The sequence below is a fragment of the Marinomonas transparens genome (assembly GCF_016463975.1).
Taxonomy (GTDB): Bacteria; Pseudomonadota; Gammaproteobacteria; order Pseudomonadales; family Marinomonadaceae; genus Marinomonas; species Marinomonas transparens.
On the sequence record NZ_JAEMNX010000011.1, the window covers coordinates 115,168 to 167,586 of the forward strand.

Sequence of the window (52,419 nt, forward strand, 5' to 3'; positions counted from 1 at the left end):
ATACCGCCACCTTGAAGCAAAAACCCTAGAAGTTTCTAAACGTATTGATGACCTTAAGTTAATACAGCAAGACTGTGAAAAAAAGCATCAGCAAGAACAAGGTGCAATCAATTATCAATGGATTGCAACGGAAGCTCGCTTTGATGAACTAGGCAGTAAGCAAGACGACATTCAAGATCAATACGAATTACAGAAAGAACGTGAAGAAGAAATTGAAGAAGAGTTGGCAACTCAAGGTAGTTTATTAAAGCAGCTACAGAGTCAGCTGCTTCGTTTAGAACAACAATATGAGCATTCTGATGTGGGCTTAAAGCTTCAGCAGCTTGAGCAAAATAAAAAGCTATTAGTATTACAGGGACAGCAAGATCAGAAAGCGATTCTGCAAGTTAGACAACTTACTATTTTGCTTTCAGCGCTTCAGTCGTTTGAGGACTTGCTATCAAAAGACGTTAATCAGTTGGTGAAAGACTTTTCAGCCTTTAATAATCTGATTTCAGAGGATGGTCGAGTAGAGGGTAATCTCAAACCATTGACGCAAAAGCTGAGTGAGCTTAACGAGGCGCTTGACCAAGAAAAGTCGCAAGTATTTAGACAGCGTTCTGAATTGAACCGTACCATCTTGAATTTAAAGGATGAGTGTAAGCAACTTGAGTCGGATGTGTCTTCTCTTAAAGGTGGTGTTAGTCCACTCTCTCAAAACACTAAACGCTTAATTGCTTTATTGGATGATGCCAATATTGTTGCAACGCCATTGAGCCATTTGGCTGAAGTGACAGACCGTAAATGGCAAGATGCCATTGAAGGTTATCTGGGCGCTCAACGTGAAGCGCTTATTGTTGAACCAGAAGATGCGGAAGAGGCAATACGTATATTTCGTGCCCACCGTCGCCAGTTAATGGGCTGTCGAGTGATTGATACAACCCAGACACGTCTTTGGTTGAACCGCGGTGATCATAAATCGGCGCTGCGCTTTATTCGTTGTAGCAATGATCATGCTCAAGCGTATTTAAATCGTCGCTTAGGTGGCATTAAGCCAGTTGAAACGGAACGTGAATTATTACGTGAAGACAGTGCTATGACGGCCGATGGCATGTTAAAACTGTCTGGCACTATTTCAACGATTCGTTTTACTCCCCACATGATGGTGGGTATCAATACTGAGGGGATGCGTGAGTCTAGAGAGCAACAATTAGCGACCTTAAGTACTGAGTTAATGAACTACTTGAAAGCTGATCAACGCCTTGAACAAGCTGATAATTTGCTTGGTCGTGTTATGGCAAGTAATCAGTTCGATGTGGAAAGTCTTGGCAATGCCAGTCATGCGGTGACTCGTTTAACTCAAGAATTAGAAATGGTTGAAACGGAAATTGCTCAACTGCACAAGCATGATGACACTGAATTACAAGAACGCATTGAAGAACTGAAAGCACGAATTGCGAGCGTTGAGCTTGAACAGAAAAAGCTAGACAGAGAACGTCAGCAGATAGCAGAGCAATTTGGCGCTTTGAATACTCAGAAGAGTCAATTGAGTTCCGCTCTTTCGGCACTAGATGAAGAGCGCAATCGACTTACCTCTAATCCGAAATACGATGCTGAGTTTGCTAGTGAGCGCTATGCGTTATTAGAAAGCAGCATGGTGAATGGTGCCGCCATTTATAAGGAAGCCATTAGTCGTTCTGAAAAAGCCAGCGAGAAAGCTCGTAGCTTTGACCAAAAGGTTCGCAAAGAAGTCGCCGATCATTACGGCAAATATCACCAAGCCAATCTAGATGACGATGTGCAATTAGATTATCTAGAGTCTAAATTTGAAGAATTCGAGCACTATGTTTCTTACCAAATAGAAGTGCTCAGTGAAACCGAACTGGCCAAGTACGCTAAACGCGCAGAGTTGGCTCGTCGCGAAGCAGAAGAAACCTTCCGCTCGGACTATGTGTCTAAACTGAAGGATTCCTTAGACCAGGTGGCGCATATTATTCGCGAATTAAATCACAGCCTTAAACGTCGCCCGTTTAACCAAGAGATATATCAGTTCCGTTATTATCCAAATGGCGATATGAAGGACATTTTGGATCTTGTTGAACGCTTTAGTGCTCAAGACCAAGCTAATGTGGGCGGATTATTTGACCCCCATTTGAGCGATGACCCAGAACATGCGCGAGCGATTGCAGCCATTCAAGATTTGATTTCGGATGAAGAAAAGCAGCAGGATTTGGCCGATTACCGGAAATTCTATAATTTTGAAGTAGATATATTGGATTCGGAAGGCAATAAGAAAACCACCTTGAGCCAGCGTATTCAAACGGGATCGGGTGGCGAACATCAGATTCCATTCTACTTAGCGATTGCCGCTGCTTTATCGACTACCTACCGTTTGCATGAAACCATGGATGGGGACATAGTAGGGGGGTTCTCTTTGGCTATGTTCGATGAAGCTTTTAATAAAATAGACATGGTGAAAACCTCTACTTGTATGGGGTTCATGAAAGACATCGGCTTACAGGTTATTGCCGCGGCCCCTGATGACAAACGCGCCGTCATGGCGGCGAACATGGATACCATTATCAGTGTTTGGCGAGAAGGTGGTGCTGTGTCTATCGACGTAGCCTATCCGAAAGAAAAAGGTCAAACATTGCTAAATGGCCAAGCAGATAACTTATTAAGCCCAGCATAGGTTGAGATAAGCATGATAATACAGCAGCAAATTGATCATCGTCTTAAAAATGCCATTGACGTTTTTCATATGACTCTCGACAATGAAAGTTATATGCATAATGTACCTGAAGGAAGCGAATCACATTTTAAGCTGGTGCTGGTATCCGATGTATTTGAAGGTAAGCGATTGGTTCAGCGACATCAGTTTGTCTATCAAGTTTTAGCTGAAGAAATGGCAAAAATTCATGCTTTGGCTATGCATTTGTATTCAAAGAAAGAATGGTTGTCTCGTGAAGAATTAGCCCCCTCATCACCTAACTGTCATGGAGGCGAAAAAGGACTTTTGTCCTAACGCTTAAGATTAATATGAGTATTTCAGTTACCGTTCATGATTCACAAAAAACCATTGAAATTGCCATTATAGGCAGTTTTGATTTTTCATTATTTAATGACTTTCGAGCCGCTTATTCTGATTATATTGGCTTATCTCACGCTTATATAGTTGATATGAGTCTAGTTGAGTACCTTGATAGTGCGGCTTTAGGTATGTTGTTAAGTATGAGAAATGCAGTTGGAGCTGAATGTGTTATAGAGTTAAAAGGAGCCAATGAATTCATTAAAAATATTTTAATGATTTCGCGCTTTGATAAACGCTTTGATATTCAATAAAGGCCATTCCGATGAAGCTTTTGTGTGTAGACAGCGAGCTTGTATATCGCGAGATAGTGACCCTATGCGCGGAAAAAGAAAACGTTGAAGTAAGGACGGCATCAACCTTTCAAGAGGCGATGTCTATATTTACCGGTTGGCTTCCCGATCTTGTTGTTTTAGATGTTGTCATACAAGGTGGCAGTGGTTTAGATCTGGTAAGGGCGCTTAAAGCCTTGTCAGGTAGCCGTTTTGTTCCGATGATATTTCTAACCTCTCACTCATCTGATGCCACTATGAATAAGTGTTTTAAATCTGGTGCTGATGACTTTATTCCCAAACCATTTAACGAGGTCCTTTTTAACGTTCGCCTTAAAACTCATATGCGACATGTTGAGTTGGTGCAGGAAATGTACCGTAAAAATAAGGCATTAACCTATTATCAAACCATGATAGAACGCGAACATGAAATGGCTCACCAAGTATTGGATCATATCCAGAATCGCAGTGAAAACAATCGTAATTGGGTGGCAATTACACGCATGTCTGCGGCTAGCTTCAATGGTGATTTGGCCTTGGTTAAAACGCGATCAGACGGTGTTCGTCTTGCCTTTGTTGGGGACTTTACAGGCCATGGTTTACCCGCTTCTATTGGTGCCTTACCCGTCACTCAAGCTTTTTTTGACGCAATTGATGAGCACATCTCCCTTGATGAATTAGCAATACGTATTAATCGCATGCTATTTAGCATTTTACCTGACTATATGTTTTGTGCGGCATATTTAATCCTTATGTATCCTACCGGTGAATTGCACTACTGGGGTGGAGGAATGCCTAATGCATTTATACGCAGAAATTCTGGCAAATTGGATCAACTACAATCTACTCATATGCCGCTAGGCGTGTTGCCTACGGCGGAATTTGAGTCGGATACTCGAGAAGATAAATTAAATAAAGGAGACACCTTAGTTATTGTTTCAGATGGTGTGTTGGAATTGAAAAATGGTCAAAATGAAATGCTAGGAGCCGCACATTCTGAATTTTTGGTATCATCCTGTTATGGTGCAAAAAGTTTAGTTCAAGCTCAGCAAGTTATGGAGATGGAGTTGTCTGACTTCCGAGGCAGTTCAGTTCAATTGGATGACATTACCTTAGTTGCCCTCAGAAACACGAATTCACACTAGCGTGTTTTATTATAAGGAAAATTCTAGTGTGAACTCGGCTTTATTAGCGCTTTTTATTGCCGCCTTTTTTACCGTGTGATTTTTTAGAAGTGTTATTTTTGTGTGGCATTGGACGTTTTTCAGGCTCCGTTCTTAATACCAAAAACAGATCTGTTAAGACCTCAGGGATTTGAGCAATACAAGAATGGGTTAGCTTCTCATTTGAACGTATCTGAACAACTTCTTCATCGTCAAATAGGTCCGAAGCGACCATAATAGGAAGCAATAGCTCAGCGATCACTTCTTCTTTCTCAGATTCAAACCAATGGCTTTCGGTCATAAAAACCCCTTCCATAAAGCCTGTTGCCCACTCTTGTAACTCACTAAGCTCTTCCGGTGTGTGACTCATTTCAAGTTCACAGGGCATTAAAAAGCCATCTTCTGATTCCAATTCTTTTTTTATATCAACAAAAAGACGGGCAAGTAACTGTAGGATTTGTTTTTCTTCTTTTTGGCTGACAAAGGTCGGAGTATCTTCAAAGATAACAGGAAGCCATTGCTCATCTGCAATGCTAGCAGGGCAAATAGATAAGGCGGTCAGAAAACCATGAGCCATTACAAAATTTTGACATTCCTCATGAACTTGATCTGACTCTAAAAATGCTTCTAAGGTGTCTAGTTCAAGGTCATCAAGAGGTTGGTGTGCCATGGGATTTTCCTAAATACAGAATAAGGGGCAATTTTAGCGAAAAGAAGCTTAAAAATCGATGCACAACATGACTTGTTAGGAGATAATTCGCAAATGAATTCAAAGCAGCATATTCTTTCCCGTCTAGGTTATAGCGATTATAAGCCATTACAAGAAGAGGCCATCGATGCCCTATGCTCAGGACAAGATGTTTTATTAGCAGCACCCACGGGTGGGGGAAAGTCTTATGTTTATCAAGCAGCAGGAATTTTACGTAACGGCGTAGCGGTTGTTGTTAGCCCTTTACTCGCGCTTATGTCCCAACAAGTTGAAGAGCTTAACCGAAAAGGCATACAAGCAAGGTTTCTTAATTCCACTTTAAACCCCGGAGAACAAGACGATCTTATTGGGGCTTTGCGTCATCACCATGTGGACCTGTTATTTCTATCTCCCGAAAAACTAGTGCAGCCTTCTGTTATTGGCTTTCTGCACAGCTTTGATATTTCTTTGTTTGCTATTGACGAAGCCCACTGTATTGCTCAATGGGGCAACTTTTTTCGGCCTGAATACAGTCAACTGGGTCAATTGAGAAATCACTTCCCCAAAACTCCGATTGTTGCATTAACCGGCACCGTTGATAAAAACACCATAGAAAGCATACAAAGCTCCTTAAGGCTTAATAATTGCCTTGTGCTAAAAACAAGCTTTGATCGCTCAAATATAGAAATTCATATTGCCCAGAAGCGTAAAGCGAAACAGCAAATCTTGCATTTCCTACATTATGAAGCGCCTGGAGAAACAGGCATTATTTATTGTCGATCCCGCAACAAAACAGAAGAGCTAGCGACTTGGTTGTGTCAATTAGGTTTTTCAAGCTTAAGCTACCATGCCGCAATGTCTGAGACAGAGAAACAACAAAACCATAAGGCCTTTGTCGAGGAGAGTGGCACCATTATGGTTGCTACAACCGCTTATGGGATGGGTATGGACATTGCTCATGTAAGGTTTGTTGTTCACTTCGACCTTCCCGATAGCCCAGAATCCTATTTTCAAGAAATCGGTCGAGCTGGCCGCGATGGAAAAACAGCGAAAGCGCTTTTATTATATGGTCTACAAGATATGCTGAAAGCTCAGCAGTTCAACTTGCTGCAAACGGATCATGGCATAAAGGCCAAAAATCGTCTTAACAGTTTCTTTCAAGTACTTGAGGGGAGAGGCTGTCGTCGTAAAAACCTCTTGGCTCATTTTGGCGAGAATATTGCTTCTTGTAACCATTGCGATCGTTGCTTATCACCTGTTGCCGAACAAAATATGACTATTGCAGGGCAAAAAATACTCTCTCTTATTTACCATACAAAAGGCATTCAGACTTTTAGTGTGTTAATTCAAATTTTATTAGGTAAAAAAAATAAAACCATAAGTAAGATAAATGCCGAATCTTTAAGTTTATTCGGTAAAGGCAAGGAACTAACAGAAGCCCAATGGAAGTCTGTTATTCGCTATTTGATTGCCTATGATTTTATTAGCATCGATCAATCGAATTTTTTTACAATAAATCTAAATGAGAAGTCTCGGTCATTATTAAAAGGAGAGAGGCAGATACTGCTTTCGCAAGAACGTTATTATCCGACTTTAAATGAAGCATTATTGTCGATTGATACCGCCAGTTGGCATAGGATAATGCGTTGGAGAAAGGCGCATAATGAAATTCCTTTAAGTGATAGTCAACTCAGGCTCATCTATCAACATCAGCCGACGTCTGTGGCATCTTTAAGTCGCCTCACAGGTCTCTCGAAAGGCGTTGTTACACACTTTGCAGAATCATTAATCTCAGTGATACATAACGAAGAGCATAAAGTGGGGGAAACGGCATGTTAGCCAACCAGCAGCTTATGTTAAAAATAGGGGGGGAAGAAATGTCCCCCCTTGATGCTGTATCAACGCAGGTATCCATTTGCTTTGATAAGGCCGATACTTTTTTTAAAAGCCGATTTCGACGTTCTAGTTGTGACTTTTCACAAAGAGGGCGTGCCGCCGGCACGGCTCATTTACATAAGAACCAAATCCGGTTTAATCCTTTTATGTACAATCAAAACCCGCAAGCTTTTTTAGAATCTGTTGTTCCTCATGAAGTTGCCCATATGGTTGTTTATCAAATATATGGTCTCAATGTTAAGCCCCATGGCAAAGAGTGGCAGGCAGTAATGAGAAAAGTTTTTGGGCTTTCCCCTAATAGAACACATACATTTGAAGTGCCCCCTCCAAAGCAAGCATTTGAGTACCATTGTGCATGCCAAACACATCAATTTACTAAGCGACGACATAGCAAAGCACAAAAAGGCACCGAATATATCTGTAAGCTATGCCAGTCATCACTTAAGTTCTCTATAGAAATCTTAAACACTAAGTAATATTTGTAAGTTTTGACTATAATTTAAGACGGCTAATGGGTTATTTCCTGTATTTTTTTTACCCTTATAGTAAGATAGCCGCATTTCGTTTACAGCGTGTATTTCATGGATTTATCTAATCGACCTAAAGAAAAATTGGAGCTAAATAAGCTTCAAAAACGCCTGCGTAGGTTAACAGGCCAAGCCATCTCTGATTTCAACATGATTGAAGATGGCGACAAAGTAATGGTTTGTCTATCTGGTGGCAAAGACTCCTACACCATGTTAGAAATTTTGCGCAATCTACAGGCAAGTGCTCCTATTAACTTCAGTATAGTTGCTGTTAATTTGGATCAAAAGCAACCGGGTTTTCCGGAGCATATTTTACCCGCTTATTTAGAAGAACAAGGTGTTGAGTTTCATATTCTTGAACGCGACACCTACAGTATCGTAAAAGAGCTTGTGCCAGAAGGTAAAACAACCTGCGGTTTATGCTCACGGTTGCGACGTGGTTCCCTATATGGGTTTGCTGAAGAAATTGGCGCTACAAAAATTGCACTTGGGCATCATAGAAACGATATCCTTGAAACCTTATTTTTGAATATGTTTTTTGGTGGCAAGCTAAAGTCTATGCCACCAAAATTGCTTAGTGATGACGGCAAACATGTTGTTATTAGACCTCTTGCCTATTGTAAAGAAACCGATATAGAAAAATTTTCTATTATAAAAGAGTATCCTATTATCCCATGTAACCTTTGTGGCTCTCAGGAGAACCTACAAAGACAAGTTGTGAAAGATATGTTGGATAAATGGGAAAAAGAATACCCAGGTAGAACAGAGACTATGTTTACCGCATTACAGAATGTAGTACCATCTCATTTAGCAGACACAGAGTTATTTGATTTTAAAGGTTTGAAGCAGACAGAAGATGCTTTTGACCGACTTAATATTATTACACTATAGGATATTAATAATGACGCAGACAAAACAAGCCTTGCTTATAGCCGCCGGTATTTTGAGCTCTTCTTGGGTACTTGCTTCAAGTGCCGATCTTAATTTAACCAATGATAAGGCCAATGCTGCTGTTACACTTAACATAGATAAGGCCGCAGTTAGTGTTGGTGGTATGTATGATGAAGGTGACAACACATCTTATGTATTTATGGGGCTAGGTGTTGAAGATGCTGAGGCAAACGGACCTCTTGCTGTTGGTATCGGGCTGAGAGGTTATGCGATTGATACAGATAGAGATTCAGGAAGAGACACAAGTGCGGCTGTTGGGGTAGGGGGCTGGTATCGCTACACTTTCCCACAAGCCAATCGCTTGAGCCTTTATGCCTCTGGTTACTATTCTCCCCAAATACTGACAATCAGTAATGCAGATCACGTGTATAATTATGAGGCTCGTCTTGAATATATGACGATGCGTAATGCCCGAGCCTACATTCGTTATAGTAAAATGGTTGTCGTATTCGATGATGCAAATGAGAGTCGAAAAGAACTAGATCATGGCTTTTCTATTGGCGCAAGCGTCGATTTTTAGTCTCAAACTCAGTTCTAAAAAGACATAAAAAAAGGTGGTCCAGCCACCTTTTTTTATGTCTTGAATGCAAAGCTTTATTAATCACCGTCAAAAGCACAGAGACTATAAACAGGAATATTACTGTCCCTTAATTTCTGACTTCCACCTAGATCCGGTAGATCAATGATAGCGGCCACTTCTTTAATATTAGCCCCTTGTTTTGTAAGCAGTTTAATTGCAGCGAATAGGGTGCCTCCAGTGGCAATTAAGTCATCAAATAGTAGGACTTGATCACCTTCTTGCGTCGCTCCCTCCTGAATTTCTAATTCCGCCTCACCATATTCTAACTTATAACTTTGCGAGATGGTTTTACCGGGCAACTTGCCTTTCTTACGAACTAAAATAAGTGGTTTTTGTAACTCATAGGCAAGTACCGCTGCAATTAAAAATCCCCGAGCATCGATGCAAGCGATATGTGTAATATCGCTGGCAATATAGCGATGTACATAAGCATCGACGACCATTCGCATTCCTTTCGGATCACTGAAAATAGGCGTAATATCGCGAAAACTTATGCCTTCTTCAGGCCAATCTTCAATAGTTTGAATGAGTGACTTAACGTAAAAATCATCGTAAAGCATGGTTTGGTGGCACCTTTGTGATGGGATCAAATGTTTTTTATTTTATCACAATCACTTGCTACCCCAACTAGTTTTTGCATCTCTGTTAGACCAACAATCGCAATTTCTTTACCATCCACTTCAATCATCTCATTTTTTTGGAAACGAGTGATGACACGACTGACCGTCTCTACAGCCAAGCCAAGGTAGTTACCAATTTCCCCACGAGACATAGAGAGTCTAAAGGAAGTGGCTGAATAACCGCGCTTCTTAAAACGGTTTGATAAATTTAATAAAAAAGACGCTACTTTTTCATCGGCATTTTTCTTTCCCAGCAATACCATCATTTGTTGGTCGTCTGAAATTTTTCGGCTCATTACTTTAAATATTTGATGCTTTAAAGAGGGGATTTGAGCAGACAAATCCTCCAGATGACTAAAAGGAATTTCACAAACGGTAGTTGTCTCTAATGCTTTTGCTGAGACAGGGTAAACATTGCCATCAATGCCACTAAGTCCAAGCAGCTCACTTGGGCAATAAAAACCAGTAATCTGTTCTTCCCCAGAACTGGTAATATTAAAAGTCTTTAAGGTTCCAGTACGAACCGCATAGACAGAGTCAAAAGACTGGCCCTGACGAAACAAAACTTCGCCTTTTTTGAGTGGTTTTTTCCTCTCGATAATTTGGTCCAATCGATTAATATCCTCATCGGCTAAGGCAATAGGAAGACATAAAGCACTCAAACTGCAACTCTGGCATTGTGATGTTAAAGTGCTGGTGAATCGTGGTGCTGTGTGTGTGATAGACATATTGAATCTCCCTGATCCTATATAACTTTTGAATGTTTTATGGAATTACTTATGTGTTTATCAAATACCATACAAACACAACGAATAAGTAAACGGCCTCGTTCGGTAACTCTAATGATAGTCTGCATACCATTATCTTCTATCTCAACCATGCCATCTTTAGCCATTGATCTCAAATTATCGATTTCTTGTTCGAAATAGCTTTTGAAATGAATATTATGAATACTTTCAATGGTTGAAGAGTTTAGCTCAAAATGACAAATAAGAGTCATTATAATTTGGTGTCGAACTCTGTCATCACGATTACTAATGTAACCTTTAGAGATGGCAAGTTGACCGTTTTCTATGCTGTTTTGATACAAGGATAAATCCGTGTGGTTTTGTATATAAACACCATTTAAATTACTAATAGCAGATACACCAAAAGCAATTAAGTCGGTTTCTGCATGGGTGGTATAGCCTTGGAAATTTCGCTGTAACCGCCCTTGCTGTTGCGCTTGAGTTAAGCTGTCATTCGGCTTAGCAAAATGATCCATGCCAATGTATTCGTACCCCGCCGCAACCAAATATTCAATGCTCATTTTTAGCAAATCAAGCTTTAAACTTGGTGAGGGTAAACTTTCATCAAGGATTCGTTTTTGAGCCCTAAAACGGTCGGGAAGGTGAGCATAGTTAAACACAGAAATACGTTCAGGGGACAAGGCTATTACTTTATCAAGTGTGTCTTTAAACCCCTTTAAAGATTGATAAGGCAGACCATAGATCAAGTCAAAATTAATGGATTTTATTTCCAATTGACGAGCATCTCGAACCAGCTTTTCAACCATAGAAATAGGTTGAATCCTATGAATCGCCTCTTGTACCTGACTGTCAAAGTCTTGCACCCCGATACTAATTCGATTGATGCCCAGTTCGACAAGTAACTTGAGTTTAGAGGAGGTTATCTCTCTTGGATCAATCTCTATACTGTAATCTTGGCTACCATCATTCACCAATTTGAAATATTGGCGAATAGTGCTGAATAAATCAGCAATATGTTGTTCGGATAAAAATGTAGGGGTTCCACCCCCTAGATGTAATTGAGTAACAGGACGAGAATCATCTAGCATAAGGCTTTTTAGGCGCATTTCCTCACCCAGCAACTCTACATACTCTCCACCTTTATCGTACTGCTTAGTGACTATTTTATTACAAGCACAGTAATAACAAAGATGAGCGCAAAAGGGGACATGGAAATACAGACTAATCGGAGTGGTAGCCGGAGCAAGCATCTTATCAATCAATGCGATCTTGCTTATGTTTGCATCAAACTGCGGGGCAGTTGGATACGAAGTATAACGTGGGCCTGCTAAGTTATATTTAGCGATAAGGGTTGAATCCCAGATCATGATGTCTTCCTATTAAAATTTCTAATAGGATTCTATCCCTTAGCGACCCAACGTTTTCTGACTCAGATCAAGGTTTTATGTGCTCTACCTATAAAACTATAAAAAATACTTATTGAGAGTGTGCTTTTCTCATTGCATGCGATTTGTTCTAATGTTGTCTTTTTGGCTAGGCAGTTACCCATGTCACCTTTACCTTTTTACCTTGCCCATGGTGCTGGAGTTGGTCATCACAGCGATTTTTTACAACTCTTATCAGCATCCTTATCTAAAGAAATAGCTCGTGTTTCTCCTGTTACTTTTGCTTATATGCAAGAGCAGGAAAGAATAGGGAAAAAACGACCACCGCCCCGTTTTGATAAACTTGTTCCTGAGTTCTCTGAAGCCATTAAAAATGAACAGCACTGTATTGTGGCAGGTAAATCCATGGGAGGGCGTGTGGCAACACAGCTTTCCCACTTGTCTATGGTAAAAGGCATTATCTGCTTTGGTTTTCCTTTCTACCCTTCAGGAAAACCCGAAAAACATAGGTTGTCATTTTTGGACAATTTAGAAACTCCCTGTTTAATTTTTCAAGGCACAAGAGATGCTTTAGGTTCTCAAGAATGGGTCACTCACCAAAATTTACCTAAACAGGTTCAGGTTGTCTGGATTGAAGGGGCTGACCATGATTTTAAAGTTCTCAAAAAATTAAATAGATCATTGGATGACACTGTTTCATTGATAAGCTCTCAAATAACTATTTGGTTAGCTAAGAATCATTTTGAGTGATCACCTTGTCGTTTTACAATATCCAAATAAATCATGAGGAAATAATATGGAACACCAAGCGGTGCTTGATGCAACAGGCTTGCTTTGCCCTGAGCCTGTCATGCTATTGCATGTAGAAATGAGAAAGATGGCAGCAAAAGAAATATTAAAAGTCATTGCCACAGACTCTTCTACTACACGGGATATTCCGAAGTTTTGCAATTTTCTAGGTCATTCCCTGATTAAGCAGGAAGAGGTGGAAGGGATTTATAACTATTGGATTCAAAAGAAAGGAAGCTAAAAAATAATGACTCAAAGTAAACTTGAGTCATTATTGATATAGGCTTATCTTCCTAAGCTCCCAGCCTTTTTGACAAGAGGTCCCTGTATTTACTCTATTAGAGGGCCTTTGGCCTAGGTATAGAATTAACACTCTCAACCTTGATCTATGTCGCCTTTATCTAAAAATAACTCAGCTAATATCAAAGAACATTCATCCACTTGGAGAATATTATGAAAGCGGCTGTTGTCAGTAAATTTGGATCCATTTTAAAAATAGAAGATATTGCCAAACCTAAAATTGCCCCCCATCAAGTACTAGTAAAAATTCATGCGTGTGGTGTTTGTCACACTGATTTACACGCTTGTCATGGCGATTGGCCTGTTAAACCCAATCTGCCATTTGTACCAGGACACGAAGGCGTAGGTGAAGTGGTTGAGGTGGGGAGTGAGGTTCAACATTTACAAAATGGTGATCGCATTGGCATTCCATGGCTTTATAGTGCTTGTGGGCATTGCGAATATTGTCTAAGCGGTGATGAAAACTTATGTTTATCTCAGCAAAACGCAGGCTATTCCGTCAATGGGAGTTATGCCGAATATTGCGCGGCGCATGCGGAGTATGTTGTCAAAATTCCTAAGGAGCTAAGTTATGTCGAAGCGGCACCATTATTTTGTGCTGGTGTCACGACTTACAAAGCGCTAAAAGTCTCTGGCGCCAAGCCAGGAGATTGGGTGGCTATTTTTGGTATTGGCGGATTAGGTCATCTTGCTGTTCAATATGCGCTTGCCATGGGGTTACGAGTGGTTGCTGTAGATACTGGTAACGCTAAGCGAGATCTTGCCACCTCCCTCGGTGCCGAGTTCTATTTTGATTTCAAAACCGATGACATTGTTGCCGATATTCTAGGCATAACTGGTGGCGTACATGCCAGCATCTGTACTGCGGTAAGTCAATCAGGATTCAGGCAAAGCTATGACGTTATCCGACGAGGTGGTAAGTGTGTCTTGGTTGGTTTGCCTCCTGAAGACATGCCCTTACCTATTTTCAATACTGTTTTGAATGGAGTGAGTGTCGTGGGTTCTATTGTTGGTACTCGCAAAGACCTAGCAGAATGTTTGGAATTTGCTGCTCGTGGTAAAGTAAAAGCCATTATTGAAGAAAAAACACTCGATGATATTAATGGCATTTTTGAAGATATGGAGAAAGGAGAGATTACTGGCCGTATTGTTATGTCTATGTAATTCTTTTCTTTAGACAGCTAAAAAAGAGGGATAGGAGATTACAGCAATCTCTTATCCCTCTTTTTATAATCTTACTTTAAACTGCGGGAAGCATAATAATCGCTTCCCCTGTAACTACCTTTTTACCTTCGCACATGCACACGGTTTGTAGCGTAGCTCTGCGGCGTCGAGTATTGATGTCGGTTACTGTCACCGTCGTCACCACTTCTTGGCCGATATAAACTGGAGAGCGAAATTTCAATGTCTGTTCTAGGTAAATACAGCCGGGCCCAGGTAATTGTGTGCCTATGGTCGCGGAAATAAATCCAGCGGTTAACATTCCATGGGCAATTGGCTTAGCAAATGAGGTAGTTGCTGCGTATTCCGCATCCAGATGGACTGGGTTGGTGTCACCTGTTACTTCCGCAAATGCATGCACATCCGCTTCCGTTACGATTTTACGATATTCAACACTTTGATCAATAGAAAGTTGCTCTAATGTATAGCCGGAAGTCATTACCTATCCTTATATTGTCATTTGTGCCTATGGTACACTTTCGCCGCATCATTCTTAAGGGGTATCTATGGTTAAGTTAGTGATTTTTGATTGGGACGGTACCTTATTCGATTCTCTAGATCGTATTTGTTCTAGCATGCTCAGCGCGGCAGAATTAGCTGGCGCTCCACTAAGGCAAAAAGAACAGATCAAAAACATTATCGGCTTGTCTCTAGAAAAAGGGGTTCCAGTGATTTGGCCGGAACTTTCAGGTCGAGAGCACAATACTATAATAGAGCATTACAAGCGCATCTACGTCGCATCCGATCAATCCCCGCCACAAGCTTATAACGGGGTGTTCGAGACCTTAAATAAATTAAACGAAGCAGGCATTAAGATGGCGGTTGCCACAGGAAAAAGCCGTAGAGGTCTGGATAGGATCATGTCACTTACGGCAACCAATGACTACTTTGTCACCACCCGCTGTTCCGATGAAACCTTATCAAAGCCTCATCCATTAATGCTCGAGGAAATATTGGCAGAATTAAGCCTATCACCAGAACAAGCCATTATGATTGGCGATACAGAGTATGACTTAAATATGGCGACCAGTGCCGGAATGAGGAGTGTTGGAGTCACTTACGGAGCGCACAGCAAGGCTCGATTAGAGGCTTGCCGCCCCCATGCGCTAGTAGATGATTTCGAACAATTACTAAACACCTTAGGACTTTAAATAATGAGTTGGACTGAAGAACAAGACGAACAAGAAAAAGCGATGAATTTAGCCTCATCAACGGAAGCAAAAAAAATAGAGAGCTCTATTCAAGATAAGCATAAAAGGGATGACGATAAAGACGTCTGGCAATTGCTTGAAAAAACCTTAAGTGAAAACCTGATTGAAAAACGTCGTGCACGACGTTGGAAAATCTTTTTCCGTTTTACCTCTCTCGCTATCATGCTGTCTATTCTAGGTTTCTGGTTTTCACAATCCAATTTCCAAGAAACCAGTCTGCAAGAAAATGTGGTTGCCATGATACCAATGCGTGGCGTCATTGGCGCAGGAGCTGAAATAGAATCTTCTGAGTATGTTCGCTTACTAGACAGCGCTTACCAAAATCCCCGGTTACAGGGTGTGGTCATTGAAATGAATAGCCCTGGGGGCAGTCCCGTACACGCCGGCATCATTTATGACGCTATTTATGTCAAAATTAAAAATCACCCAAACATTCCTGTTATTGTTGTCGTAGAAGACATGGCGGCTTCAGGCGGTTACTACATTGCTTCTGCGGCCAATGAAATTTATGCAGACAAAGCCAGTCTAGTTGGCTCAATCGGTGTCATTTCATCTGGGTTTGACGCCAGTCATCTGCTTGAAAAAATTGGGGTAGAAAGACGAACCTTTACTGCTGGCCGTAATAAAGCCTTTTTGGATCCTTTTGCACCAATGACAGAAGAAGCCAAGAGCAAATGGCAGGCCGTGCTGGATGAAACCCATCAACAATTCATTACTGCCGTTAAAATCGGCCGTGGTGATCGATTAACGATAACGGATGATGTGTTTTCAGGCATGGTATTTACTGGCTCTCAAGCGGTGAACATAGGTTTAATTGATGGCCTTTACAGCGTTAATCAACTTTTAAATAAACGTTTCCCTACTGCCGAGCCAGTTTACTACGAACCGAATGAAGAGCCGTGGGAGGAATTCGTCAAAGAGTTTGGTGTGGAAATGGCGACTAAAATCATGAACAGGGTCAATATCCAATAATACCCTTATAAAGGTGTTAAAAAAGCTCCTGCGGGGGCTTTTTTATTGCCCTGAATAAAGTTTGAGCAATAAGATAAAAAAGATAATATAATGACTAAATTGATCATTATACTAGTTGGAGGCCCGTCATGGCTCGCAAAGCGAACATAGCAAGAGAAGAAATTCATCAAGCTTGTTGGGAGTTACTGGAAAAAAACAGCTTTCCTAATATCCCGCGTTTAGCTGAGTACTTTTTACAAAAAGACGGGCGCCGTTGCTCTAATACCACGTTAATGAATGCCATTGCAGAGTGGGAAAAAGCGTACAAAGAACATCAGCAACATCAACTTAAAGAATTAAATGGAATACTCTTACCAGTATTCAAGCGATTCTCGCGGGATGTTACGCAAAGCCTTGGATTATTGTTAGATGAGAAAGTCACTGATCTCGAGCAAAGGCAATCTCTAAAGCAAGCAGCAACAGAAGGGGGCTATTTATCACTTTCTTCCAGCTTAATGGACTTACAAAAAAATCATGACGCCTTGTTAGAAGAATACGAAGTGGCAAAAAGAAAAGCGGTTGAATTAAAACAGCAGCTTACTTTTAGCCAACAAAGGTACCAAGAAGTCCTCTCACAAAACCAGGTACTTTCTAGCCAAAACAAACAAAAACAAGCAGAAAGTACCGAACTAAGAATTAATTTATCCCAAAAAGAAGTAGATCTAGCCAAACTAGACAACCAGCTTACTTTGCTTAAAGAAGAAAACGTCAAACTAGCCGCTCAACTAAAAGACAAGAGTAGCCAACAAGTTTCAAGTGATACAAAAAAATGGCAACAAATGAATGAGCGACTTGATAGCATGGCAAATGCATTAAAAACCATTGAACGCAAAGAAACCATTGGAAAAGCCAGTGAACGAAGATAGAGACAAAGAAAAATAACCGTTATAATGCTGCCCTTCACGTACCCATAAAAAGAAGCAAATATGAGTAAAAGACAATCTGCCATTCGTGATTTGACCAGCATTAAAGATTTTATTCGCTGGACGTTCAGTCGATTCCAACAAGCGGATTTGTATTACGGTCACGGCACAGATAATCCGTGGGATGAAGCGGTACAACTGGTCATGGGAGCGTTAAAGCTACCTCTCGATTTTGACCGCCATATGCTCGAATGTTCGCTAACTTATAACGAAAAAAAACACCTTCTTAAACTCATTGAAACCCGTATTAGCAAACGTGAGCCATTGCCTTACTTGTTAGGCGAAGCTTGGTTTATGGGGCTGCCTTTTTACGTTACTAAAGATACTTTAATTCCTCGTTCTCCTATTATTACTCTATTGGAAAGTGAGTTTTCTCCTTGGCTAAAAAATTACCCGCTGAATATTCTCGATATGTGCACTGGCTCTGGATGTCTAGGAATTGCCGCCGCATTAGTTTTCGAAGATGCGCAAATCGATATCAGCGACATTAGCGAAGCCGCTTTACTCGTTGCCAAGCAAAATATTAAGCGCCATGAAGTCGAGGATAGGGTACAAGCGATTCACTCAGATATGTTCAAAGGGGTAGAGGGCAAACAATATGATCTGATTATCTGCAATCCCCCCTATGTTGATGCAGATGACTTTAATCAAGCCCCCGCAGAGTTTCATAACGAACCAGAATTAGCACTAACGTCCGGTGAAGATGGGCTTGATTTTACCCGTAAATTTTTAAGTCAAGCCGCGCATTATCTGCAGGATGACGGTATATTGGTATACGAAGTGGGAAATACAGAAGTCGCATTACAAGCCGCATACCCCCATGTTCCCTTTATGTGGGTGGAACTTGGTCATGGTGGTAATGGGGTTTTCATCCTAACAAAAGAACAACTCAGCGAACTACTACAAGAGCAGAATTAGCATATGTCTGGCAACACATTTGGAACACTTTTTAAAGTCACCACATTTGGTGAAAGTCATGGATTGGCCCTAGGCGCCATTGTCGATGGTTGTCCTCCGGGAATAGAAATCTGCGAAGCCGATTTACAGAGAGATCTAGACCTGCGTAAACCAGGAACCTCTAAGCACACCACGCAACGTCGTGAAGCAGACGAAGTGAAAATTCTTTCAGGGGTGTTTGAAGGTAAAACCACAGGTACACCAATCGGTTTGCTGATCGAAAATACCGATCAGCGCTCAAAAGATTACGGTAACATCGCTGAAACCTTTCGCCCAGCCCATGCCGATTACACCTACGATCAAAAATATGGCTTCCGTGATTACCGTGGCGGTGGGCGTTCATCGGCTCGTGAAACAGCGATGCGAGTGGCTGCTGGTGCGATTGCTAAGAAGTATTTGAAACAGCGATTTGGCATTGAAATTCAAGGTTTTCTATCACAGCTAGGCCCGATCAAACTAGACATAAAAGATCTGAGTCAAGTTTATAATAATGCCTTCTTTAGCCCTGATCCTGATGCTATTCCTGAGCTGGAAAAATACATGGTTGCGTTACGCCGTGAGGGTGACTCCGTTGGCGCTAAAATCACAGTAATCGCCAAAAACCTTATGCCGGGCTTAGGCGAGCCAGTATTTGACCGATTAGATGCAGATATAGCCAAGGCTATTATGAGCATTAATGCCGTAAAAGGTGTCGAAATAGGCGATGGCTTTGATGTCGTAGAACAAAAAGGCAGTGAACACAGAGATGAAATGACGCCAGAAGGTTTCTTAAGCAATCATGCTGGCGGCGTATTAGGTGGCCTTTCCTCTGGCCAAGATATTGTCGTTCATATGGCATTAAAACCTACGTCAAGCATTACCATTCCGGGCAAAAGTATTGACCGTGCTGGCAACCCAATCGATGTCATCACAAAAGGCCGCCACGACCCTTGTGTTGGGATTCGCGCCACCCCCATTGCTGAAGCCATGCTGGCCTTAACCATTATGGACCACTTACTCAGACACCGAGCGCAAAATGCCGATGTGGTTTGTCCAACGCCTATTATCAAAGGTCAGGCTTAGTTCATCCGATTCATCTAATGAAAGCTAAATGAATAGCTCAAGCCGCCACTTTACGATTTAAGAAAAGTGGCGGCTTTTTACTTTTAACCACTAAACCAGTGAGGTTAATTATGCCCACGACGATTAGAATCTGTGTTGGCTCAAAGAACCCCGTAAAAATAGCAGCAGCAACTCAAGCCTTCAAAACGATTTTTCCGGATCATATGGTTCAAAGTGTAGCTGTACATGCGCCATCCGACGTTGCTGATCAACCTATGACAGAGGCAGAAACACGCCTTGGCGCACAGAACCGGGTACGCTATTGCGCTCAGCAGGATACACGAAATGAAATAGATTACTTTGTTGCCATGGAAGGGGGCGTCGATGAATTTGAGGAGGGCGCTGCAACCTTTGCTTATGTCGCTATTTTAAGTAAAGAAGGCAAACTTATAACAGGACGTTCTGCAAACTTACCTTTACCAAACAAGGTATTTAAACGGCTTCAAGCCAATGAAGAACTGGGTGTCGTGATGGACGAGTTATTCAATACCAGTAATATCAAACAAAAAGGAGGGGCTATTGGCTTATTGACTAACCACGCGGCGACAAGAGAAAGCACCTACACCCAAGCGCTATTACTGGCATTAGCTCCAGTATTACACCCAGAATATTACCTTTAAACTGACATTCAGACAGTAGAAAAAAATATGAAGTACCAATGGATTTTGTTTGATGCGGACGAAACGCTTTTTCATTTTGATAACTTTGCAGGCTTGGTACATATGTTTGCGTGTCATGACGTTAATTTTAGCAAGGCCGATTTTGACGAATATCAAAGCCTAAATAAGCCTTTGTGGGTGGATTATCAAGATGGAAGAATAAGCGCGGAACAATTGCAAACACAGCGCTTCAAGCAATGGAGTGAACGTCTTGCAATCAGTGCAAAAGAACTCAATAAACAGTTTTTAGATTCTATGGCCGACATTTGCAAAGCCTTACCTGGCGCCTTGGAATTGGTGACTCACTTACATCAAAATAATGTCAATATGGGTATTATTACTAACGGTTTTACCCAGCTACAACAAACACGTCTAGAACGTACGGGGTTTCATCCGTATTTTTCACCTGTGGTTATTTCAGAACAAGTAGGCGTTGCCAAACCTCACCCTAAGATATTCGATCACGCTTTAGATAAAATGGGCTCGCCAGATAAAAGTCAGGTACTCATGGTGGGCGACACTCTAGAATCTGACATTCTTGGGGGAATTAACTTTGGGTTGGATACCTGCTGGCTTAACCATCACAACCAGTCTCATCCAGAAAACATTACACCAACACATCAGGTGAGTTCGTTAACCGACTTATTAACCTGGTTAAAACGCTAAAATAGCAATAAACTCATTAGGGGCATCATGGTTATTGATGCACTCTTACTATTTCCGATAATAACATTTATCGGAAATAGTAGATAGTAATATGAATCTGGCTATTTCACCTTAATTCCTTTGTTTATCTCGCTTTGGACTGTTAGACATCCATGTCTTCACGGCAATATATGCTATTTCTTATTTCCCTTTTTTATTATTCATAGCCTTTCTCTTACAACCAACCTCACTCAACCGTTACTGACTTGGCTAGGTTTCTTGGTTGATCCACGTCTGTGCCACGTTGTACCGCCGTGAAATACGACAACAACTGTACTGCAATGCTGTATACAAATGGTGCCAGTGTTTCATGTAGCGTTGGCATTTCAATGAAGCAATCCGCATACTCCTTGCAAATCTCACAACCAAGCTTGTCACTGATCAAGATAACCTTAGCGCCACGGGCTCGAACTTCTTGCAAATTCGATACGGTCTTTTCGAATAATCTATCGTATGGCGCAATCACAACGACAGGCATGTTTTCATCAATTAGTGCAATGGGCCCATGTTTTAACTCACCGGCGGCATACCCTTCAGCATGGATATAAGAAATTTCCTTAAGTTTTAACGCGCCCTCTAAGGCAATGGGATAGCATTGACCTCGACCTAAAAAGATAGCGCTGGTTGCATCATCAAAAAATCTTACGATCGACTCAATTTTATTGGCCTTGTTCAACGCCTGTTGCACGGCATTAATGACATCCATTTCAGGTGTATCGCCCAGTTCTTGAATAATATGTTGGCCAGCATTTCTTTGCTTAGCAGCTTGTTTTACTAGATCAAACAATACTGCCAGCTGTGAAGTAAAGGCTTTGGTTGACGCGACACCAATTTCGGGACCACATAAAGTGCGATAAACAAAATCCGACTCTCTGGCAATAGAACTTTGTGGAGCATTAACGACAGATAAACAATACTGATGCTTGGATTTCGCAAATCTAAGTGCAGCTAATGTATCCGCCGTTTCGCCACTTTGAGAAATAAACAAGCAGCCACCATTACTTGGCATAGGCGGTTCTCGATAACGAAATTCCGAAGCCAAATCCACTTCTACAATCAAGTTCGCCATCCTTTCAAACCAGTATTTCGCGACCAAACCCGCATAATAACTGGTGCCACAGGCGATAATCTGTAAGCGATCCAGTTTGGCGAAGTCCATTTCTTCCACTTGATTCAGTGACGTACTTGCTAGGCCTTCCCAGGTTCGTGTTAACGCTTCTGGCTGCTCCAGTATTTCTTTGAACATATAGTGATCATAGCCTGACTTAGTCGCAATGAATTGATTATGGTCGACGGAGACTTTATCACGAAACACGGGGGTTCCCTGAGCGTCTATAATATGAACGCTGTCGGCTTTAACAATGGCGATGTCGTCTTCTTCTAAATAGAGAATTTCATCCGCCATTCCAGATGTGGCTATCATGTCAGACGCAATAAAAGCCGACTCGGCATTAAACCCAACCACCAGTGGGCTGCCGCGTCGCGTTGCAATAATTTGATCTTCCATGCCTTTTATTAAAATACCCAGTGCAAAAGTCCCCTTCACTTCTTTTAGCGCCTGTTGAATCGCCAGCGCAGGACAAAGGTCCGCCTGCAAATAATTAGCAATCAGATGTGGCAGGACTTCGGTGTCTGTTTCACCGACAAATTGCACACCAGCAGCTGAAAGCTGTGTCCGTAAAAAATCTGCATTTTCAATAATACCGTTATGAACCACGGCAACATTGAGAGAAAGGTGTGGATGGGCGTTGGCTTCATTGGGTTTGCCGTGTGTTGCCCATCGAGTATGGGCAATACCTGTCAAGCCTTCTAAAGGAAGCTGCTGAACAATGGCTTCCAGATTTAATAACTTACCCGGTGCCCGACGACAGCCTAGGTCACCATTTTGAATGGTGGCGATACCAGCTGAATCATAACCTCGATATTCTAAGGCCTTAAGGCCTCGTAACAAGGTTTGAGAGGCTTGCTTATCATTCACTACACCAAAAATACCGCACATACTCTTCTCCAACATTCTATGAACTATGAAAAAGGTATAGCGAGACTTGTGCCAACTCGAAAAAATATCATTAAAGCATTGATATAATTAGACAAAAAACATTAATTAGGTACGAATACGGCATTAGAATGCCGCCTATTCTCATTTTGCAAAATGACATTTTCGCAGAACGCGACGTTAAACTTCGGAAATTAAGCTTTGAATGGAGGCTAAGACAGTGCTTGCTTCCGTTGAAAGTTTCTCTAACTGTAATCCGTAATCGTCCATAGAAATGTTATCAGAAATAAACTCTAGCTCTTTTGCAAGCGCAGCCAAATCAAATGCGCCTATTGCATAAGCACTGCCTTTCAGTCTATGGCCAATAAAACGTATTTCAACAAGGTTCAGTGTTTGTTGGTGTAAGGCTGTCAGCTGCTCCAAAACAGACTGAAGGTCCTTCGAAAAACGATCCAATAAGCGTTGAAACTCTTCTCGATCACAACCACTTTCTTTTAATGCTTGTTCAATATGTATTCCAGGGATTTTTTGGGGCCAATCTCCAAGTTCAACCATGGCGGTAATGGTTAATAAGTTGATGATATCTTCCTCTTCTACCGAGATTGCCAGCCATTTCAGTATGCATTCATAAAGTTTTTCAGGAGAAATAGGTTTGGTTAAATAATCATTCATTCCCGCTTTGATTGCTTTTTCACGGTCACCCTGCATAGCATTGGCCGTCATTGCTATGATGGGAATACTAAGCCAATGGGGGTTTTTTCTTATTTGCATTGTCGCGCTATAGCCATCCAGTACAGGCATTTGTATATCCATTAACACCAGATCAATCTGACTATTTTTCAAACAAGAAATAGCTTCCTCGCCATTTTCGGCCAGCAAGACCTCGGCGGACTGATTCGTCAATAACTGGCTAACAATCTGAGCATTGATTGGGTGATCTTCGACAATAAGAATGCGTTTATCCAGGAAGTAATCATGTCTTTCTACAAAATTATTGGTGTGCTGATCAAGCCAGCCTGAGCTCACCAACCGATTAGATAAATGCTCTAAAACACTCATTGGCGTGATAAAACCACCTAAATAATGGACATTGCCTTGGCGGTCATAATCTTCTTGTCCCTCATTAGAAAGCACTAAACAGGGGGTGTTTTTTAATCGGGGGTGTTGCTGCATTAAATCCACCAGTTGAGTTTTTAAATTCTTCGCTGGATTTGGCACAATAATAAGTTTATCCATAAAAGCGTCTGGTTGATTCAGTTCTTCTGAATGTTCATCAATAAACAAATAATCATAGCCATTGTCTAGTAAGTGCGTGTTCAAACCTTCTCGCATACCAAACAAACCTATGCGCAGCTGTTTGTCTTTTGTCCTTGTTGTTTGTTTACTCGAAGCGTGAGCCAAGGGGACGTAAAAAGAAAATTCACTGCCCTTACCCACCTCACTTGTTACTCTGATACCCCCACCCAACAAATTGGCGAATCTTCTTGCAATAGCAAGACCTAACCCTGTTCCACCAAATTGGCGAGTAGTGCTGGTATCCCCCTGTATAAAGGCATCAAAGAGAGATTCAATCTTCTCTTCCCCTATGCCTATACCAGAATCTTTTACCACAAAAACCAGATACGCTTTATCGTCAGTCTGCTCTGTACGGACAATTAAGGAAACATTACCGGTATTGGTGAACTTGACGGCATTGCCCACAAGGTTCATCAAGACCTGATTAATACGCAGAGCATCACCATGCAATACATCAGGAATAGAAAAGTCTCTTTCTACGGATAACAGAAGCGACTTCTCTTGGGCTTTAAAGGAGTTAATAACATAAATTTGTTCCAATAAAGTATCCAAATGGAAGTCCGCCTCCTCCACTTCTAACTTGCCCGATTCCACCTTGGAAAAGTCTAAAATGTCATTGATAATAATCAGCAAGTTATCCGCTGATCTCTGCATATTAACGAGATATTCAGTTTGTTCTTCAGTAAGTTGGGTGTTTTTTAAAAGATGCCCAAGACCAATGATGCCATTCATTGGGGTACGTATTTCATGGCTCATTGTGGCTAAAAAGTCGGATTTTGCCCGTGTAGCGGACTCGGCTCGTTCAACGGCTAATTCTAATTCAGAGGCTATTTTTAGGGTTTGATTGTGCTCTTTATCTATGCGTTTATTTTGTAATACAAGCTCTACGACTAAGGCCGCAACGGAAAGCACTAAAAAGCCAAGTAAATAGGAGAAAAAGCCGTATAGGCTCACCAAATTCTCTCTGGCACGGGTATCAAGATCCGCATCAAAGCGAACCACCAAGAGCTCTATATGCTGATTAATATCGATGGCTTCGGTTAAACGAGGAACTAAAATGTTGACTGATTCTGAAAAAGAGTCTTTTGAGGTAAAAAAGGGCTCTAAAGCACTAATAGCATCGGTTAATTTAATTATCTCTGCTCTTAGTCCATCAATCTGATTAAAGAAATGAAATAGACTACCTTCATTCATTAATACCATGCGGCTATAGAGAATATCATAGCGTAATAGGACGTCATTATTTGGCGAGGGTTCAGCAAAGTAATTTAACAGCTCTACTTGTAAACGAAGAATTTCTTTCTCGACTTGATGAACAGCACGAAGCGCATTCTCTTCTGCCGGGGAAGAAAGCTTATCTTGTTGATCCGTAATCTTGAGGTACAACAAAACAGAAATAATGAGAAAAAACACACTGACAAGGCCAAGCAGCCAAAGACGCCAATTAACGTTTTTTCGCTTCTGTATTACCATCTTGCTATCCGCTTGCTTCATGCTGCCATGCTCTTATAAAAATGCGCTATTTACCATGGTATTCCCTTTGTAAAATAGCACTTTAATTAAGGAAGGTATAAATAAGTCTACTAAGACAAGAGAGCTTGTTCGTACCTTCCTTAACCACTATAAAATAGATGGCATTTTTAATTTAGCAATCTATTGATTAACCAGTGCGTCTTGAGCCTGAGGTTTCCGGTTTAAAAACTCGTTCGATTTGCTGTTGTGTTTTTAACATTTCCATCAAGCCTATACCTAAATCATAGTCGGGTTTCATGCCAAAAAAACGTAATAATTTGTTAGGGTCGCCAAGAGATATTTGAATATCACCGGTTCTTTTAGGTTTATAGGTTAATGCAACGTCATAACCCACCACTGAAAACAGAGTCTCAGCTAGGTTTTTAATGCTACATGGCTTGCCAGTGCAAATATTAAAGACAGGCGCATTACACTTTGCTTTTTTCATACCTAAAATTAAGTATTTGACCACATCCTTCACATACACAAAGTCGCGTACCTGACTACCATCCCCATACAAGACTAGGTCTTGATGTTGCATAATGCGATCGGCAAAAATTGAAATAACACCGCTATAGGGTGAGCTAGGATCTTGTCGCTCCCCAAACACATTAAAAAAACGAAACCCCATGGTGGGCACTTTGTGAATCATACCACCCACTCTTGCCTGTAACTCACAGGCTAATTTATCTACCCCATAAGCGGTTAACGGTCTTACTTGACTGTTCTCGGTCAACGGAATGCTGGCATTATCCCCATAAACCGCTGCGGATGACGCATAGACTACAGGAATGGTCTTCGGAAGATGCGCGCAAATATCCAAAATAGTTACCATACCAGATTGATTAATCGTATGGGTTTCTAACCATTCTTTATTGGATCTTTCAACTGAAGCAATGGCGGCAAGATGAAAACAACCATCCACTTCTTGCATAAGCGTTTTGACCAGCTCCTGATCCCTAATGTCACCAATAAATAACGTTGCACCATCCGCAAGGTTTTCCTGTTTACCTGTTGATAGATTATCTAATACCATCACCTTATGGCCCTGCTCTATTAAGCTCTCACATAAATGTGAACCAATAAAACCACAACCGCCTGTTACTAAATAAGTTGCCATATATCCTCCAATTACCCTTGTTTTGTGTATCGAATAAAGGGGATATATCAAGCATTGTGCCAAGGATTAAATTCCATTATATAACAGTAACTTACAACGTATTTTATAAGGTTTATTCAAGATTTTGAAAATCTTTTCGCATAATGCAAACTCTCTCTGGTACGCCACTTGCAGATCTTCTTTTAAAGCCACAACAATTCATTAAAATCGTTAGGAGTAATGCATGAAGGGTATTAGTTTACTGCTTGATTCAAGCAAGAGTGGTGGCATAGAAACCCATGTTGCCAATCTCGCGAAAGCGCTGCAACAAAAGGGCTTAGAAGTTCAGGTAATACTATGGAAGCAATACCATGACAAGGCCCACCCTTTGGATGCTCAAATGCGAGCAGCAAACATTCCATTTCATTATGCAAATGGCTGCTTTTCAATACTCACTTCCCTAGTAAAAAAAGGCGCCATTCTGCATACCCATGGCTATAAGGCAAACTTGATTGGTAAGTTTGGCAGTATCCTTGGTAAGTGGAATGCCTTTCCAACCCATCATAACGGTGATGTGGGAGACGGGTTATTAAAAAAGTATGTCATGCTCGATGAAATCACCTCCCGCTGGTTTTCCCCCATATCAGTAAGCGATGAAATCTTTGAACGCTTGGGAAATCGAGGTATTAAAGTCAAAAACTTCGTTTTTACGCCAGACCAAACCAAGATTGAAGAGGTGCATGTAGGCCCCATAAGACAAATCGCTTTTGTGGGCAGAATCAGCGAGGAAAAAGACCCTGACGCTTTTTGCCAAATTGGCGAAGCGATTCAAAAAGATGAAAAACACAGCCATTTGTCTTTCCATGTCTATGGCGGCGGCGAAGATCAAAGTCAATTAATGGCAAAGTACCCCGGAATTACCTTCCATGGGGAACAAGATATGTCGCAGCATTGGCCGAAGATTGATCTATTATGTATCACCTCAAAAACCGAAGGCTTACCATTGGCTGCTCTAGAAGCCATGTCCCATGGTATTCCCGTGGCGTCTTTTGCGGTTGGCGACTTGCCTAGGTTAATTAGCCATGGTCACAATGGTTGGATCGTCCCAAAAGGACAGATTCAAACAATGAAAGACACCTTAGTAGCATGGGAAAACTTAAACCCAGGTTTGCAACAGAATATGAAACGTCATGCTTATAACACCATAGAACAAGATTATTCTACTGCTGCTGTTATACCTGCCATTATTCAACATTATCAAAACGTTTAAGGAAGGTCTGAATAAGTCTACTAAGACTCAGTCTTTCAGAGAAATCGTCAAATAAGGCGCGACTCTGATGTAATGTAGGTACCTTTCAAAGAGTCGCAACGCAGTGTGGCGTTTTCTCTGAAAGACCCGTAGGGCATGGTCTAAAAGCCTGAATTCTTTGTTGAGCACCTCGACAATAGGGCAACTATTCACATTCGGCACTCGCCTCGAATAACAGGCTTTTATCCACATGCTGAGACAAGAGGACTTGTTCAGACCTTCCTTAATTTAAACAGTCACATAAAAAACGGCCTTTACGCCGTTTTTTATGTGACTGTTTTTAACAGGTTGGCGTTATCCGCGCTATTAGAGACCTTTGCACGAAGTCGCGAGCGAAGCCAAGAGGAGGCAAAAATAGACGAAAAAGCGGAGTTTATAGGTTATAAATGAGCACTTTGAGTCTATTTTTAACAATGTATTGGTAAGCACAGCAGTCGTGCAAAGGTCTCTATTATTTTATACCGTGTAAAACATGTGACAAACACGCTTTCATATTGCGTTTCGTGGGTAGCTGATAACAAGCCTGAAGGTACGCCATTAAGGCCTGCACATAACCGCCTTTTTCACTTTGAAATGCCTCAGCTTGAGCAAGCTTGTAACGGGCAAAAGCAGGTGCAAAGCAATGAGGGGCAGCCGATTCCATCGGTTTGCGATAGCGTTCTAGTATCAGCTTCATGCTATTTAAACGTTTGTGTTGATTACGCGATATGGAATTACTACGAACCAGATACCCAGTAGTAGAATCACTCAGCACAGTAAAATCACCATAAGCACTGATTTTTAACCAAAGATCCCAATCACTAGCAGAAAACAGAGTTTCATCAAATCCGCCTATTACTTGCAGTAACTTGGTATCGACTAATACGGTGGAGGTACCAATGACATTCTCTTCATAAATGCTGGCTTTGGTCTGCCCATTTAAAACAAAGGCCTTGGTTTTACCTTGTACCAATTTTGAAAACCTTGGCCAGAATTGAAAACAACGACCTAGATCTCCTCCTTGCTCGTCAAAATGGTCATACTCGGTAAAGTTCAGCACACACTTTGGATAAGCTTGTACTATTTCTAATTGCTTACTGAGCTTTTCAGGGTACCAATAGTCGTCTGCATCAAGAAAAGCCACCCATGCTCCTGCTGCTTTCGCAATAGCCAGATTTCGCGCTGCTGACACCCCTTTGTGCTCACCTTTTAAAATTTTCACTCTGGGATCTTTATTCGCTAAATCCGCGAGCCAAATATGACTACCGTCAGTAGAACTATCGTCGACAATGAGTAGCTCTAATGAGACGGACTGAGACAACACACTTTCAACCGCTTGGGGCAAATACGCTAAGCAGTTATAGGTGGGCATGATCACAGAGACATCTAATACGGATTCTATTGGGTTATTTTTCATTTTCACTTCCTCTTTCATAGTTTGGCATTGCCCTTGCAAAATTCATTGTGACTCAAGGATTCACCCTATTGGAAAGACATAACCGAGACCGACATCTCTTAAGTAAAGCACTCAATGTGCCAACTCTGTTTTTACAATGGACTCTTAGTTTGAGAAAGCGTCAGGAGAGATAGAATGAAAAAAATTGCATACTTAATAAGCGCCTTTCCGGTGATGTCTGAAACCTTTGTAGGCAATGAAATACGGGCGATACAGCGTCTTAACCATGATGTAGAACTGTTTAGTTTTGAACACAAAAGTGAACCGGCGCAAAGTTTAGACATTGTGCTGGCTAAGCAATTAATAATCCTGGCGGAAGTCGGTTTTGTTGACACCCTCCACCCCATTCTACATTCGCCAATTGCTTTGCAATCTGCGATGCAATTTGTCAATCAACAACAGGGATTGCCTAAACGCTCATTACTCTGGTACGGCGCTAAGCTGGCTTCTCAGGTAATAAGAAAAGGCTGCCAGCACATTCATGCACACTTTGGTTTAGCCAGTACGGCTACGGCCATCGTCGCCGCGAGACTGGCTAATGTGTCAGTTTCCTTTACCTGCCATGGCTATGACATTTATCGAACCCCTGCGGATCTGGCTTTAAAACTCAGCAGCGCTAATTTCGCCGTTGCGGTCAGTGACATCATGAAACGCGACATGCAGGAGCTATCCACTGATGCCAATGTCATCCGTGTTCGTTGTGGAGTCGATATTACGCAAATTAATAGCAACAAAGTCATGCGTTACGATAGTAAGAAACTACTCTACCTGGGAAGGCTATCAGAAACAAAAGGCGTGAATGTACTGTTAGATGCCATGGCCATTGTCAATGCAGATATCCGTCCTCAATTAGACATAGTGGGTGATGGTCCATTACGAGAGGATCTTGAGAAGCAATGCCAACATCTAAACCTTACCCCTTGGGTACGCTTTTTAGGCGCTAAACCTGCCACCTGGTTAGACCAACACCATGATCATTACCAATGCCTTGTGGCGCCATTTGTGGTCACACCAGCTGGCGTTAAAGACACAGGCCCCTTAGTTCTGAAAGAAGCCATGATGTATCGCTTGCCAATTCTCACGACAGACATGGATGCGTGCCAAGAAATGTTGTTAGACGAGCAAGGGCAGATGCCGATACTGGGTAAAATGGTGGCAGCAGACAATCCGTTTAGCCTAGCGGCAGGCATTGCCCTGATGACAAATAAACCGCCACACGAACTAAAAGCCATGGGAGAAACAGGCGCAGCATTCTTAGAACAGCATTTTCTTATCGATCAGCAAGTCAAAATATTGTCTCAGGCCATTGAGTCTTGTCATCAGGAGGCATTCCATGCAAATTCAATGGTTTAAAAAGTTCGACCTTGCTTTGTTCAGCAAGCAAAAACAGGCATCCGCTCTTGCTCAACAGGGCTATTATGCTGTGGGTTTGATGCTCACCAAGGTGATCAGCTTATTTTTATTGCCCTACCTAGCGAAACAGCTTGGATTAGTAGAGTTCGCTCGGTTAGAAACCCTATTGGCGATTATTAATGGCGCCACCATTGTGGTGGGCTTGGGTATGGTCAACCTGTTATATCGAAAAGTCGGTCAAAGTGCGTTACATGAGAAAAAACAAATTACCGCTGCCATCGCAGGTAATGCGGTTAGTGTCGCCCTATTGGTATTGGCTTTTTGCCTCATTTCCACACCGATCATTTTACCGCTGCTGAATTCATTAGTGAGTCTGTCTATTATCGAATTTTGGTTTTGCTCAGCATTAATCTGTATTGAAGGTATTCTCGGTGTGTCTCTCGCTTGGTTGCGGATGCAGGACAAGGCGAAGCTTTTTTTCCAGATGATGGTGACCCGAGGTGTGCTTTATGCCTTATTCGTTAGCCTTGGCTTGGCCATAGGCTTAGGCCTAACTTGGGTCTTGTTCGCCTCACTTTTTGCTGCTCTTTATCAAGTAATTCACCTTATTATTATCCAGTACCGTGATACCAGAATCAGTTTTTCATGGCACTCCCTTTACCAGACTTTTTTATATGGTTGGCCCTTTGTTATTAGCGGTTTGGCTATGTATGCGACGCAAGGTATGGAAGTGGTCATTCTGGCTCAAAATGTGAGCCCAGAATCACTCGCTTCCTATGTGATTGCCGTTAAATTATTCCTGATTGCCGCCTTGCTAAACCAGCCTTTTTTACTCTGGTGGTACCCTAAACGCATGGGGTTAATAGCAGAGAAAAATGGTCTTAGCAGGGCTGGCGCAGGTGCCACCTTAGGTGTGTTGCTGGCGATGATATCCAGTACCCTTATCTGGCTATGGTCACCCTGGGTGATAGGTTTGTTGTTTGCTGATGGCGTTGCTCCGGCCTTGTCTTATTTGCCTTGGTTACTGATTGCTGGAGTGTTAAAGCAATGGGGCGCCTTATTTAATTTAGGCTGCTTTAGTAGTGAGAATAGCCGTACTCAAATGTATATAGAGGTATCAACGGGCGTATTTTGCTTAATCGGTTTTCCGATCGCCATTGAGTTGGCTCAGGTTCATGGTGCTTTAGCCGTTTTTGTCATGAGCCAAGCCATCAGATTGCTCGCCTACTGGCTAATCAGTCAGCATTATTTATCGGTCGTTTATCCCGTTCATGAGCTAGTAAAAGGCATCGTGCTTTGTGTGAGTTTGATTTTTCTCGCTTCATTATTTAGCCGAGCCTATGTATACCAACTTGATTTCACCTCTTTCTCGGCTTGCATTGGCATAACCTTGCTGATGATCGCTGCGCTTGCCTATAAACTGCAACAAGTGGGGAGAAAAATCCATGCGACTGACCTCTAAAGCTCATACCACGTCTGTTGCTTTGCCTCTAGCACTGTCGTTTTTTATGGCTGTCATTTGGTGGCTTGCACCTCACCCTTTTCTCATTTTGCCATTGGCATTTTTACCGATTGCCGCTTGGTTAGCATTACACAATGCCATTTGGATTTGCATGGGATTCATTTTGTTTTCCTTTTTTAGAATTCACGAAGCGTTTCCTGCTTTGTATTCCTTGAAAATCCCTCAACTGCTTGCACTCGGTACATTAGCGGTGGCGGCTTGGCATACCTTAATCACCAAAAAAATCACGCCCTTTTGGAACAGTCACCTTACTGGTTTTGCCATCTTTTTTTGCTGTGTCACCCTAGGCTTATTGTTTGCCACCAATCGCGGTGAAGCCATGGCAGCTTGGACAGGAAACTTTGTCAAAATCGCTGTTATGGTGTTGATCATTACTTGGCTACCGAAATGCAAACGTGATTTTGCAATCTGCAATTGGAGTATTTTGATCACTGGCAGCGTCATTGCTCTTGTCGCCTTAAATAATAAAATCAATGGTATAGGACTAGTGGAAGGAACGCGGGTCACCATTGGACGAAATATTGGCTCTATGCTGGGGGACCCCAATGACCTAGCATTGGTCTTATTATTCCCCACCAGCTTTGCCCTAGCTTTGTTCTTCTCTACTTCACCAAAACGCTTTCCTAAGTTTATTGCTCTATGTGGTTATATTCTGATCGTATCCGCCATCATCGCCACCCAAAGTCGTGGTGGTTTGTTGGGGATCATGGCGGTATCTGGGGTATTTGCTTGGCAAAAAGTAAAAAATAAAGTTTTGCTCATTAGCATGGCTGTGATACTTGGCGGGCTCTTGTTAGCCCTTGCGGGTATCTCAGATAGAGCGTCAGGTGGTGCGCAAGAAAGTGGCATTGATGCTTCTGCCATGGGCCGTATTTATGCTTGGCAAGCGGCCTGGAACATGGCTCTTAGCAACCCTTTCAGTGGTGTAGGTTTAAACAATTTTTATGTTAATTACTATTTTTATAGTCCTCATTGGGACGGAAAAAACCACGCCGTACATAGCACATGGCTGGGGGTTTTGGCCGAAACCGGTTTTGTTGGTTTTATTGCCTTTGCCACCATGGTTATTCGGCTACTCGTCAATAATATCTTGCAGGTAAAGGTGATTAATCAACTGCTGCGTGCGGCCAATGATACCAGTATCATTGCCCCTGCTTATGTGGTCAGCGCGCAGGCAACATTAGCGGGGGTTGTTGGTGTGATGGTCTCCGGCACTTTCCTCACGCAGGGTTTTACTTGGCCTATCTATATTTTGTTCGCGTTAAGTATAGCAGTGACGACCAACCTGAAACCCATTCTGCAAAAAATCGCACCGCAACCTGACTCTAACCGGGCGGAATAAGGCCATATCATTTGCATTTTGCGAGTGGCACGAAGCCTGCAATCACTCCTATATAAATAAAATGAGATCTTTTCGAAGTGATCAATAGACGCTTTTTAAATGCTCTCAAAATAATAGCGAGGATTGTCTATGTCTAGTTTGAAATATTGGGTGAAAACCAGCCCAGCGCCTTTTGCCAAAATGATTCGCATCAGCTGGCAGCCATTAAAACAACTTGAACTTCCTGTTATTCCCGTATTCAGCCGTTCGCTTTATCGGTTGCATAAATTGCTCTATGTATTTTTCACCAGCTTGTTCCGTCGTCTTTATTGGACACCTTTATTTAAGAGCCAAATTGTCGGAGGTAAAGGTTTGTACCTTTACTCTGGCATGCCGCAGCTACTTGGCAGTCTATCCGTGTCGGTCGGCAGCGGTTGTCGTTGGTCAGGTATCAGTACTGTATCAGGGCGTTGGAACAGCCCTCAAACTCCGACCTTAATCATTGGCGATAATGTTGATATCGGCTGGCAAACCAGCATTGCCGTTGGCAATCAGGTGATACTAGAAAACAATGTGCGCATGGCAGGCCGCGCCTTCCTTGCAGGTTATCCTGGTCATCCGATCAACCCAATTGAGCGCGCTCAAGGCCTACCTGACATGGAAAGCCAAATAGGAAAAATCCACCTAAAAGAAAACGTTTGGCTAGGCACAGGGGTGACGATTTTAGGCAATGTCACCATTGGCAAAAATAGCATTATTGGCGCTGGTAGTATTGTCACCCAGGATATTCCCGATAACGTGATTGCCGCAGGTGTGCCCGCTAAGGTAGTACGCGAGCTGACCCTTCAAGAACTAATATCAAGACCTAGCCTACATACCTTGGCCGATGAGGAGGTATGATCATGAAGTGGATTGTATTAGGGGAAGACTGGAACAGTCACCCAAGTAGCACTCAACATCTCTTCAAACGCCTTGTTCAGCAAGAACCAGTAGTTTGGGTAAATTCCATTGGTTTGCGTTCACCTAAGCTTAATCGGCATGACATGGCGCGAATCTACAGCAAAGGTAAGTCATTGCTGTTTGCAAATAGCAAGGCACCAGCCCAGCCGGTAGACAAGCCAACGGACATAGGCTCTCAGCCCCAAGTTATTGCGCCGCGAGTTTTGCCATTCCATCAATATCAATGGGTACGCTATTTAAATAGCTTCTCTTTGAGACAGCAAATTCATTCTACTGAGCAAGCTCAAAATAATATAACAAAATCAACGAAAGAGCTCGCCCAAACCATAGAACCAAATAGTACGAATAAGATTCTTTGGTTATCCCTACCTTCGGCGGTGGACCTGATTGGCAAATGCAATGAACAACTTTCTGTTTATTACTGTGGTGATGACTTTAGCGCCTTGGCAGGGGTTGACCATAAGGTGATAGCAAAACTAGAGGCTGAACTCATTGAAAAATGCGATGTGATTTTTGCTGCCAGCCAGTCACTTAAAGATAAATTTCCTGCTCATAAAAGCTATTTGCTAGAACATGGGGTGGACTACGATTTATTTCAACAACCCAAGCCCAAGCCGGATAACTTCCCAACAGGTAAGGTGATGGGCTTTTACGGGCAATTAGCCGACTGGGTAGACATCGAGTTATTAGAGCGAGTCGCCGATGCTTTTCCCGATTGGCACCTAATGCTTATCGGAAAAATAGATACCGATACCAGAGACTTACTGACTAAGGCTAATGTGCATCATCTGCCAGCCATGGCCCATGATGAACTGGCAGCGTATGCTCAACATTGGGATATTGCCCTACTGCCTTTTAAACATTGCCAGCAAATTGAATATTGTAATCCACTCAAGCTTAGGGAGTATTTGGCGACAGGGACTCGTATTGTGTCAACCGCCTTTCAAGCCGCTCAGACTTATCGGCAGCACATCAATCTAGTGAATCCACAGGATGACTTCATTGCTGTCATAAAACAAACGATTGAGCACGCTCATAGCACAACATCCCAAGGCGAAGAAGAACGAAAACGGTCCCAGCAAACCAGTGTCATAAAAGCATCTTGGGAGCAAAGAGCAAAAGATGTTCAGGTTATTCTTAGGTCTCACCTAAACACCCTTCATTTTAATAACCTGCTTAATGAGGTGACGTCATGATACGGACGAGTAGCTACCTTAAAAAACTCTGGGGAAGTGTCATTTACGCTTTACTCTCCCCTGCCTTATGGGCGACTGATACCATTGAAGCTGCCAGTGATACGGCCACAACGCCAGTGAGCTACAGCCTGAATATTTCTAGCCCAAAAACAAATTGGTCGTTTGGTAATGGCCTAGTATCAGGGAAACAACTGGAAGTGTCTGGCAGGGTAAAAGAGGGTGTGGCGAGAGTGTTAGTGCGTATCGACCATGCTAAAAGCCATCATTACTTTAGTCGCTTCAATCATGAGCAACTACTCCATGCAGGTCCCTTTACCTTTTATATTGATTTGGATCGTCTCAAAACAGCTCATAATCAAGATTTTTCGGCTGAGGAAATTCGTCGGATTTATCTCAGCCCCCTCACTGGCAAGTTAGATATTCAACAGGTTAAGATTCTTGCTAAACCTAAAGCGCCTAACGCCATAAGAGGGTGGGATTTTAGCCCAATTTTAGCTCAGTCTGCCTGGGGTTTTTATAGTGTCACACCGGATTCTACTTGGCAGTCCATTGGTGGTCACAGCAACACTAAACCCAAACAGCCGATTCTCCAAGGCTCACTTCGGGGGCGGGATCGACCCTATCATGATGAACTGATTCGTGATGGCATAGAGGGACTAAAACAGGTGATTTTGCCATTAGAAAATGGACTATGGCGGGTCACCTTGTGGACCCAAGACATTGGAGAATGGGAATACCTTCCCCACCCCCTCGAACGACAAATCACCCTAAATAAACAACGGATATTGGATGAAAGCCTGAGCGCCGAAAGCTGGCGAAAGCAATATTATTTTCAACCATTAGGGCTTCAACACAGCGACATACTGGCCTATCAGCAAGGCGATGTTGAGCCAATCCATCAAGCTTTCTGGCGACAAATTGGCAGAAAACGGGGCGACCCTATTGATGCCATCGTCGAAATCACCGATGGCCAACTCAATATAACCCTAGAAAGCCCTTCACCAGCAGGGCTTTTTTTATCGGCTGTCATTGCCACACCATGGAACCATCAAGCTGAACAACACCTAGCCACTTTTGATCAACTCAGAGAGCAGGCCTTTAAGCAGCGTTGGCCCATTGTTGCTCAGCCTAATTTATCCCTAGAAGCATTAACCGATGTCATTAAGTGGGGGCAAGATACGCCACTCATTGCACAAGGTGAACTTATTAGTCTGCAAGTCACTATCCCACAAAATATGGGGGCCCTTAAGCAATTTATTTTACCTCTGAGTAATGTCTTTTGGTTTAAACAAACACCACGCTTAAGTCGTGTGGGTGGTCAAGAAAATGCACTGACATTAAAAAGTCAATTGTCTTCCTTTGACCCACATGAGAAAGCCCCCTCACAGGATGAGGTATGGATCATTATCGGAGAAGTCTCTAAAAACACTCATGCTCCGACGCTTGCCAAGGGTAAATTAATTTTTGAGCAAGGTGAGTTATCAACCACCTTTATACCGCTTAACATGACCTTACCCCAAGCTCAACAGCCTGTGGGATTGTACCTTGATTACGCGCCTCACCTGAGTTGGTTCTCCTCACAAGACGCCGAGCAACAGGCTAAGCAAGACTATCGCTTTTTTAAACAGTTTGGCTTAACTGGGGTCGCCCCAGCACTGCCAACGCCTAATACATCAAGCGAGAGTATCCAAGGGTTTAAACGCGCGGCTCAGCTGCCCTTATTAACTGGCTTATTGCCACCGTTTCCAGCTTACACACCATTAAAGCGCATGCTCACTCAGCCCCTCCCAGAGCTACTAGAAACTCTGGCAGCGTTAAACTCATTAGATTCAATTCTCTTGTGGTCATTGGGAGATGAGCCCGGACTCTTTCCAGATTTGGACAAAAAGCTAATGGCGCTAAATACCAAATTAGCGAAAAGCCGACCGAGTCTACAACGCTATGCGCAACTGAATCATAAACAACACGACAAGCTTGCAGCGCAATTTCCTCATCTATTAATCAATCAGGGTTATGATCTATCCGCATCTCGCTTCGCCGATTTGCAAACCCAAGGTAGCGATTATTATCTTTATAATTTAGACAATCTCCGAGCAGCGGCTGGCCATTATTTATGGCGAAGTAAGGCAAAGGGTTTTTGGCAATGGCATGCCAGAATGCCAACCGCCCATCCCTATGATCCAACCGATGGACGTGAAGATGATGTGCAGTTTTTAATGCCCACAGAGCACCATGGAAAACAAATCATCATCCGTAGTGACTTACTAAGTCTACGCACTGGCATTAACGATTTACGCTGGTTAACTTGGCTTTCGCAAAATGCAAAAAAACATATTGATTTTGCAATTCTAGAACAGGAAATAGCGCAATCTATTTCCATGTCATACAAAAACAACCCCTTTAAAAACAATGATTTAAATATAAATATCGCTAAAATTAAGAGACTGGCACAAAGGCTGCAATTACCTCAATAAGTTTATTTTTTTCATTTGAGGTCATCATGCATTTAGCTATACAAGCACGATTATATCGCCTGCTTTGTGCCGCTTGGAGGCATAGATACCTATTAGTGATCCCACCATTGATCTTGCCTATCTTTGGCTTTTTGCTATCCAACGTTGTGCCTAAGGTGTACGACAACCACACTTCCTTCTTGATTCAAGAAAGCGCTACTTTAAACCCTTTTTTGAAAGATTTATCCGTCGACTCACAGATACAGCAACGTATGAAGGCCCTCGATACCTTGTTACACAGCCGTCATATTTTACAGCGTGTGGCAGAAGAAGAAGGTTTGTATCCAGAAAATGCCACAGATTACCAAAAAGATCGGGTGATCAATCGCTTATCAAGCAATTTAAAAGTTGCGCTATTTGGCTCTGATTTAATTCGCGTGTCTTACCACAGTAACACTCAACAGGGCATGGATAGCTTATTAAGAAAGGTCAGAGACGTTTTTATTGAGCAGTTATTAGCCCCTGAACGCAGCTCTATGACAAATTCAGAAGCGTTTTTGTTGGCTCAATTGGAAGAGCAACGCATGCATTTAGAACAAGCGGAAAGCGCCTTGGCTAACTTTAAATCAAAACACACCATGCAGTTGCCTAGCCTCTTCAACAATAACGTCTCGTCGATTTCTGAATTACGCCAACTCATTGCGCAAAAAGAAATCGAATTTGCCGGTCAAGAAGCTGTAATGGCGAGTTTGCATACGCAGTTGATTCGCAATAATCCGCTTATTGCACAAATAGAGAGTGACATTGTTAGCCACAAACGCGAATTAAGCACCCTACTTTCTCGTTATACCCCTCAACACAGTAAGGTCATCATTGCTAATGCCATGCTGAGCCGTTTAGAGCGAGAACTTCATGACCTCATAACGCTTACTGATCAAATTGACAGCATTGAAGAGCTTGAACGTCTTTGGTTAGCCACAGGCAAAGCCCTAGAAACGCAATCGGAAAAAGTTGCCACCGCCCTCAACTTGGCACAAAACAACGAAATAGAATCCGCCAAACTGCGTTATTCACGACTAAAACAAGAGCTCAACCAATTGCATAAACAGCATGACGATCTACTGCAATTAATTAACAGCAGCAGTGGTATTGAACAGCAACTACAAACATTAAGTCGTGATTTGAAAGTACAAGATAAGGTTTACCAAGAAACCTTGAATCGCTATGAACGCGCTAAGGTAACCGGAGCACTTGGGGAGTTCGAGCAAAAAGATCGCATTAAAATAATTGATAAGGCCTATGTGCCTTCTGGGCCGAGCAACATGCCAACCCTTTTGTATGTTGTGCTCGGCGTTATAGCTGGCATTGGTTTAGGAGTGGGCACTGCCATTGTATTAGAAGTCACTAACTCCCAATTGCGCTACATAAGTGAAGTACAAGATATCGCTAAGGTGCCCGTATTAGCCCGCATTCCTAAAATCAAGGACGATTATAACCTATTGGATTTAGATCACCTTGACAGTGACACAAACAAAACCAATCGCATACGTAAGGCGCTAAATTATTTTTCTCGCTTTAAAAAAGAATAAGCAAACAGGAGACATTCCATGAAAATTATCGAAGTTGTACAACACCTTGCTCCAGGCGGCATTGAAACCTTGGTGCTAGAACTACAAAAGGTTTATCAGTCCCTTGATAAAGTCATCATTATTAGTCTGGAGAATAATCAGCAGCAAGCCCTAACCGATTGGCAGCGCTTAGAAGACGTGCAATGTGAATTGATTTTTCTCAACAAACAGCCTGGCCTGAAGTACGGCATTGTTAAGCAACTGATTGCTTTGTTTAAGCAGCATAAACCTGATGCGGTTCATACTCACCATATCGGCCCTTTACTTTATGCTGGACTGGCAGCTAAACATCTAAAACTTCAGTCAGTCATCCATACCGAGCATGATGTATGGCATTTACAATCAAGTCGTAAACGCCATTTATTGCAATATGCCTTACTTAACTACATCAAACCAAAATTAGTGGCAGATGCTGAATATGTTGGCAAAGCACTTTCCAAGCTGTTTCCAAAGCACCGCAACCATGTTATTTCCAACGGTATTGATATTGATGCTTTTTATCCAAGTAGTTTGGTCACCGCACGCAAAAAAATGGGCTTACCCACAGATGTAAAAATCATTGGTTGTGCGGCACGATTGGTACCCGGTAAAGGCCATTTGGCATTATTAACATCCCTTACGAAGCTACCAAGCTCAGTTCATTTGGCATTGGCTGGTGACGGCCCTTTAAAAGCAGCCCTAATGAAACAATGCAAAAAATTGAAAGTGGAGCAACAGGTTCATTTTTTAGGCAGCCTGGATAACATGGCCGCCTTTTATCGCTGTCTTGATGTCTTTTGCTTAGCATCCGAAGCAGAAGGTTTACCGCTTTCACCCTTAGAGGCCCAAGCCTGCAATGTACCGGTAGTCGTCACGGATGTAGGCGGCTGTCGAGAAGCGGTTTGCCCTCATACTGGTTTGTTAGTGCGCCCAAAGGATCAAGAAGCATTAACCAATGGGCTAAAAACGGTTCTCAGTAGGAAGCTGTTAATGTTAAACCATCGCCCCCGTGACTTTGTGAAAAAAGAACATTCTTTAAGAAATATGGCCCATCTATATCGACAGTTAATGATAAAAAGAGGTAATGAAAAATGGCTATAATCCTATTTATCTCTATTTTTAGCCTATCTGCTTTGGTGATTCTATATCATCATTTTGGCTACCCCGTGATGCTTAAGTATTTGGTAAAAAAGAAAACATCACAGCACATCGAACAAAAATCAGCATCTTTATCGACTAAAGAATACCCATCCATTGCCTTGGTGATTCCGGTTTATAACGAAGCCAATGCGATTGCTGAAAAGGTCCGTAACTTGGCGTTTTTAGACTACCCTCTGGACAAATTGCAGGTACATTTGATCTTTGACGGCTGCACTGACCACTCCTATGAGCTTGCGCATCAAGCATTGCAAGAGCCCATGTGTAAAACACTTTCTTGTGAACTTCATAATGAGTCCGTCAATCGCGGTAAACTGGCGCAATTAAATCAGCTTATACCAAACCTAGAAGCCGATATTATCGCTCTATCGGATGTTACCGCTTTGTTATCCATTGACGCGTTGCAAATAGCCGCTGGGCACTTTGCTAATAAAGACGTTGGTGCGGTATGTGCCACCTATCGGTTTTTATCGAATGGAGAACAACAAGAAACCGCTTATTGGCAATATCAAACGGCGATTAAATTAAGAGAAAGTCTGTTGGGCTCAACATTAGGTGCCCATGGGGCCTTTTATTTATTCCGTAAAGCATTATTTAACGGCTTGCCAAGCGACACTATTAATGATGACTTTATCTTACCTTGCCAAATTATTAAGCAGTCTCAACGGGTCATTTATGATGACAATATGGTCGCAGTAGAAATAGAACCCAGCGACCTTGAGCAGGACTTTAAACGCCGTGTGCGCATCAGTGCAGGGAACTTTCAACAAAGCATCAGATTGAGCTCCCTCTTGCATCCTAAACACGGCATTACCGCTTTTATGTTTTTTTCTTGTAAATGGATTCGTCCCTTTATTCCCGTCTTTTTTATCGCTGCCTTGCTGTCGTCTTACTTCATGAGCTTAGAGTCTATCTGGTTTGCTCCCTGCTTTTATGGACAAATAGGGATTTATTTTCTGGTCTTGGCGCAACATTTGCTCAAGTCAAATAACCATATTCTCATTAAGCTTCATTACTTGGTAACAGGTCATCTACTTAGTTTGATTGGAGCAGTAAAATATATAACGGGTGCTTATAACGCCCCTTGGAGGTAATACCATGAATACTCAAACACTTTCCCTAACAAAATTTGCTCACTTTATTCCCCTAAGAGTACGCATTGCCAAGCGCGCTTTCGACCTAGTGGTGGCTATTAGTCTATTACTGGTAACCCTGCCTCTTTGGCCCCTGTTAATGATCGCCATTAAAGTCGATTCAGCAGGCCCCATTTTCTTTGTTCAGCAACGTATTGGACAGGCCAACGCCAACGCCTACAGCCTGTTTAATATGATTAAATTTCGTACCATGATCCAAAATGCCGAAGCAAAAACAGGCCCAGTGTGGGCCTCTAAAAACGACCCAAGAATCACTAAAATTGGCAACTTCATGAGAAAAACACGATTGGATGAATTGCCGCAGCTCTTTAATGTACTTAAAGGTGAGATGTCTATGATAGGTCCGCGCCCAGAGCGTTCTGGCATTATGGGGAAATTAGAACAAAAGATCCCGTTATTCAATGAACGTACTTATGGCGTATTGCCCGGTATTACAGGCTTGGCTCAAGTCTATCAAGGTTATGATGAGACCATTGAAGACAGCCGTAATAAGCTCGGTTATGACCTTTCTTATTCGGTATCCATGGCAAGTCTAGGTGGCTGGTTGCGAATGGACTTATTGATCCTTTGGAAAACCATCAGTGTAGTACTGCTAGGGCGCGGCCAATAATCTGATCAAACACTTTTACGACTCGACAAAAGCAATACCGCAAACCTGTTTCGCTCAACCAAATGATAAGCAGGTTTGCAATTCGCAATCACCCTTCGCAATTTGCAATTTTCCTTTCTAAAAAAACCATTAGCTTTCCTATAAAAGACAAATAAATATTTTAAATTCAATTAAAACAATGATTTATAAAAAAATAAAAAATTGGCCCGAAGCATGCAATCTACTTGTTATTGTCACTCAACAACAAGGATTAACTTATGTATCACTCTCATTACACCCTCAATGATTACGAAGTATTAGAGATTAAAGGCGAACTAGACTGTGTCACAGTAGCAGAAAGGAAAGAGTTGATTGAAAACGTTCCTACCGTCTTTGACTGCAACATTGTCTTTGACCTTTCCCAAGTGACTTTTATCGATTCCTCAGGCATTGGTGTCATCGTTTACCTATTTAAGCGTCTTAGGGAACAAGGTCGAGAACTGATTCTAGTGGGCCTAAGTGGGCAGCCAAAAGAGCTCATGTCGCTACTTCGAATAGACCGGGCCATCCCAGTTAAAGATAGTGCCCGCAGCTGTTTGGCGTCATAAACAAACACGATGCTGATAAAGGAGACTTCAATGAAAACCCTAGCTTACTGTTTGATTCTTGGTTCTGCTGTCATGATGACCAGCGGCTGCCAGCATAATGTTATCCCTAAGCCCGTTTATCCCTATGATATAAAGCAGGTGGAAACAAACCGTGTTGCCGATGCGCTACGAATCGCCAGTGTTAGAATCGCTCAGCTTAATCGTGTGGGTGGCGCTGAATGTATTCCTGCACGGCTTTATCGCATGCAACAACTCGCAAGAAAAATTCGCGGGGAACACGAAAGCGGACTCGATCAGGATGCCTTGCTCAACTTACGCATACTCGACCAACATATACGAGACGCCGAAGATGGTCTCGCTTATTTGCAGATTAACACTGCTTGTCAGCAATACGTTCAAGACTTACGTTTAGTCGCCCTACAACCTCTCCTCAAACAAATTGCTGAGCAAACCTTTACCACAGGCCAAGCGAATCTCCCGGCAGGTATGTCGTTATTGCTAGATGATTTAGCAAAATGGTTGCTAGCACACCCTGCTTATCAAGTATCTTTGGTGGGCCATACAGATGCAATGGGGGAAGCTCACAAAAACGAAAACTTGGCTTTAGAACGCGCTTTTACACTTTCTAACTATCTTAAAGCGCAACATGTGCCAGACTATCAAATAGCAATAAATGCACAGGGGGAGCTTAACCCTATTAGCAGTAATGCTAGTGAATCAATGCGTTACAAAAATAGAAGGGTTGAAGCAACTGCCATTCTCTTAATTCCAAGCCAAAAACTTGAGAGCAAGGTCAAAGAATGGCCATCAGTAACGGACATCTGGAGAGGGAAGTAAAATGCAACCGTTCACTCAATTTATGAAGGGCAAGTTGATCTTAATCAAATGGATGATGATCTTTTGTTTAGCCTACACCAGTGTTGGTTTTGCGGAAACACAATCCTTAATTCGTCCCGGTGATATGTTAAGCATTGAGTTTTTAGGTGAATCAGGCTTTGATGCTCCCTTTCCGGTAGACCGTCAGGGTAATATCGTCCTTCCAGAGGTCGGTTTAATTACCTTATCTGGGCTTACTATAGAAGACGCTCAGCAACTGATTCAGGTGCAGCTATCATCCCGTTATTTGAATACCGATAAACTTCGTTTGACCATGCTTTCCCAGCGTTTACTGGTCACCGTGTTAGGCTATGTCAAAGCCCCAGGAGAAGTGGATATTCCAGGTGATGGGTCATTGCAAATGGCCCTGACCGCCGCGGGCGGTATTAAACCCGGCGGCCAACTTAATAAATTGCAAATTCGTCGCGGTGATGACATTACTGTAGTCGATTATAAGCAATACCTAGATTCTGGGAATGAAAGCCTAATACCCGCCCTGCAACCACTGGATATTATTTTTGTACCCTCTTCTCCTCTTACCGGAAATGTAGAGGTAGAGTTCGATGCCGCCAGTTTATTATCTGGTGGCGATGCCGCAGAAAAATCTCAATCTGTAAAAATATTTGGTGAAGTTCATAAACCCGGTTCATTTACCTATGATGCCGAGCAAAACATTGTCGACATGCTGATGCGTGCCGGCGGCGTAACACGCTTCGCTAGCGTGGAACAAATTCGCTTAATTACCGATGGCGACCCCATCTTATTTGATCTCAAAGACTATCTTGATGGCGGTAGCAAGGTGAACCTGCCTTTGGTTGCTCCCGGCGCGACCTTATTTGTGCCGATGAAAGAAGAAGAGGTAAAAACCGGTAACCGTACTGTCTATGTCATGGGGGAAGTGTTTCGCCCCGGTGCCTATGAAGTTAAAGGCGAAGCGTCTTTCTTTGAAATACTTGCGAATGCTGGTGGCCCCAGTCGTTTTGCTAGAACCCGAGAAATTCGGATTATTCGTCAGAATGGTCAAGTGTCAAATTTTGATTTACAGGCCTACACCGAAGGCTTATCGGTTGCGGAGGTTCCAAAAGTTGCTCCGGGAGACGCCATTTTTGTGCCAGAGAAAAACGACATAAATCAAACCTCTTGGCTGAAAATCACACCAGATAACGCAGTACATGTGATTGGTGCTGTTACCCAACCGGGTCGTTATGAGTGGTCCGATGAAATGGGCTTAATGGATTTAATTGCCGAAAGTCGTGGCCCAGCAAAAGATGCCGACTTAAAACGCTTAACCATTAAACGCCGTAATGAAGCTCCTGTCACTTATGACCTAGCCGCTTATTTTAAAGGTGAAAACCGCCTGCCTCTACCGCAATTACAAGGTGGCGATAGCGTTATTATTCCCCGGGTGCCGGAATTACCCTCGGGAAACAAAGCCGTTTGGACTCGACAAATCAGTGAAGAATCTGTCTTCGTATTAGGCCAAGTAGGCGTACCAGGGCGTTATCATTTTACCGACCAACAGAGCTTCCTTGATGTTTTAGCGGCAGCCAATGGGCCCAGCGAACAAGCAGACCTTAGGGCCGTACGAGTGATTCATCGTAATGCCAAAAAAGTACAGCTCACAGAAGTCGATTTGGCGCTGTATTTTGAAACCGGCGACGAGACCTTATTACCAGCATTGCAAGCTGGCGATACTATTTTTATTCCTGGTAAAGAGCTCATTGATTACGAACGCCAAGCATCACGTTCCGTGCGTGTCATGGGCTCCCTTAATAGTCCGGGTCATTATCGCTTTAACGATGATATGAACCTACTGGATTTACTCGCTCGTGCGGGGGGGCCGACGGATAAGGCCAACATCGAAGACATTCAGATACTCCATCAAGGCTGCTGTGAACCAACCACCACCCACTTCAATCTTAAAGAATATTTGGACAACCCTGAAAACAAGTTATTGCCCATCGTTCGCTCAGGAGACACGGTGTATTTACCTTCAAATGACAATGGTACTTGGTCACAGGCCATGTCTTTGGTGCGTGACTTTCTTAGTATCGCCACCTTGCTTGTTTTACTTCTATAGGAGCATCAAGATGAACACATTTCCGGTTAACTACGTAGAGCTTGAAAGTATCTACCAATCTTTAGAAAAGTATCGCTATCAATGCATTAGTCTAAGCGGAGCCCATGGTTCATGTGGCACGTCGATGATGGCGTATGCCTTGGCAAAACGTTATCAAGCTAATGGCTATAAAGTCTTGCTGATTGATGTCAACCTCCACCAACCGAGCTTAGATAAGCGACTTGGCCTAATAAGACAGGACTGGCAAGTGGGACAAGACAATAAATCGGCCATTTACGCACCGTCTGTGGAGGGCACAGATTTTTTATCGGCTCCCCTAAGTAACACGGCGTCATCCAGTTTCAGGGACCCTGTAGCCATACAGCATTCCGTCGCAGAATGGTTGACCAGCTATGATAGAGTGATCTTTGATACTTCGCCTATCAGCACCAGTAATTATAGGGATATTCCAACGAATTTAATCTGTGCCGCTGCGGATGCTTCTATTTTAATGATTAAGAGTGAATTTACTTCCCAAGCCATTTTACAAGAATGCTGCGATAAATTTGCCCAAGCCAATGCGAATTTAATCGGTGTCGTGATGAATGATATGGACTTCCCTTCTTTGGCAGATGAAATGCTACGAGAAACACAGCGCATATCCACCCATCTGCCTTGGCTTCAACGTGCTTTGCAGAAGTTCATTCGTCAATCTGGTTTTTTAAACTTTAGGGCTTAATTCTATGTTAACTTTCAAAACCGCATTGTGGTTACAACTGGTGATAATGGAGACGGTGCTCGTCGCTGTTTTATCCTTAAGCACTTTTACCTTTGATATCACTTTCATCACTATGGCCTTGTCATCCCCCATTTTGGTGACCCTGATATTCCATACCTTGGCCCAGAAACAATTTTTGTCCCATAGAAAACAAGAAATAGAACATCTAGAAGCGTTACAAGCTAAATTACAGGCCACGGCAAGAAATGCCACAGATAATCATTCTGTTGAAACGACGCAGCTTGAAACACAATCGGCAAAAGAAGACCATGACATTACTCTCGCCGCCCTAGAAAATATGCCGGAAGGGGTATTGATATACCAACAAGATTCACTGCTTTTTGCTAACCCTAGTGCCATGAATATATTCAAAGTCGATCACCTAAAAGCACTTAATATCGATCAATACTTCCCCAGTGATTTGCAAAAAAACCTACAGCTAAGCAGACAAACAGGCGCACCGTTTTTATCCGCAACCTATAATATTATTGATAACCAACTCACCGTGAAGCAAGCAAGAATAAGAGTCACCATAGACAAAGACTATTGCTTTGTGTTCATTGAAGACCTGACCTCATCTGCATCTCCCAGCTCAATTGCCGTACCTAAGAAAAAGGGATTGTCTGGAAAAAACATTCTTCTCGTGGAAGACAGCCCTGCCAATCAGATGTTAATGAAAGGTCAACTTGAAACCCAAGGGGCTTCGGTAGACTGTGCGGATGATGGTGTACAAGGTATTAATCAAGCAAAGCTGAAAGCTTACGACCTTATTCTCATGGATTTGCAAATGCCGACAATGGACGGCATTAACGCCGCAAAGCATATCAAAGACCTACCGCAACATACCATGACACCGATTATTGCTATGTCCGGTACTCGAAATGAAGAGATCGATAAGGCGATTCAGCAAGTGGGCATTGAGGCTTTCATACATAAACCTGTTTCCAACAATGATCTAATAAAAACCTTAAGTGATTTTTTTGAGCGCGCTCACAGCTCTGTTAATGCATCTCATAAAGAAAACTCAGCCTCACAAGAGCTTCCCTTTGACCAAGATGTAATCATGCAAATGCAGCAAGATATCGGCAAGCAGCGGACAAATGACATGACCCATGTTGCTATCGAAGAAATCGAAAAGCGCCTAACGACATTAGAACAAGGCATTCATGACAGCTCTCTTCTGGACCTGAAGCGCCAAGCACACACCATCAAAAGTACCGCTGCTAGCTTTGGGCTCATGTCCCTGTCCGCGCTTTGTCACTTAATCGAATTAAATTGTCGCGATGGTAGAGATGAAGAAATAGCAACACAGACCGCACAAGCAAGAGAAATTTTTGATTGTGGTAAAGAAGAACTGTTAGCGTTTTACACTAATGCCGAGCAGGAATAACCATCAGCAGGAATAACTATGTTTGCGCCTAAATCTATACATTTCCAATACTCAGATAATCTGCCTAGAAGAGCACGACAAGGCCTGCAAAACATGTTACTGCACGCTCCTCTAAAAGATTCTGAGCGTAATAAAATATTATTGGCCGTTACTGAAATTTGTACCAACTACATCCGACACAGCCAAACAAAGCCAACGCAAATACAACTGAATATGAGTTGGAGCAAAACGCTATTTCAGCTCAACATTGATGATAATGGAAGTCCAATACCCGACGACTTTGAGATTAGCAGTCTAGATGATCTCTTGGCTGCTGAACCAAATACCAGTGGTTATGGTATGGCCATACTTAAATCTGAATTTGATCTATGTGACTATCAGCGCTTTGCTGATCAACAAAAGAATTCTTGGCAGCTCAGCCTATTCATAGCGGATACTTCCCAACGTTATAAAATCGCCATCATCGATGATGATGCCTTACAATTAAATATGCTGAACATGTACCTTGAAGAGCATCAAACCTTCCTTTTCGACTCGCCGATCAGTGCCTATGACTGGCTTAAACACAATCATGTGGACATCATTGTCTCTGATGTTTACATGCCTGAAATGGACGGCTTAGCCTTTCGTGAGCGCCTAAGAGATATTTCACACCTTAATACCACCCCCTTTATTTTTCTGACAGCTGATAATCAGGAAGCATTAGAGAGTAATATTTTTCGTAGCGACATTGATGACTTCATTTTAAAGCCGGTGCAAAAAACAAAAATTCTCAATGTGATAGAAAGGGTCATACAGCGCAGCCATAATTTGCTGCTACAGGCCTATACCCTGCTCGATTCAGAGGTAAAGCAACAACTGCGTAAGCCCATTGATGCCGCCCATAAAAATGATCGTTATCGTATGGCCTCTTTTTCACGTAGCGCCCATATTGGTGGTGGGGATTGCTGGCATATAGAGACAAACCAAGATAAAAACAACGTGCATGCGATTCTCTGCGATGTCATGGGACACGATATCAAAGCCTGCTTTAACGCCTCACGACTACATGGCTTTATTCAAGCCATGTCTACACTGCCGCTATGTCACTTAGACGCACCGTCTTATTCTTTACAACTGTTCAATGCAACCAATACTTGGTTAAGCAAATCCGCCCCTGAAATCATTACCACAATGCAATGCCTGTCCATCGAAAAAGAGCAGATATATTTGACCAATTCAGCAGGCTTACCACCCTTTATTATTTCCCAAAATGGCCATTTAGCCTCTTTACCAATTACCGGCCCCTTACTAGGCTTATATAGTGACCCAGATTTTTCTCCAACGCCCGTTATGATGGACGTAGGCGAGTCGATTCTGTTATTTACCGATGGTCTGGTCGAGGTGCCAAATAAACCAGAGGAAGAGCAACAACGCTTAAAGCACCTTAGCGAGCAAATCCAGTATGCCAAGAGGCACCATCACCCTCTTGCGGAATGCATAGAGACATTTTTAGAAGAAATCCCCCTAAATGACGATATAAGCGTTATCTTAATAGAGAAAATAGCCTAACAAGGGGTTACAGAGGATAAATATGAAGGATACGGATGCATCAATACTCATTATAGAAGACAGCCCAACACTCTCTAAACTCTATAAAAGCTATTTAGAGGATCAGTCCTATCAACTAGCGCTTGTCGACACGGGTCAAGATGCGCTTAATAGCATTTCGCAGCATACCTATGACATAGTGTTATTGGACCTGCAATTACCCGATATGAATGGCATTGACATTCTTAAATCGATTCATCAACGGAAACTGCCCTGTTCTGTGATTATTATCACCTCCCATGGATCAGTAGAATCCGTTGTCGAAACCATGAGCTATGGCGCCCTCGATTACTTAGAAAAACCTTTTAATGCGAATCGCTTACTGACAACCGTTCAAAACGCCCTTAAAAACACCCAACTTGAAAAACAACTGCAAACCCTGAAAGACAACTTTGAACGTAATAAGTTTGTCGGCTTTGTCGGCCAATCAACGCCGATGCAACGGGTTTACAACATCATAGAAAGTGCTGCCCCTAGTAAAGCGACCGTCTTTGTCACTGGAGAAAGCGGTACAGGTAAAGAGGTCTGCGCAGAAGCCATTCACAAACTCAGCCCCCGTAAGGGACAGCCCTTGGTTGCACTTAACTGTGGCGCTATTCCCAAAGACTTAATGGAAAGTGAAATCTTTGGCCATATCAAAGGCGCTTTCACTGGCGCTGTGGCCCCAAGGCAAGGAGCTGCAGAACGTGCTAATAAAGGGACATTATTTTTGGATGAAATCTGTGAAATGGACATGGATTTACAGGTCAAATTACTGCGTTTTATTCAAACAGGCACCTATCAAAAAGTTGGCAGCAGTGAAATGCAAAAAGTCGATGTGCGTTTTGTCTGCGCCACTAACCGGGATCCGCTTAAGGAAGTGGAAGCCGGACGCTTTCGAGAGGATCTCTACTATCGATTGCACGTTATTCCGATTCCCCTACCGCCATTACGCGAGCGAGAAGCGGACATTATTATGTTAGCCAGACATTTTTTAAAACTTTACGCCAAAGAAGAAGAGAAACCTTTTTCTCAATTTACTCCCAAAACAGAAGTCGTGTTAAACAGCTTTCATTGGCCGGGCAATATCCGACAATTACAAAATGTCATTCGGAATATTATTGTCTTAAACGATGGTGATACTGTTGATACAGAGATGTTGCCTCCGCCGCTTAATGACCTTACCCAGAATATTCAGGTACGAACCCGATCAGCAGCGCCTATTAGGCAAGAGGAAGCGATTAGCGATAACCCCATCAGCCATGATGAAACAAATTACGAAATCGCCAGCACAATGAATGACGCTTCAACATCATTAGATAGTGCTTTCAAGCCACAAACCCACGATGCTATTCAGCCCCTCTGGATGGTTGAGAAAAATGTCATAGAGCGGGCGATTGCCCTATGTGATGGAAATATCCCGCAAGCCGCTGCACAGCTGGAAGTCAGCCCATCGACGATTTATCGAAAAAAACAACAATGGGACAGTATGTAAAGGGGCGAAGGCATATATTCGCGGCAAGCCGCGTTTCAACTTGAAGGGAGATTATTGGGTTCCAGCTTAAAGTTTTGTTACATCGCCATTATTTCTGGTTGATACGCCCCGTCGTATCAAACAACTCAAGGTAGTCCATCAATTTGAAAGACAAGCCATCAGGTATGTTCTCTCTAGGGTTACCAACAAAAGGATAAAGCGGTTTCGGTTGTTTTTGATGCCTAGCAGCAACGACACGCTTTTTCACACTGGTGAATTCTGAGGTCTCAGGTGTTTGGCTGAGCTTAAAATATGACACACACGTTAAGAGTTCCATAAGGAATACTCGCTTTAAATGCACCTTTTCTTCTGCCAGAAAACAAAATGGCCTTCTGAATCAGAAGGCCATTTTTTTGCACTGCTTGCTATCAATAATAGTACTTAACCCTCCATAAACTGGTGGTTGATGTAAGCATGGAGGTTGCTAATGTGCTGCTCCATCCAGACTGACAAGCCGTGCAGTTCGGTCACCTTGTCTCGGTAAAGAGATAAGGTTTCGATGGTTTTACTGACTTCATGAATGGGCAAGACCAACAAGTCTTCGTCGGGCGCCATGGGCTGGGTGGCTTTACCCAATGCTTGATACTGGTCTAGGTCGGCTTGCTTGACCTGCGCCTCTATTGGTAAGGGAATGGCGGTCGTTGCTCTCATGGCTTGACCCACCGCCCGTCGAACAAAGGGCCTGTCTTGAATCGCAATGTAAGCATGTTGTGGGGTATCGCAGTCTCTAAGGTAGTCACCCACTTGTCGGCCTAGCTCGCCCTCTTCTTCCATCGCCATTTCATAGGCCATATCGAGACTGAGGAAATAGTCCTTGGTTTTCTGCACACTGGCGTTTGCGTCTGACGCGGGCCGCATCAGGTTGTCGAT

The 52,419-nt window shown here is 42.6% G+C and carries 47 protein-coding genes (1 of these 47 only partly in view); 36 read left to right on the forward strand and 11 right to left on the reverse strand.

All coding sequences use genetic code 11. The features are described from left to right. The 4 genes in view from I8J31_RS11085 to I8J31_RS11100 are tightly spaced (at most 14 nt apart) and all read left to right on the forward strand, a layout consistent with a single transcriptional unit that may run on beyond the window. Positions 1 to 2,671, forward strand: partial view of an SbcC/MukB-like Walker B domain-containing protein gene (locus tag I8J31_RS11085; RefSeq protein ID WP_199468626.1) — the 3' portion only. The gene continues 746 nt to the left of window position 1, outside the view; 2,671 of the gene's 3,417 nt are visible here — the last part of the coding sequence; the start codon falls outside the window, past its left edge; its stop codon occupies positions 2,669 to 2,671. Between the two features lie 12 nt (positions 2,672 to 2,683). After that, complete coding sequence (locus tag I8J31_RS11090) at positions 2,684 to 3,004, forward strand: BolA/IbaG family iron-sulfur metabolism protein (RefSeq protein ID WP_199468627.1); 321 nt, start codon at positions 2,684 to 2,686, stop codon at positions 3,002 to 3,004. Positions 3,005 to 3,018: 14 nt separating this feature from the next. After that, positions 3,019 to 3,321 (forward strand): STAS domain-containing protein, encoded by a 303-nt coding sequence (locus I8J31_RS11095; RefSeq protein ID WP_199468628.1) that lies wholly within the window; start codon positions 3,019 to 3,021, stop codon positions 3,319 to 3,321. 11 nt (positions 3,322 to 3,332) lie between these two features. Next, positions 3,333 to 4,484 (forward strand): SpoIIE family protein phosphatase, encoded by a 1,152-nt coding sequence (locus tag I8J31_RS11100; protein WP_199468629.1) that lies wholly within the window; start codon positions 3,333 to 3,335, stop codon positions 4,482 to 4,484. Positions 4,485 to 4,527: 43 nt separating this feature from the next. Here I8J31_RS11100 and I8J31_RS11105 read toward each other — a convergent pair whose 3' ends face one another. After that, on the reverse strand, positions 4,528 to 5,172 hold the full coding sequence (locus tag I8J31_RS11105; protein WP_199468630.1) for a YecA/YgfB family protein: 645 nt from the start codon (positions 5,170 to 5,172) through the stop codon (positions 4,528 to 4,530). Between the two features lie 93 nt (positions 5,173 to 5,265). Between I8J31_RS11105 and I8J31_RS11110 the strand changes: the two genes are divergently transcribed. From I8J31_RS11110 to I8J31_RS11125, 4 genes are all read left to right on the forward strand, one after another. Beyond that, the gene (locus I8J31_RS11110; RefSeq protein ID WP_199468631.1) at positions 5,266 to 7,029 is read left to right on the forward strand and encodes a RecQ family ATP-dependent DNA helicase; all 1,764 of its coding nucleotides are present in this window, start codon (positions 5,266 to 5,268) and stop codon (positions 7,027 to 7,029) included. Continuing rightward, on the forward strand, positions 7,023 to 7,562 hold the full coding sequence (locus I8J31_RS11115) for a SprT family zinc-dependent metalloprotease (protein ID WP_233402713.1): 540 nt from the start codon (positions 7,023 to 7,025) through the stop codon (positions 7,560 to 7,562). Before I8J31_RS11110 ends, I8J31_RS11115 begins: the two co-directional genes overlap by 7 nt. 105 nt (positions 7,563 to 7,667) lie before the next feature. Then, positions 7,668 to 8,504, forward strand: a complete 837-nt coding sequence (ttcA, locus tag I8J31_RS11120; RefSeq protein ID WP_199468632.1) for a tRNA 2-thiocytidine(32) synthetase TtcA — start codon at positions 7,668 to 7,670, stop codon at positions 8,502 to 8,504. A 10-nt stretch (positions 8,505 to 8,514) separates the two neighbouring features. Beyond that, the gene (locus I8J31_RS11125; protein ID WP_199468633.1) at positions 8,515 to 9,084 is read left to right on the forward strand and encodes a YfaZ family outer membrane protein; all 570 of its coding nucleotides are present in this window, start codon (positions 8,515 to 8,517) and stop codon (positions 9,082 to 9,084) included. 77 nt (positions 9,085 to 9,161) lie between these two features. Here the strand turns inward: I8J31_RS11125 and I8J31_RS11130 are convergent, their stop codons facing one another. The 3 genes from I8J31_RS11130 to hemN are packed head-to-tail and all read right to left on the reverse strand — an operon-like array spanning position 9,162 to position 11,880. Further along, positions 9,162 to 9,704, reverse strand: a complete 543-nt coding sequence (locus I8J31_RS11130) for an adenine phosphoribosyltransferase (RefSeq protein ID WP_199468634.1) — start codon at positions 9,702 to 9,704, stop codon at positions 9,162 to 9,164. Positions 9,705 to 9,730: 26 nt separating this feature from the next. Further along, positions 9,731 to 10,492 carry a fumarate/nitrate reduction transcriptional regulator Fnr gene (gene fnr / locus I8J31_RS11135; RefSeq protein ID WP_199468635.1) on the reverse strand — a complete coding sequence of 254 codons (762 nt, stop codon included), beginning with the start codon at positions 10,490 to 10,492 and terminating at the stop codon, positions 9,731 to 9,733. Positions 10,493 to 10,509: 17 nt separating this feature from the next. Further along, positions 10,510 to 11,880: an oxygen-independent coproporphyrinogen III oxidase gene (gene hemN / locus I8J31_RS11140; protein ID WP_199468636.1), complete on the reverse strand. Its 1,371-nt coding sequence runs from the start codon at positions 11,878 to 11,880 to the stop codon at positions 10,510 to 10,512. A 180-nt stretch (positions 11,881 to 12,060) separates the two neighbouring features. Between hemN and I8J31_RS11145 the strand changes: the two genes are divergently transcribed. The 3 genes from I8J31_RS11145 to adhP all read left to right on the forward strand — a co-directional run bounded on the left by I8J31_RS11145 (position 12,061) and on the right by adhP (position 14,151). Beyond that, a complete protein-coding gene (locus I8J31_RS11145; protein WP_199468637.1) occupies positions 12,061 to 12,648 on the forward strand; it encodes an alpha/beta family hydrolase in 588 nt (195 codons plus the stop codon). Positions 12,649 to 12,694: 46 nt separating this feature from the next. Then, positions 12,695 to 12,928 carry a sulfurtransferase TusA gene (gene tusA / locus I8J31_RS11150; RefSeq protein WP_199468638.1) on the forward strand — a complete coding sequence of 78 codons (234 nt, stop codon included), beginning with the start codon at positions 12,695 to 12,697 and terminating at the stop codon, positions 12,926 to 12,928. A 212-nt stretch (positions 12,929 to 13,140) separates the two neighbouring features. Beyond that, positions 13,141 to 14,151 (forward strand): alcohol dehydrogenase AdhP, encoded by a 1,011-nt coding sequence (gene adhP / locus I8J31_RS11155; RefSeq protein ID WP_199468639.1) that lies wholly within the window; start codon positions 13,141 to 13,143, stop codon positions 14,149 to 14,151. A 76-nt stretch (positions 14,152 to 14,227) separates the two neighbouring features. On the opposite strand, the gene I8J31_RS11160 is transcribed toward adhP, so the two are convergent. Further along, positions 14,228 to 14,647 (reverse strand): MaoC family dehydratase, encoded by a 420-nt coding sequence (locus I8J31_RS11160; protein ID WP_199468640.1) that lies wholly within the window; start codon positions 14,645 to 14,647, stop codon positions 14,228 to 14,230. 67 nt (positions 14,648 to 14,714) lie between these two features. Here I8J31_RS11160 and I8J31_RS11165 point away from each other — a divergent pair, with 67 nt between their 5' ends. The 7 genes from I8J31_RS11165 (at position 14,715) to yjjG (ending at position 20,736) form a co-directional block, all read left to right on the forward strand. Further along, a complete protein-coding gene (locus I8J31_RS11165) occupies positions 14,715 to 15,359 on the forward strand; it encodes an HAD-IIIA family hydrolase (protein ID WP_199468641.1) in 645 nt (214 codons plus the stop codon). Between the two features lie 3 nt (positions 15,360 to 15,362). Continuing rightward, positions 15,363 to 16,391 (forward strand): S49 family peptidase, encoded by a 1,029-nt coding sequence (locus tag I8J31_RS11170; protein ID WP_199468642.1) that lies wholly within the window; start codon positions 15,363 to 15,365, stop codon positions 16,389 to 16,391. A gap of 128 nt (positions 16,392 to 16,519) precedes the next feature. Continuing rightward, positions 16,520 to 17,296, forward strand: coding sequence for a hypothetical protein (locus tag I8J31_RS11175; protein ID WP_199468643.1), 777 nt, complete (start codon positions 16,520 to 16,522; stop codon positions 17,294 to 17,296). Between the two features lie 60 nt (positions 17,297 to 17,356). Beyond that, positions 17,357 to 18,271 carry a 50S ribosomal protein L3 N(5)-glutamine methyltransferase gene (gene prmB / locus I8J31_RS11180; protein WP_199468644.1) on the forward strand — a complete coding sequence of 305 codons (915 nt, stop codon included), beginning with the start codon at positions 17,357 to 17,359 and terminating at the stop codon, positions 18,269 to 18,271. Between the two features lie 3 nt (positions 18,272 to 18,274). After that, positions 18,275 to 19,372, forward strand: coding sequence for a chorismate synthase (gene aroC, locus I8J31_RS11185; protein WP_199468645.1), 1,098 nt, complete (start codon positions 18,275 to 18,277; stop codon positions 19,370 to 19,372). Between the two features lie 110 nt (positions 19,373 to 19,482). Beyond that, on the forward strand, positions 19,483 to 20,031 hold the full coding sequence (gene yjjX, locus I8J31_RS11190) for an inosine/xanthosine triphosphatase (protein ID WP_199468646.1): 549 nt from the start codon (positions 19,483 to 19,485) through the stop codon (positions 20,029 to 20,031). A gap of 27 nt (positions 20,032 to 20,058) precedes the next feature. After that, entirely contained in the window at positions 20,059 to 20,736 is a 678-nt protein-coding gene (gene yjjG / locus I8J31_RS11195) for a pyrimidine 5'-nucleotidase (protein ID WP_199468647.1), read from the forward strand. A 226-nt stretch (positions 20,737 to 20,962) separates the two neighbouring features. Here yjjG and glmS read toward each other — a convergent pair whose 3' ends face one another. From glmS to I8J31_RS11210, 3 genes are all read right to left on the reverse strand, one after another. Continuing rightward, positions 20,963 to 22,774 (reverse strand): glutamine--fructose-6-phosphate transaminase (isomerizing), encoded by a 1,812-nt coding sequence (gene glmS / locus I8J31_RS11200; protein WP_199468648.1) that lies wholly within the window; start codon positions 22,772 to 22,774, stop codon positions 20,963 to 20,965. Positions 22,775 to 22,951: 177 nt separating this feature from the next. Then, complete coding sequence (locus I8J31_RS11205) at positions 22,952 to 25,561, reverse strand: hybrid sensor histidine kinase/response regulator (protein ID WP_199468649.1); 2,610 nt, start codon at positions 25,559 to 25,561, stop codon at positions 22,952 to 22,954. A 166-nt stretch (positions 25,562 to 25,727) separates the two neighbouring features. Beyond that, positions 25,728 to 26,699, reverse strand: a complete 972-nt coding sequence (locus tag I8J31_RS11210; RefSeq protein WP_199468650.1) for an NAD-dependent epimerase/dehydratase family protein — start codon at positions 26,697 to 26,699, stop codon at positions 25,728 to 25,730. Between the two features lie 223 nt (positions 26,700 to 26,922). Here I8J31_RS11210 and I8J31_RS11215 point away from each other — a divergent pair, with 223 nt between their 5' ends. Then, the gene (locus tag I8J31_RS11215; protein WP_199468651.1) at positions 26,923 to 27,948 is read left to right on the forward strand and encodes a glycosyltransferase family 4 protein; all 1,026 of its coding nucleotides are present in this window, start codon (positions 26,923 to 26,925) and stop codon (positions 27,946 to 27,948) included. A gap of 490 nt (positions 27,949 to 28,438) precedes the next feature. Here the strand turns inward: I8J31_RS11215 and I8J31_RS11220 are convergent, their stop codons facing one another. Continuing rightward, positions 28,439 to 29,383 (reverse strand): glycosyltransferase family 2 protein, encoded by a 945-nt coding sequence (locus I8J31_RS11220; RefSeq protein ID WP_199468652.1) that lies wholly within the window; start codon positions 29,381 to 29,383, stop codon positions 28,439 to 28,441. Positions 29,384 to 29,557: 174 nt separating this feature from the next. Here I8J31_RS11220 and I8J31_RS11225 point away from each other — a divergent pair, with 174 nt between their 5' ends. From I8J31_RS11225 to I8J31_RS11305, 17 genes are all read left to right on the forward strand, one after another. Continuing rightward, the gene (locus I8J31_RS11225) at positions 29,558 to 30,775 is read left to right on the forward strand and encodes a glycosyltransferase family 4 protein (RefSeq protein ID WP_199468653.1); all 1,218 of its coding nucleotides are present in this window, start codon (positions 29,558 to 29,560) and stop codon (positions 30,773 to 30,775) included. Continuing rightward, positions 30,756 to 32,237 carry a lipopolysaccharide biosynthesis protein gene (locus I8J31_RS11230; RefSeq protein WP_199468654.1) on the forward strand — a complete coding sequence of 494 codons (1,482 nt, stop codon included), beginning with the start codon at positions 30,756 to 30,758 and terminating at the stop codon, positions 32,235 to 32,237. Before I8J31_RS11225 ends, I8J31_RS11230 begins: the two co-directional genes overlap by 20 nt. Further along, a complete protein-coding gene (locus I8J31_RS11235; protein ID WP_233402714.1) occupies positions 32,221 to 33,639 on the forward strand; it encodes an O-antigen ligase family protein in 1,419 nt (472 codons plus the stop codon). The genes I8J31_RS11230 and I8J31_RS11235 overlap by 17 nt, the downstream gene beginning before the upstream one ends. A gap of 129 nt (positions 33,640 to 33,768) precedes the next feature. After that, complete coding sequence (locus I8J31_RS11240) at positions 33,769 to 34,518, forward strand: acyltransferase (RefSeq protein ID WP_233402715.1); 750 nt, start codon at positions 33,769 to 33,771, stop codon at positions 34,516 to 34,518. A gap of 2 nt (positions 34,519 to 34,520) precedes the next feature. Further along, entirely contained in the window at positions 34,521 to 35,774 is a 1,254-nt protein-coding gene (locus tag I8J31_RS11245; RefSeq protein ID WP_199468655.1) for a glycosyltransferase family protein, read from the forward strand. After that, entirely contained in the window at positions 35,771 to 38,248 is a 2,478-nt protein-coding gene (locus I8J31_RS11250) for a hypothetical protein (protein WP_199468656.1), read from the forward strand. Before I8J31_RS11245 ends, I8J31_RS11250 begins: the two co-directional genes overlap by 4 nt. A 26-nt stretch (positions 38,249 to 38,274) precedes the next feature. Beyond that, the gene (locus tag I8J31_RS11255) at positions 38,275 to 39,816 is read left to right on the forward strand and encodes a GumC family protein (protein WP_199468657.1); all 1,542 of its coding nucleotides are present in this window, start codon (positions 38,275 to 38,277) and stop codon (positions 39,814 to 39,816) included. Between the two features lie 18 nt (positions 39,817 to 39,834). Continuing rightward, complete coding sequence (locus I8J31_RS11260; protein WP_199468658.1) at positions 39,835 to 40,935, forward strand: glycosyltransferase; 1,101 nt, start codon at positions 39,835 to 39,837, stop codon at positions 40,933 to 40,935. Beyond that, positions 40,926 to 42,086 (forward strand): glycosyltransferase family 2 protein, encoded by a 1,161-nt coding sequence (locus tag I8J31_RS11265; RefSeq protein ID WP_199468659.1) that lies wholly within the window; start codon positions 40,926 to 40,928, stop codon positions 42,084 to 42,086. Before I8J31_RS11260 ends, I8J31_RS11265 begins: the two co-directional genes overlap by 10 nt. Positions 42,087 to 42,090: 4 nt before the next feature. Beyond that, complete coding sequence (locus I8J31_RS11270; RefSeq protein WP_199468660.1) at positions 42,091 to 42,756, forward strand: sugar transferase; 666 nt, start codon at positions 42,091 to 42,093, stop codon at positions 42,754 to 42,756. Positions 42,757 to 43,013: 257 nt separating this feature from the next. Further along, positions 43,014 to 43,343, forward strand: a complete 330-nt coding sequence (locus tag I8J31_RS11275) for an STAS domain-containing protein (protein WP_199468661.1) — start codon at positions 43,014 to 43,016, stop codon at positions 43,341 to 43,343. A gap of 30 nt (positions 43,344 to 43,373) precedes the next feature. Next, positions 43,374 to 44,180, forward strand: coding sequence for an OmpA family protein (locus I8J31_RS11280; protein WP_199468662.1), 807 nt, complete (start codon positions 43,374 to 43,376; stop codon positions 44,178 to 44,180). A gap of 1 nt (position 44,181) precedes the next feature. Next, entirely contained in the window at positions 44,182 to 46,299 is a 2,118-nt protein-coding gene (locus I8J31_RS11285; RefSeq protein ID WP_199468663.1) for an SLBB domain-containing protein, read from the forward strand. Positions 46,300 to 46,309: 10 nt separating this feature from the next. Beyond that, on the forward strand, positions 46,310 to 47,017 hold the full coding sequence (locus I8J31_RS11290; RefSeq protein ID WP_199468664.1) for a tyrosine-protein kinase family protein: 708 nt from the start codon (positions 46,310 to 46,312) through the stop codon (positions 47,015 to 47,017). 4 nt (positions 47,018 to 47,021) lie between these two features. Further along, entirely contained in the window at positions 47,022 to 48,446 is a 1,425-nt protein-coding gene (locus tag I8J31_RS11295; protein ID WP_199468665.1) for a response regulator, read from the forward strand. Positions 48,447 to 48,464: 18 nt separating this feature from the next. Further along, on the forward strand, positions 48,465 to 49,997 hold the full coding sequence (locus tag I8J31_RS11300; protein WP_267905891.1) for a SpoIIE family protein phosphatase: 1,533 nt from the start codon (positions 48,465 to 48,467) through the stop codon (positions 49,995 to 49,997). 22 nt (positions 49,998 to 50,019) lie between these two features. Further along, positions 50,020 to 51,510, forward strand: coding sequence for a sigma-54-dependent transcriptional regulator (locus tag I8J31_RS11305; protein WP_199468667.1), 1,491 nt, complete (start codon positions 50,020 to 50,022; stop codon positions 51,508 to 51,510). Between the two features lie 88 nt (positions 51,511 to 51,598). Here I8J31_RS11305 and I8J31_RS11310 read toward each other — a convergent pair whose 3' ends face one another. Both I8J31_RS11310 and I8J31_RS11315 read right to left on the reverse strand, forming a co-directional pair. Then, the gene (locus tag I8J31_RS11310; protein WP_199468668.1) at positions 51,599 to 51,826 is read right to left on the reverse strand and encodes a hypothetical protein; all 228 of its coding nucleotides are present in this window, start codon (positions 51,824 to 51,826) and stop codon (positions 51,599 to 51,601) included. A gap of 104 nt (positions 51,827 to 51,930) precedes the next feature. Then, on the reverse strand, positions 51,931 to 52,419 hold a 489-nt coding region (locus I8J31_RS11315; RefSeq protein WP_233402716.1), incomplete at its 5' end, for an antA/AntB antirepressor family protein.

Bases quoted from the DNA above. Each gene is read 5' to 3' on its own strand.
- I8J31_RS11090 (WP_199468627.1), top strand. From the start codon at position 2,684: ATGATAATACAGCAGCAAATTGATCATCGTCTTAAAAATGCCATTGAC.
- I8J31_RS11300 (WP_267905891.1), top strand. From the start codon at position 48,465: ATGTTTGCGCCTAAATCTATACATTTCCAATACTCAGATAATCTGCCT.
- ttcA (WP_199468632.1), top strand. From the start codon at position 7,668: ATGGATTTATCTAATCGACCTAAAGAAAAATTGGAGCTAAATAAGCTT.
- I8J31_RS11225 (WP_199468653.1), top strand. From the start codon at position 29,558: ATGAAAAAAATTGCATACTTAATAAGCGCCTTTCCGGTGATGTCTGAA.
- I8J31_RS11170 (WP_199468642.1), top strand. From the start codon at position 15,363: ATGAGTTGGACTGAAGAACAAGACGAACAAGAAAAAGCGATGAATTTA.
- I8J31_RS11310 (WP_199468668.1), bottom strand. From the start codon at position 51,826: ATGGAACTCTTAACGTGTGTGTCATATTTTAAGCTCAGCCAAACACCT.
- I8J31_RS11235 (WP_233402714.1), top strand. From the start codon at position 32,221: ATGCGACTGACCTCTAAAGCTCATACCACGTCTGTTGCTTTGCCTCTA.
- I8J31_RS11165 (WP_199468641.1), top strand. From the start codon at position 14,715: ATGGTTAAGTTAGTGATTTTTGATTGGGACGGTACCTTATTCGATTCT.
- I8J31_RS11255 (WP_199468657.1), top strand. From the start codon at position 38,275: ATGCATTTAGCTATACAAGCACGATTATATCGCCTGCTTTGTGCCGCT.
- adhP (WP_199468639.1), top strand. From the start codon at position 13,141: ATGAAAGCGGCTGTTGTCAGTAAATTTGGATCCATTTTAAAAATAGAA.
- I8J31_RS11270 (WP_199468660.1), top strand. From the start codon at position 42,091: ATGAATACTCAAACACTTTCCCTAACAAAATTTGCTCACTTTATTCCC.
- I8J31_RS11100 (WP_199468629.1), top strand. From the start codon at position 3,333: ATGAAGCTTTTGTGTGTAGACAGCGAGCTTGTATATCGCGAGATAGTG.
- I8J31_RS11215 (WP_199468651.1), top strand. From the start codon at position 26,923: ATGAAGGGTATTAGTTTACTGCTTGATTCAAGCAAGAGTGGTGGCATA.
- I8J31_RS11220 (WP_199468652.1), bottom strand. From the start codon at position 29,383: ATGAAAAATAACCCAATAGAATCCGTATTAGATGTCTCTGTGATCATG.
- I8J31_RS11145 (WP_199468637.1), top strand. From the start codon at position 12,061: ATGTCACCTTTACCTTTTTACCTTGCCCATGGTGCTGGAGTTGGTCAT.
- tusA (WP_199468638.1), top strand. From the start codon at position 12,695: ATGGAACACCAAGCGGTGCTTGATGCAACAGGCTTGCTTTGCCCTGAG.
- I8J31_RS11280 (WP_199468662.1), top strand. From the start codon at position 43,374: ATGAAAACCCTAGCTTACTGTTTGATTCTTGGTTCTGCTGTCATGATG.
- I8J31_RS11175 (WP_199468643.1), top strand. From the start codon at position 16,520: ATGGCTCGCAAAGCGAACATAGCAAGAGAAGAAATTCATCAAGCTTGT.
- I8J31_RS11210 (WP_199468650.1), bottom strand. From the start codon at position 26,699: ATGGCAACTTATTTAGTAACAGGCGGTTGTGGTTTTATTGGTTCACAT.
- I8J31_RS11285 (WP_199468663.1), top strand. From the start codon at position 44,182: ATGCAACCGTTCACTCAATTTATGAAGGGCAAGTTGATCTTAATCAAA.
- I8J31_RS11230 (WP_199468654.1), top strand. From the start codon at position 30,756: ATGCAAATTCAATGGTTTAAAAAGTTCGACCTTGCTTTGTTCAGCAAG.
- I8J31_RS11275 (WP_199468661.1), top strand. From the start codon at position 43,014: ATGTATCACTCTCATTACACCCTCAATGATTACGAAGTATTAGAGATT.
- I8J31_RS11260 (WP_199468658.1), top strand. From the start codon at position 39,835: ATGAAAATTATCGAAGTTGTACAACACCTTGCTCCAGGCGGCATTGAA.
- I8J31_RS11205 (WP_199468649.1), bottom strand. From the start codon at position 25,561: ATGAAGCAAGCGGATAGCAAGATGGTAATACAGAAGCGAAAAAACGTT.
- I8J31_RS11240 (WP_233402715.1), top strand. From the start codon at position 33,769: ATGTCTAGTTTGAAATATTGGGTGAAAACCAGCCCAGCGCCTTTTGCC.
- fnr (WP_199468635.1), bottom strand. From the start codon at position 10,492: ATGTCTATCACACACACAGCACCACGATTCACCAGCACTTTAACATCA.
- I8J31_RS11095 (WP_199468628.1), top strand. From the start codon at position 3,019: ATGAGTATTTCAGTTACCGTTCATGATTCACAAAAAACCATTGAAATT.
- hemN (WP_199468636.1), bottom strand. From the start codon at position 11,880: ATGATCTGGGATTCAACCCTTATCGCTAAATATAACTTAGCAGGCCCA.
- I8J31_RS11115 (WP_233402713.1), top strand. From the start codon at position 7,023: ATGTTAGCCAACCAGCAGCTTATGTTAAAAATAGGGGGGGAAGAAATG.
- I8J31_RS11160 (WP_199468640.1), bottom strand. From the start codon at position 14,647: ATGACTTCCGGCTATACATTAGAGCAACTTTCTATTGATCAAAGTGTT.
- I8J31_RS11265 (WP_199468659.1), top strand. From the start codon at position 40,926: ATGGCTATAATCCTATTTATCTCTATTTTTAGCCTATCTGCTTTGGTG.
- I8J31_RS11105 (WP_199468630.1), bottom strand. From the start codon at position 5,172: ATGGCACACCAACCTCTTGATGACCTTGAACTAGACACCTTAGAAGCA.
- I8J31_RS11305 (WP_199468667.1), top strand. From the start codon at position 50,020: ATGAAGGATACGGATGCATCAATACTCATTATAGAAGACAGCCCAACA.
- yjjG (WP_199468647.1), top strand. From the start codon at position 20,059: ATGAAGTACCAATGGATTTTGTTTGATGCGGACGAAACGCTTTTTCAT.
- I8J31_RS11295 (WP_199468665.1), top strand. From the start codon at position 47,022: ATGTTAACTTTCAAAACCGCATTGTGGTTACAACTGGTGATAATGGAG.
- I8J31_RS11290 (WP_199468664.1), top strand. From the start codon at position 46,310: ATGAACACATTTCCGGTTAACTACGTAGAGCTTGAAAGTATCTACCAA.
- I8J31_RS11125 (WP_199468633.1), top strand. From the start codon at position 8,515: ATGACGCAGACAAAACAAGCCTTGCTTATAGCCGCCGGTATTTTGAGC.
- glmS (WP_199468648.1), bottom strand. From the start codon at position 22,774: ATGTGCGGTATTTTTGGTGTAGTGAATGATAAGCAAGCCTCTCAAACC.
- I8J31_RS11250 (WP_199468656.1), top strand. From the start codon at position 35,771: ATGATACGGACGAGTAGCTACCTTAAAAAACTCTGGGGAAGTGTCATT.
- I8J31_RS11245 (WP_199468655.1), top strand. From the start codon at position 34,521: ATGAAGTGGATTGTATTAGGGGAAGACTGGAACAGTCACCCAAGTAGC.
- yjjX (WP_199468646.1), top strand. From the start codon at position 19,483: ATGCCCACGACGATTAGAATCTGTGTTGGCTCAAAGAACCCCGTAAAA.
- I8J31_RS11110 (WP_199468631.1), top strand. From the start codon at position 5,266: ATGAATTCAAAGCAGCATATTCTTTCCCGTCTAGGTTATAGCGATTAT.
- prmB (WP_199468644.1), top strand. From the start codon at position 17,357: ATGAGTAAAAGACAATCTGCCATTCGTGATTTGACCAGCATTAAAGAT.
- aroC (WP_199468645.1), top strand. From the start codon at position 18,275: ATGTCTGGCAACACATTTGGAACACTTTTTAAAGTCACCACATTTGGT.
- I8J31_RS11130 (WP_199468634.1), bottom strand. From the start codon at position 9,704: ATGCTTTACGATGATTTTTACGTTAAGTCACTCATTCAAACTATTGAA.